The sequence below is a fragment of the Marinobacter antarcticus genome (genome assembly GCF_900142385.1).
GTDB classification, from domain to species: Bacteria; Pseudomonadota; Gammaproteobacteria; order Pseudomonadales; family Oleiphilaceae; genus Marinobacter; species Marinobacter antarcticus.
This window is the reverse complement of the sequence record NZ_FRAQ01000001.1, coordinates 2,119,100-2,176,770: the sequence shown is the minus strand read 5'-3', so window position 1 is coordinate 2,176,770 and position 57,671 is coordinate 2,119,100. Positions and strand designations below refer to the sequence as shown.

Annotated in this window: 49 protein-coding genes and 1 pseudogene (2 of these 50 running past the window's edge); 29 read left to right on the top strand and 21 right to left on the bottom strand. The window is 56.3% G+C overall.

Features of this window, described 5'->3' with window-relative positions; all coding sequences use genetic code 11:
* Both BUA49_RS10180 and BUA49_RS10175 read left to right on the top strand, forming a co-directional pair.
* Window positions 1-5,857 carry the 3' portion of a GH36-type glycosyl hydrolase domain-containing protein gene (locus tag BUA49_RS10180; protein ID WP_217650404.1) on the top strand. It extends 2,594 nt beyond the left edge of the window, so only the last 5,857 of its 8,451 coding nucleotides appear in the window; its start codon lies beyond the left edge, outside the window; the stop codon is at window positions 5,855-5,857.
* Between the two features lie 146 nt (window positions 5,858-6,003).
* Window positions 6,004-7,989, top strand: coding sequence for a protein-L-isoaspartate(D-aspartate) O-methyltransferase (locus BUA49_RS10175; protein WP_072797022.1), 1,986 nt, complete (start codon window positions 6,004-6,006; stop codon window positions 7,987-7,989).
* A gap of 252 nt (window positions 7,990-8,241) precedes the next feature.
* On the opposite strand, the gene guaA is transcribed toward BUA49_RS10175, so the two are convergent.
* On the bottom strand, window positions 8,242-9,819 hold the full coding sequence (gene guaA / locus BUA49_RS10170) for a glutamine-hydrolyzing GMP synthase (RefSeq protein ID WP_072797843.1): 1,578 nt from the start codon (window positions 9,817-9,819) through the stop codon (window positions 8,242-8,244).
* A gap of 63 nt (window positions 9,820-9,882) precedes the next feature.
* Window positions 9,883-11,346 carry an IMP dehydrogenase gene (guaB, locus tag BUA49_RS10165; RefSeq protein ID WP_072797021.1) on the bottom strand — a complete coding sequence of 488 codons (1,464 nt, stop codon included), beginning with the start codon at window positions 11,344-11,346 and terminating at the stop codon, window positions 9,883-9,885.
* 211 nt (window positions 11,347-11,557) lie between these two features.
* Between guaB and xseA the strand changes: the two genes are divergently transcribed.
* The 3 genes and pseudogenes from xseA (at window position 11,558) to BUA49_RS10150 (ending at window position 15,260) form a co-directional block, all read left to right on the top strand.
* A complete protein-coding gene (gene xseA, locus BUA49_RS10160; protein WP_407656675.1) occupies window positions 11,558-12,937 on the top strand; it encodes an exodeoxyribonuclease VII large subunit in 1,380 nt (459 codons plus the stop codon).
* Between the two features lie 83 nt (window positions 12,938-13,020).
* A pseudogene (locus tag BUA49_RS10155) lies at window positions 13,021-14,919 on the top strand (propionyl-CoA synthetase); the annotation flags it as partial.
* Window positions 14,920-15,050: 131 nt separating this feature from the next.
* Entirely contained in the window at window positions 15,051-15,260 is a 210-nt protein-coding gene (locus BUA49_RS10150; protein WP_072797018.1) for a cold-shock protein, read from the top strand.
* An 81-nt stretch (window positions 15,261-15,341) separates the two neighbouring features.
* Here the strand turns inward: BUA49_RS10150 and leuA are convergent, their stop codons facing one another.
* Window positions 15,342-17,036 carry a 2-isopropylmalate synthase gene (gene leuA, locus BUA49_RS10145; protein WP_072797017.1) on the bottom strand — a complete coding sequence of 565 codons (1,695 nt, stop codon included), beginning with the start codon at window positions 17,034-17,036 and terminating at the stop codon, window positions 15,342-15,344.
* Between the two features lie 146 nt (window positions 17,037-17,182).
* Here leuA and BUA49_RS10140 point away from each other — a divergent pair, with 146 nt between their 5' ends.
* Together BUA49_RS10140 and BUA49_RS10135 are read left to right on the top strand one after the other, a co-directional pair.
* Complete coding sequence (locus BUA49_RS10140; protein ID WP_072797016.1) at window positions 17,183-17,680, top strand: Lrp/AsnC family transcriptional regulator; 498 nt, start codon at window positions 17,183-17,185, stop codon at window positions 17,678-17,680.
* A 120-nt stretch (window positions 17,681-17,800) separates the two neighbouring features.
* A complete protein-coding gene (locus tag BUA49_RS10135) occupies window positions 17,801-19,543 on the top strand; it encodes a proline--tRNA ligase (RefSeq protein ID WP_072797015.1) in 1,743 nt (580 codons plus the stop codon).
* Window positions 19,544-19,605: 62 nt separating this feature from the next.
* On the opposite strand, the gene murB is transcribed toward BUA49_RS10135, so the two are convergent.
* The 9 genes from murB to BUA49_RS10090 form a co-directional block, all read right to left on the bottom strand.
* Complete coding sequence (murB, locus tag BUA49_RS10130; protein WP_072797014.1) at window positions 19,606-20,646, bottom strand: UDP-N-acetylmuramate dehydrogenase; 1,041 nt, start codon at window positions 20,644-20,646, stop codon at window positions 19,606-19,608.
* Window positions 20,643-21,122, bottom strand: coding sequence for a low molecular weight protein-tyrosine-phosphatase (locus BUA49_RS10125; RefSeq protein ID WP_072797013.1), 480 nt, complete (start codon window positions 21,120-21,122; stop codon window positions 20,643-20,645). Before BUA49_RS10125 ends, murB begins: the two co-directional genes overlap by 4 nt.
* Window positions 21,119-21,934, bottom strand: coding sequence for a 3-deoxy-manno-octulosonate cytidylyltransferase (gene kdsB, locus BUA49_RS10120; protein WP_072797012.1), 816 nt, complete (start codon window positions 21,932-21,934; stop codon window positions 21,119-21,121). Before kdsB ends, BUA49_RS10125 begins: the two co-directional genes overlap by 4 nt.
* A gap of 27 nt (window positions 21,935-21,961) precedes the next feature.
* A complete protein-coding gene (locus tag BUA49_RS10115) occupies window positions 21,962-22,150 on the bottom strand; it encodes a Trm112 family protein (protein ID WP_072797011.1) in 189 nt (62 codons plus the stop codon).
* A gap of 19 nt (window positions 22,151-22,169) precedes the next feature.
* Window positions 22,170-23,207, bottom strand: coding sequence for a tetraacyldisaccharide 4'-kinase (gene lpxK, locus BUA49_RS10110; RefSeq protein ID WP_072797010.1), 1,038 nt, complete (start codon window positions 23,205-23,207; stop codon window positions 22,170-22,172).
* The gene (gene msbA / locus BUA49_RS10105) at window positions 23,204-24,982 is read right to left on the bottom strand and encodes a lipid A export permease/ATP-binding protein MsbA (RefSeq protein WP_072797009.1); all 1,779 of its coding nucleotides are present in this window, start codon (window positions 24,980-24,982) and stop codon (window positions 23,204-23,206) included. The genes lpxK and msbA overlap by 4 nt, the downstream gene beginning before the upstream one ends.
* On the bottom strand, window positions 24,979-25,404 hold the full coding sequence (locus BUA49_RS10100; RefSeq protein ID WP_072797008.1) for an ExbD/TolR family protein: 426 nt from the start codon (window positions 25,402-25,404) through the stop codon (window positions 24,979-24,981). The genes msbA and BUA49_RS10100 overlap by 4 nt, the downstream gene beginning before the upstream one ends.
* A gap of 5 nt (window positions 25,405-25,409) precedes the next feature.
* Window positions 25,410-26,036 carry a MotA/TolQ/ExbB proton channel family protein gene (locus BUA49_RS10095; RefSeq protein WP_072797007.1) on the bottom strand — a complete coding sequence of 209 codons (627 nt, stop codon included), beginning with the start codon at window positions 26,034-26,036 and terminating at the stop codon, window positions 25,410-25,412.
* Window positions 26,037-26,108: 72 nt separating this feature from the next.
* Window positions 26,109-28,640 (bottom strand): DNA internalization-related competence protein ComEC/Rec2, encoded by a 2,532-nt coding sequence (locus tag BUA49_RS10090; RefSeq protein WP_139248760.1) that lies wholly within the window; start codon window positions 28,638-28,640, stop codon window positions 26,109-26,111.
* Window positions 28,641-28,664: 24 nt separating this feature from the next.
* On the opposite strand from BUA49_RS10090, the gene BUA49_RS10085 reads away from it, so the two are divergent.
* Window positions 28,665-29,213, top strand: a complete 549-nt coding sequence (locus BUA49_RS10085) for a DUF2062 domain-containing protein (protein WP_072797005.1) — start codon at window positions 28,665-28,667, stop codon at window positions 29,211-29,213.
* Here the strand turns inward: BUA49_RS10085 and lolD are convergent.
* On the bottom strand, window positions 29,201-29,890 hold the full coding sequence (gene lolD / locus BUA49_RS10080) for a lipoprotein-releasing ABC transporter ATP-binding protein LolD (RefSeq protein WP_084063568.1): 690 nt from the start codon (window positions 29,888-29,890) through the stop codon (window positions 29,201-29,203). The genes BUA49_RS10085 and lolD overlap by 13 nt on opposite strands.
* 13 nt (window positions 29,891-29,903) lie before the next feature.
* Complete coding sequence (locus BUA49_RS10075; RefSeq protein ID WP_072797003.1) at window positions 29,904-31,145, bottom strand: lipoprotein-releasing ABC transporter permease subunit; 1,242 nt, start codon at window positions 31,143-31,145, stop codon at window positions 29,904-29,906.
* A 122-nt stretch (window positions 31,146-31,267) separates the two neighbouring features.
* Between BUA49_RS10075 and BUA49_RS10070 the strand changes: the two genes are divergently transcribed.
* The 9 genes from BUA49_RS10070 (at window position 31,268) to infA (ending at window position 38,182) form a co-directional block, all read left to right on the top strand.
* Complete coding sequence (locus BUA49_RS10070) at window positions 31,268-31,855, top strand: PilZ domain-containing protein (RefSeq protein ID WP_072797002.1); 588 nt, start codon at window positions 31,268-31,270, stop codon at window positions 31,853-31,855.
* A gap of 104 nt (window positions 31,856-31,959) precedes the next feature.
* Entirely contained in the window at window positions 31,960-32,262 is a 303-nt protein-coding gene (locus BUA49_RS10065; RefSeq protein ID WP_072797001.1) for a hypothetical protein, read from the top strand.
* Between the two features lie 110 nt (window positions 32,263-32,372).
* Window positions 32,373-33,425, top strand: coding sequence for an agmatine deiminase family protein (locus BUA49_RS10060; RefSeq protein ID WP_084063530.1), 1,053 nt, complete (start codon window positions 32,373-32,375; stop codon window positions 33,423-33,425).
* On the top strand, window positions 33,422-34,357 hold the full coding sequence (locus BUA49_RS10055; RefSeq protein ID WP_072797000.1) for a carbon-nitrogen hydrolase: 936 nt from the start codon (window positions 33,422-33,424) through the stop codon (window positions 34,355-34,357). The genes BUA49_RS10060 and BUA49_RS10055 overlap by 4 nt, the downstream gene beginning before the upstream one ends.
* A 7-nt stretch (window positions 34,358-34,364) precedes the next feature.
* Window positions 34,365-35,276: an AAA family ATPase gene (locus tag BUA49_RS10050; RefSeq protein WP_072796999.1), complete on the top strand. Its 912-nt coding sequence runs from the start codon at window positions 34,365-34,367 to the stop codon at window positions 35,274-35,276.
* 131 nt (window positions 35,277-35,407) lie between these two features.
* Window positions 35,408-36,361, top strand: coding sequence for a thioredoxin-disulfide reductase (trxB, locus tag BUA49_RS10045; protein WP_072796998.1), 954 nt, complete (start codon window positions 35,408-35,410; stop codon window positions 36,359-36,361).
* A gap of 21 nt (window positions 36,362-36,382) precedes the next feature.
* On the top strand, window positions 36,383-37,096 hold the full coding sequence (aat, locus tag BUA49_RS10040) for a leucyl/phenylalanyl-tRNA--protein transferase (RefSeq protein WP_072796997.1): 714 nt from the start codon (window positions 36,383-36,385) through the stop codon (window positions 37,094-37,096).
* Window positions 37,097-37,810 carry an arginyltransferase gene (locus BUA49_RS10035; RefSeq protein ID WP_072796996.1) on the top strand — a complete coding sequence of 238 codons (714 nt, stop codon included), beginning with the start codon at window positions 37,097-37,099 and terminating at the stop codon, window positions 37,808-37,810.
* 153 nt (window positions 37,811-37,963) lie between these two features.
* Window positions 37,964-38,182, top strand: a complete 219-nt coding sequence (gene infA / locus BUA49_RS10030) for a translation initiation factor IF-1 (protein WP_071263575.1) — start codon at window positions 37,964-37,966, stop codon at window positions 38,180-38,182.
* 90 nt (window positions 38,183-38,272) lie between these two features.
* On the opposite strand, the gene clpA is transcribed toward infA, so the two are convergent.
* A complete protein-coding gene (gene clpA / locus BUA49_RS10025) occupies window positions 38,273-40,543 on the bottom strand; it encodes an ATP-dependent Clp protease ATP-binding subunit ClpA (protein WP_072796995.1) in 2,271 nt (756 codons plus the stop codon).
* An 18-nt stretch (window positions 40,544-40,561) separates the two neighbouring features.
* A complete protein-coding gene (clpS, locus tag BUA49_RS10020; protein ID WP_072797840.1) occupies window positions 40,562-40,921 on the bottom strand; it encodes an ATP-dependent Clp protease adapter ClpS in 360 nt (119 codons plus the stop codon).
* 326 nt (window positions 40,922-41,247) lie between these two features.
* On the opposite strand from clpS, the gene BUA49_RS18185 reads away from it, so the two are divergent.
* The 8 genes from BUA49_RS18185 (at window position 41,248) to BUA49_RS09980 (ending at window position 48,299) form a co-directional block, all read left to right on the top strand.
* Complete coding sequence (locus tag BUA49_RS18185) at window positions 41,248-41,559, top strand: cold shock domain-containing protein (RefSeq protein ID WP_072796994.1); 312 nt, start codon at window positions 41,248-41,250, stop codon at window positions 41,557-41,559.
* Between the two features lie 175 nt (window positions 41,560-41,734).
* A complete protein-coding gene (locus BUA49_RS10010) occupies window positions 41,735-42,373 on the top strand; it encodes a pseudouridine synthase (RefSeq protein WP_072796993.1) in 639 nt (212 codons plus the stop codon).
* Entirely contained in the window at window positions 42,370-42,819 is a 450-nt protein-coding gene (locus tag BUA49_RS10005; protein WP_072796992.1) for an NUDIX hydrolase, read from the top strand. The genes BUA49_RS10010 and BUA49_RS10005 overlap by 4 nt, the downstream gene beginning before the upstream one ends.
* 51 nt (window positions 42,820-42,870) lie before the next feature.
* Window positions 42,871-44,055 carry a tRNA 2-thiouridine(34) synthase MnmA gene (gene mnmA / locus BUA49_RS10000; protein WP_072796991.1) on the top strand — a complete coding sequence of 395 codons (1,185 nt, stop codon included), beginning with the start codon at window positions 42,871-42,873 and terminating at the stop codon, window positions 44,053-44,055.
* Window positions 44,052-44,696, top strand: coding sequence for a high frequency lysogenization protein HflD (gene hflD, locus BUA49_RS09995; RefSeq protein ID WP_072796990.1), 645 nt, complete (start codon window positions 44,052-44,054; stop codon window positions 44,694-44,696). Before mnmA ends, hflD begins: the two co-directional genes overlap by 4 nt.
* 90 nt (window positions 44,697-44,786) lie before the next feature.
* Window positions 44,787-46,154 (top strand): adenylosuccinate lyase, encoded by a 1,368-nt coding sequence (gene purB, locus BUA49_RS09990; RefSeq protein ID WP_072796989.1) that lies wholly within the window; start codon window positions 44,787-44,789, stop codon window positions 46,152-46,154.
* A gap of 20 nt (window positions 46,155-46,174) precedes the next feature.
* Entirely contained in the window at window positions 46,175-47,326 is a 1,152-nt protein-coding gene (locus tag BUA49_RS09985) for a ribosomal protein uL16 3-hydroxylase (protein WP_072796988.1), read from the top strand.
* Between the two features lie 4 nt (window positions 47,327-47,330).
* Entirely contained in the window at window positions 47,331-48,299 is a 969-nt protein-coding gene (locus BUA49_RS09980) for a GNAT family N-acetyltransferase (protein WP_072796987.1), read from the top strand.
* Here BUA49_RS09980 and BUA49_RS09975 read toward each other — a convergent pair.
* Complete coding sequence (locus BUA49_RS09975; protein WP_072796986.1) at window positions 48,288-49,298, bottom strand: LysR family transcriptional regulator; 1,011 nt, start codon at window positions 49,296-49,298, stop codon at window positions 48,288-48,290. The genes BUA49_RS09980 and BUA49_RS09975 overlap by 12 nt on opposite strands.
* A 244-nt stretch (window positions 49,299-49,542) precedes the next feature.
* Here BUA49_RS09975 and BUA49_RS09970 point away from each other — a divergent pair, with 244 nt between their 5' ends.
* Both BUA49_RS09970 and BUA49_RS09965 read left to right on the top strand, forming a co-directional pair.
* On the top strand, window positions 49,543-50,316 hold the full coding sequence (locus BUA49_RS09970) for a hypothetical protein (RefSeq protein ID WP_072796985.1): 774 nt from the start codon (window positions 49,543-49,545) through the stop codon (window positions 50,314-50,316).
* A gap of 50 nt (window positions 50,317-50,366) precedes the next feature.
* Entirely contained in the window at window positions 50,367-52,463 is a 2,097-nt protein-coding gene (locus BUA49_RS09965) for a hybrid sensor histidine kinase/response regulator (protein ID WP_072796984.1), read from the top strand.
* On the opposite strand, the gene BUA49_RS09960 is transcribed toward BUA49_RS09965, so the two are convergent.
* Complete coding sequence (locus tag BUA49_RS09960) at window positions 52,429-52,890, bottom strand: MarR family winged helix-turn-helix transcriptional regulator (protein WP_072796983.1); 462 nt, start codon at window positions 52,888-52,890, stop codon at window positions 52,429-52,431. The genes BUA49_RS09965 and BUA49_RS09960 overlap by 35 nt on opposite strands.
* Window positions 52,891-52,893: 3 nt before the next feature.
* On the bottom strand, window positions 52,894-53,385 hold the full coding sequence (locus BUA49_RS09955; RefSeq protein ID WP_139248758.1) for a glutathione peroxidase: 492 nt from the start codon (window positions 53,383-53,385) through the stop codon (window positions 52,894-52,896).
* Window positions 53,386-53,658: 273 nt separating this feature from the next.
* Here BUA49_RS09955 and BUA49_RS09950 point away from each other — a divergent pair, with 273 nt between their 5' ends.
* On the top strand, window positions 53,659-54,873 hold the full coding sequence (locus BUA49_RS09950; RefSeq protein WP_072796982.1) for a pyridoxal phosphate-dependent aminotransferase: 1,215 nt from the start codon (window positions 53,659-53,661) through the stop codon (window positions 54,871-54,873).
* Window positions 54,874-54,899: 26 nt separating this feature from the next.
* Window positions 54,900-55,361: a hypothetical protein gene (locus tag BUA49_RS09945; protein ID WP_072796981.1), complete on the top strand. Its 462-nt coding sequence runs from the start codon at window positions 54,900-54,902 to the stop codon at window positions 55,359-55,361.
* A 28-nt stretch (window positions 55,362-55,389) separates the two neighbouring features.
* On the opposite strand, the gene pdxB is transcribed toward BUA49_RS09945, so the two are convergent.
* Together pdxB and BUA49_RS09935 are read right to left on the bottom strand one after the other, a co-directional pair.
* Window positions 55,390-56,547 carry a 4-phosphoerythronate dehydrogenase PdxB gene (gene pdxB, locus BUA49_RS09940; protein ID WP_072796980.1) on the bottom strand — a complete coding sequence of 386 codons (1,158 nt, stop codon included), beginning with the start codon at window positions 56,545-56,547 and terminating at the stop codon, window positions 55,390-55,392.
* Window positions 56,548-56,564: 17 nt separating this feature from the next.
* Window positions 56,565-57,671 carry the 3' portion of a DEAD/DEAH box helicase gene (locus BUA49_RS09935; protein ID WP_072796979.1) on the bottom strand. It continues 180 nt past the right edge of the window, so the window shows 1,107 of its 1,287 coding nt (coding positions 181-1,287); its start codon lies beyond the right edge, outside the window — the gene reads right to left on this strand; its stop codon occupies window positions 56,565-56,567.

Below are 57,671 nucleotides of genomic sequence, written 5' to 3'. Positions count from 1 at the left end.
GTGGCTGAACCCCGTCGCCCTGCCGGGAGCCGCACCGCTGCTGCTGCTGTGGCTCGCCTCCCCCCAGATCGCTTGGCTGATCAGCCGCAAGCGGCAACGGGTGTCGGAAATCCTGGGGGCGGAAGACCGACTCTATCTGCGTCTGGTCGCGCGACGCACCTGGCTGTACTTCGAGACATTCGCCGGCCCCGACGACAACTGGCTGCCGCCCGACAACTACCAGGCTGCTCCGCACGAGGAGATCGCGCACCGTTCCTCACCGACCAATGTCGGGATGCTTTTCCTGTCGGCACTGACAGCGTGGGATCTGGGCCATATTGGCCGGCGTGATCTTGCCGCGCGCATGAGCGCAGCGCTGGCCGCTCTTGATCGACTGGAGAGTCATGCCGGCCATACACTCAACTGGTTCAACACCAGAACGCTCGAGCCGCTCGAGCCGCGCTACGTCTCGACAGTCGACAGTGGTAATCTGGCGGTAAGCCTGCTGACGTTGTGCGCAGGCTGCCGGGAGGCCGCGGCCGGGCCGGCAATGTCTCCGGTACAGTGGGACGGCCTTGGCGATACCCTCCTTCTGCTGCGCGAGGCTGCCTCCGCACTGCCTGAGACGGATCGAGGTGCAATTGCCGATCACCTCGATGCCATCGTCAACCAGTTGCCCGCGATCCGCCGTTCGCCGAAGGACTGGCGATCGGCCCTGATGCAGCTCGCCACGGACGACTGGCCGCAGGTTCAAATGCGCATTGCCCGGGTGCTCGAGACCGGCATCGAGGCCAACTCACATGAAATCCATCTGTGGCTCAAGCGTGCCAATCACCACTTGATGACCATGCGGCGGGATCTCGGCGCGCTGGCGCCATGGCTCGCCCTGACCGAGACATCACCGGCCGGGCTGGAAGGCGTGTCGGAGCTGATCGAGGCGTTGCCCCCACCCGATGCCCCCTTCGCCGGGATAACCGACCGGATCAACCGGACGCGCCGCGTCCTTTCACAACTGGTTCCGGTCGACCCGGAAAGTCGACGCTGGGTCGCCGAGATGACAGCGGCGCTCGATCAGGGCGAGACGGCTTGCCATGATCTCCGCGACAGTCTCCACCAATGCGCTGCACGGGCGGAGGCACGCGCCTTCGCCATGGATTTCCACTCGCTCTATGACGAGGAGACCAGCACCTTCTTCATCGGCCACAATCTCGACTCCGACCACCTCGACCCGCACCACTACGATCTGCTGGCGAGCGAGGCACGGCTGACCAGCTATTTCGCGATCGCCAAGCGGGACGTGCCCATCAAGCATTGGTTCCATCTGGGGCGCCCGATCACCAGAGCGGCCGGTGCGCTGACAATGCTGTCGTGGAATGGGTCGATGTTCGAGTACCTGATGCCGACGCTGCTGTTGCCGAGCGAGGCTGGGCGGCTTCTCGGCCAGAGCGAGCGAGCCGCGGTCGCCGTGCAGCGGCGCTATGGCGAGACGCTCGGACTGCCCTGGGGTGTGTCGGAATCCGGCTTTGCAGTTCGTGACGACTCGCACCACTACCAGTATCAGGCATTTGGCGTTCCCGGGCTCGGTCTGAAGCGCGACCTGGCCAAGGACTATGTCGTCGCGCCCTATGCAAGCGCCCTGGCGTTGAGCGTCGCGCCAGCCGCAGCCACCTCCAACCTGCGCCGTCTGGACGGGCTCGGCCTGCGTGACCGGTACGGATTCTTCGAGGCCGCCGACTTCACGCCGGACCGGCTGCCGGCAGAAGGCGACTTCTCGCCGGTACGCGCCTACATGGCCCATCACCAGGGCATGATCTGTGCTGCGATCGGCAACGCGCTGAACGACGACATCCTGATCAGGCGTTTCCGCCGCGATCCGCGCCTGCGCGCCACCGAGCTGCTGTTGCAGGAGCGCGTTCCGTGGGAACTTCCACCCGAGCGGCCGACCGAGACCGTCACCACGACACCGGATCTGACCCGCATACCGACACCGACGCTGCATAGCTGGTCGACACCACACCAGTCCGGGCCTCAACTCCATGTACTGGGCAACGGCAGCCTGGCCGCCTGGATCAGCGATACCGGGGACGGTGCACTCTGGTGGCGCGGACAGGCCCTGACGCACTGGGCGGGAGATCCCGTTCGCCGTGGCGGCGAGGCGCGGATCCATGTCAGCGAGCCCGACGGCGGGGCAATCTGGACGCTCGGCGGACACGGCTCGAACCGGGTGTCGGACACGTGTTACTACGCCCACAAGATCGAGTTTCATGAGCGCAGGGAAGGCCTGTCGACGAACCTCGAAATCGTGATTGCAGCCAGCGACGATGTAGAGATCCGCCGCGTCACGCTCTCCAACGACAGCGACCGGGTGCGCGAGATGGATGTGACGAGCTATGCGGAGATCGTGCTGGCGCCTGCGGCCAGCCACGAACGCCACCCCGCCTTTAGCAAGCTCTTCATCCACAGCGAGCGTCTCGATGACCAAAACGCGCTTGTGTTCGAGCGCCGCCCAAGACGACTCGATGATCAACCACCGGTCCTGCTTCATCGCCTGCTCTCGACTGATGCAGCGGTCACGCCGGCCGGCTTTGAGACTGACCGCAGACGGTTTCTCGGCCGGCACGGTGACCCGGAACGACCGCCAGGCGCGACTGCCGCGCTGGATGGCGCGGTTGGCTGGACGCTCGACCCGATCATGGCCTTACGGGCCCATGTTATCCTGGAGCCCGGGGCTCAGGCACGGATCGATTTCGTGACAGTCGCTGCCGGTTCACGCAAGACCGCTCTCGGGATCGCCGAGCACTTCGCGACCGGGCCGGCTCTCGATTGGGCGACGGAAGACGCGCGGCGATCAGTCGCGCTCGAAGCGCAACGCCTCGGGCTAGACTCACGCATGTTGGCCGAGGCGCAGACCCTGTGCCGCGACTTGGTTTTCCCACGTACGCCGCCGATCCTGTTAGCAGCGGCGGGCACGGCGCTTCCTGCGCAGCCGCATCTCTGGAGCATGGGTCTGTCCGGCGATCTGCCAATCGTGCTGGTGCGAGTCGTCGACGAGGCCCATGCGACGCTGCTGCCGACCATCATCCGCGCCCATCGATGGTGGCAGAGACGCGGCCTTCGCGCGGATCTGGTGTTCCTGCAGGATGGTCTCTCAGGCTATGAGGAGCCGATTCGCGACCTGCTGTTTGCCGCACTTAGTGTTGCGAACCTGCCCGAGGGGCTGGGCGGACGGGGCGGCATTCATCTCCTGGCAACCGAGCGGGTTGGTGCGGTTGAGCGGCGCGCACTCGAGGCCACGGCCCGCATGACGCTCTTCGCCGCGGCGGAATCACTGGCCACGGCGGTGGCTCCGCCGCAGCTTGGGCGCACCCCGCTGCCCCGGTTCCAGCCGCTCGAACTGCCTACGTCGGAACCGCTAAACGTGACACCACTGCTGCGCCCCGACAACCTCGTTTTCGACAACTCACTTGGAGGCTTCACTCCAGCAGCAGGCGACTATGCGATTCATCTCGACGGCGGGCGCGTGACGCCGTCGCCTTGGTGCAACGTGCTGGCGAACGAGAGTTTCGGCTCGATCGTCTCGGAAGCGGGGCTGGGCTTCACTTGGTGTATCAACAGCGGCGAGCATCGCCTAACCCCATGGTCGAATGACCCGGTGGTCGATCCGCAGACCGAGGCGCTCTACCTCCGCGACGAAGAGACCGCCGACATCTGGACGCCCACCCCACTGCCTGCCGGCGGCCATGAATCCTGCCAGATCCACCACCGTGCTGGCGCCACAACCTGGCGGCGCAACGCGGAAGGGCTGGAACAGCGTCTCACCGTCTTCGTCCCCCCCGATGCCACTGTGAAGCTGGCGCTGCTTACCCTGGCCAATCCGGGTGATCGCGGGCGTCGGTTCACGGCCACCTACTATGCCGAGTGGCTGCTTGGCTCCATGACCAGCGCCGCGCGACCGCATCTGGTCTGCGGTTTCGATGCCGAAAACCAGGCACTGATCGCACGCAATGGCTGGAATCCCGAATTCGGCGAGCGCACGGCGTTTCTCGCCGCCAGCCGCCAGCCGCATAGCCTCACCTGTGACCGCGCGGCGTTTCTCGGCCGCCACGGCGATCCGGCCCGACCGGCCGGCCTCGTGGCCTGGAGCCTCGATGGTGCACTCGATAACGTGGCCGACCCGTGTGCCGCGTTCCAGGTCCACATCGATCTGGCGGCTGGCGCGACCGAAGAGGTCGTGTTCGTGCTCGGCGAAGGCAGCGATCCCGCCGAGGCGGCACGACTCGCGTCGCATTGGGCGAACGTCGAGACGGCCAAGCAGGGGCTCGCCGACAACGATGCCGCCTGGAAGCAGCGGCTCGGTGCCGTTCAGGTCACCACGCCGGACCCGGCTTTCGATCTCATGGTCAATCGCTGGCTCATCAACCAGACCTTCGCCTCGCGCGTGCTGGCGCGGGCCGCGTTCCAACAAGCCGGGGGCGCCTTCGGTTTCCGTGACCAGCTTCAGGACATGATGTCACTCATGTTCATCGAGCCGCAGCGCGTGCGTGCGCATATCCTGGATAGCGCCTCGCATCAGTTCGAGGAGGGTGACGTGCTGCACTGGTGGCACCCGCCTCAGGGACGAGGTGTGCGAACTCGCTGCTCGGACGATTTGCTGTGGCTGGTCTACGCCACCGGCCGTTATGTAGAGGCTACCGGCGATACGTCGATCCTCGCCGAGGAAATCCCGTTCCTGTCTGCTCCGCCACTGGAAGCCGATGAGGAAGATCGCTACGCCCCGTTCAACGCGGGCAAAGAGCGCGGGACGTTGTTTGAGCATTGCCGGCGTGCGCTGGACCGTGGCGTCACTGCGGGAGTGCATGGGCTGCCACTCATCGGCGCGGGAGACTGGAACGACGGCATGAACCGCGTCGGCATAGAGGGACACGGCGAAAGTGTATGGCTCGCCTGGTTCGCCGCGACATGCGCCGAGGCCTTTGCCAACCTCGCCAAAGACGTCGGGCGCAACGATCTCGATAACCTCTGGAGAGCGCGCGCAGATGATCTGCGTCGAGTGGCCGATGCATCAGGCTGGGATGGCGCATGGTACATGCGCGCCTTCGCGGATGATGGCCTGCCCTGGGGCTCAAAGGATTCCGAAGAGTGCCAGATCGACAGCATCTCCCAATCCTGGGCGGCGTTGGCCGACGGGCCCTCGTCCGAGCGAACCGCCGCAGCCATCAACGCCGCGACCGACCGCCTGGTCGATCACGATGCACGGCTGGTGCGTCTGCTGACACCTCCGTTCGATCGGACACTGCGCGATCCGGGCTACATTCGCGCCTACCCACCGGGTGTTCGGGAAAATGGCGGCCAGTACACTCATGCTGCGGCTTGGCTGGGCCTGGCCCACGCGCGACTAGGCAATGGTGACCTGGCCTACGAGATCTTCGACCTGATCAACCCCATCCGCCGCACCGACGACCTCGGCGGAGCAGAACTCTATCGCGGCGAGCCCTACGTCCTGGCCGCCGACGTGCGCGGCGCAGGACCCGGCACCGGCCAAGCTGGCTGGACTTGGTACACGGGGGCGGCCGGCTGGAGCTGGCAGTTGGCCGTCGAAGGTATTCTCGGCCTGAGCCTCCAGCGCGGCGCAGTCCGGATAGCTCCTCGAATCCCGACGAGCTGGGGTGGTGCCAGGGTCCGGATCAACGGCCCCGACGGCGTTCTGATCGTCACGATCAAGGATCCCGAACGAGTAGGCACCGGACGCGTCGAGCTCGCGGTGGACGGGCAGCCCGTGGACGACGATTGCATTGCCATCCCGACAGACGGAACGACAAAACGCGTCACCGCCCGTCTGCGGTGCTGCTCCATTCCGGCCTCGCGCAACAGACGGTAAGGGATAACCCTGATAGCCGAGGCAAAATACTTGCCGTGCGCCTATAACTATACAAGCACCTAGGACGAGTAAGAGTTTGGAGTGTAAGTGTCAGCTTCAATTCCACCGGCTTGTGTCATTGTCTTGGATAACCACGAGGATCCTCTATGAGCCAGTTTGAACTCCTTAGGAGGCAGATGATCGATGTGCAGTTGTCCGCACGCGGCCTGCACGATCAAACGGTTTTGAATGCAGTCAGTGCTGTACCGCGCGAGGAATTTGTACCGACAGAATTGGTAGAGTTTGCCTATAGTGACTCTCCCCTGCCCATCGCCGCCAGCCAGACTATCTCCCAGCCCTATATTGTGGCGCTTATGACTGCCGCACTTGAACTACAGGCTGCAGATCGTGTGTTGGAAGTCGGCACCGGATCAGGCTATGCGGCTGCCATCCTGGCGGAAATTGCAGCCGATGTTTACACAGTGGAACGGCACAAAATTCTTGTAGATTCAGCTCGCAACAAACTCGACGATCTTGGCTACAAAAATATTCACGTACTCTATGGCGACGGCACGTTGGGCTGGCCAGAGCACGCTCCTTTTGACGCGATTGTGGTCGCTGCGGGAGGTCCCGAAGTTCCTGATACGCTTAAACAACAACTGGCCATTGGCGGCCGCCTAGTAATCCCGGTTGGCACCAGCCTGCAAACGCAGAAACTGCTCCGCGTACGGCGTATCAGCGAGCAAGAATACGCGGAAGAGGACTTGGGAAGCGTCCGTTTCGTGCCCTTGATCGGCGCAGCTGGCTGGGAGTATGAAACCGCTACCGCTGTTGCACCGGAAAAAAGTGGAGCATCCCTGTCTGAGCTGATTTTTGAATCCAGCGAGCACTTTGCCTCAATTGATCACGTCAATCTGGACAATCTGTTAGCGCGCATCGGCGACAGTCGCCTCGTATTACTGGGTGAGGCTTCACACGGTACGGCTGAGTTTTATGAGATGAGGGCGCGGATCACCCGGGAGTTAATCGAAAAGAAAGGTTTTACCGCCATCGCAGTAGAGGCCGACTGGCCCGACGCCGCGCATTTGGATCACTATGTTCACGGCACGGCCCCGGATTTGATGCACCTGAGCACACCGTTTTCCCGATTTCCCACCTGGATGTGGGCAAATACTTCGGTGCTCGAATTCATCGACTGGCTCAGAGCTCACAATGAGAAAATCCATGCGTCCGAAAACAAGGTAGGATTCTACGGCTTGGATCTGTATAGCCTGAGCACGTCTATAGAAGCCGTACTAAGCTATCTGGACACGGTAGATCCCGAAACAGCGGAAGTGGCCAGAGTACGCTATGGCTGCCTGACACCGTGGGCGAGTGACCCAACGCTATATGCCCACGTCACCATGACCAAACAGTACCAAGCGTGTGAAGCCGAAGTATTAGCCAACCTGAAGCAGCTGCTGGAGAATCGCCTTGACTATTCAATGGCGGATGGCGAGCGATTCTTCGATGCCGAGCAGAACGCTCGGCTGGTAAGCAATGCCGAGCGCTATTATCGCACCATGTACTACGCTGAAAACAATTCCTGGAACCAGCGTGACAAGCATATGTTCGAGACCTTGCAATCCGTTCTGAAATTTCGGGGCCCGCAATCAAAAGCTGTCATCTGGGAACACAATTCACATGTCGGGGATGCCCGGGCAACAGAAATGAGTGCGCGCGGCGAGTTCAATGTCGGTCAACTGGTGCGCCAGGCGTATGGTGATGCCGCATATATCATCGGTTTTGGGACAGATCACGGTACAGTGGCAGCCGCCTCTGAGTGGGGCGGCCCCATGGAAATCAAACAAGTACAGGCATCGCACATCGACAGCTATGAACGTATCTGTCACGACGTTAAAACCGACAATTTCCTGTTGCCATTGCGCTACCCGGTACAGGAAATTACTCGGCAAAAACTCCTCCAGGAACGATTGGAGCGCGCCATCGGCGTGATCTACCGGCCTGAGACTGAATTGCAGAGCCACTATTTCTACGCCTCCCTGCCGCGACAGTTTGACGAGTATATCTGGTTTGATGAAACCCGGGCGGTTGAACCGTTAGTCAGGAAGGCCACCGAAGGGGCTGCGGAGACCTTCCCATTCGGCGTATAGAGTCATTCAGCTATAGGAAAACCGATGAAGGTCATTTCCTTCATCCCGCGCGTGAGCTGCTAGACCAGGTGCATTTGGTGCTGGGCAGGTTCAGGGACTCTGAATCAGCCAGCTGTGAATCGGCTTGCCTTCCGGGAGCTGGGGCTGTCAACGGGACTTCACGCACTGGCGAGCAACATTGCTATGCCGCTCAGCAGATTGAAATCTCCGAAGGTCGCGCCCCGCGTACTTTCTGAGGCGCCAGATGCGGAATCATTCCCACTCAATGGTCGCAGGCGGCTTGGAAGACACGTCGTAAGTCACCCGAGACACGCCGGTAATTTCGTTAATAATGCGGTTAGACACGGTTTCCAGAAGATCGTACGGCAGGTGTGCCCAGCGCGCGGTCATAAAGTCGATGGTTTCCACAGCGCGCAGCGCAATAACCCATTCGTAGCGGCGGGCGTCGCCTACCACTCCCACAGATTTCACCGGCAGGAAAACCGCAAAGGCCTGGCTGGTTTTGTGGTAAAAATCAGCGCGGTGAAGCTCTTCCAGAAAGATAGCGTCGGCGCGGCGCAGAATATCGGCGTATTCCTTTTTTACTTCGCCCAGAATACGCACACCCAGGCCCGGCCCCGGGAACGGATGGCGGTAAACCATATCGTAAGGCAGGCCCAACTCCAGGCCAATGCGGCGCACTTCGTCTTTGAACAGTTCGCGCAGCGGCTCGACCAGCTTCAGCTTCATGGTTTCTGGCAGGCCACCCACATTGTGATGCGATTTAATCACGTGAGACTTGCCAGTCTTGGAAGCAGCCGACTCGATCACGTCCGGATAGATAGTACCCTGGGCCAGCCAGTTTACATTCTGGATGCGCGTAGCTTCTTCGTCGAACACATCGATGAATGTGTTGCCAATAACCTTACGCTTTTGCTCCGGATCGCTGACGCCCTTGAGGTTGGTCAGAAAACGCTCTTCCGCATCTGCGCGAATCACCTTCACGCCCATGCTGCTGCCAAACATATCCATCACCTGATCGCCTTCGTTCAGGCGCAACAGGCCGTTGTCCACGAAAACACAGGTAAGCTGATCGCCAATGGCCTTGTGCAGCAGTGCCGCAGTTACCGACGAATCCACGCCGCCAGACAACCCTAGCAGCACTTTGTCGGAACCCACCTGCTCGCGGATCTGGCGCACAGCGTCGTCTACAATCTTGGCCGGTGTCCACAGCGCATCGCAGCCACAGATGGACATCACGAAGTGTTCCAGAATGCGCTTGCCTTGCAGAGTATGGGTCACTTCCGGATGGAACTGCAGACCGTAAAGATTGCGCGACAAATCCTGCATGGCCGCTACCGGCGCACTTTCTGTTGAAGCCAGCAGCTCGAAGCCTTCCGGCATGGCTACAACCTTGTCGCCGTGGCTCATCCACACGTCCAGCAGGGATTCACCCGTGGCCGTCAGGTGGTCAGTAATATCCCGCAGCAGCGGACCTTTGGCGCGCACTTTTACTTGGGCGTAACCGAATTCACGCTTCTCTGAGCTGGCAACCCGCCCGCCCAATTGTTCAGCCATGGTTTGCATGCCGTAGCAGATGCCCAGTACCGGAATACCGAGATCAAACAACCCTTCAGGCGCACGCGGTCCGCCCAGCTCGGTAACAGACTCCGGGCCACCGGCCAACAGAATGCCTTTAGGATTAAACGCCTGCAGTTCTTCATCTGTGATGTTGAAAGCGCGAACCTCGCAGTACACACCAATCTCACGCACGCGGCGGGCAATCAGCTGAGTGTACTGGGAACCGAAATCAAGAATCAGGATGCGGTGATCGTGAATATTGTGGGCCATGGAATCCTCGAAAAAATAAACAATGCGGCCCCGTGAATGGGGCCGCATGGAAACTGTCTACAATCAGCTGACGCGGTAGTTTGGCGATTCTTTGGTGATGGTTACGTCGTGTACATGGCTTTCACGCATACCGGCACCGGTGATGCGAACAAACCGGGGCTTGGTGCGCATCTCTGGAATGGTTGCACTACCGGTATAACCCATGGCTGCACGCAGGCCACCCATCAGCTGATGAATGATATTGCGCATTGGGCCCTTGCAGGCAACCCGACCCTCGATGCCTTCGGGCACCAGCTTCTCGATACCTTTGCTGGCATCCTGGAAGTAGCGGTCGCTCGAACCCTGCCCCATGGCACCCAGTGAACCCATTCCGCGATAGGCCTTGTAGCTGCGCCCCTGGTAAAGCTCAATTTCTCCTGGCGCTTCGTCGGTGCCTGCCAGCAAGCTGCCGATCATCACGCAGTGGGCACCGGCTACAATGGCTTTTGCAATATCACCGGAAAAACGTACACCACCATCCGCAATCACTGGAATATCTCGATCTTTCAGCGCTTCCGCGACGCTGGATACTGCCGAAATCTGCGGCACACCCACACCGGCGACAATCCGGGTTGTACAGATGGATCCGGGGCCGATACCAACCTTTACCGCATCCACGCCCGCATCGGCCAGCGCTATTGCTGCTTCGCCGGTGGCAATATTACCGCCGATTACCTGCAGTTCCGGATAATGTTCCTTGATCCATCGCACCCGCTCAATGACACCGCGTGAATGGCCATGGGCAGTATCCACAACGATCACATCCACGCCCGCATCGGCCAACGCAATAATACGGGCTTCAGCATCACTACCTGTGCCCACCGCTGCACCAACGCGCAAACGACCCTGACTGTCTTTGCAGGCCAGCGGATAGTCTTTGGATTTCTGGATGTCTTTCACTGTCACCAGGCCACACAGCTGGAATTCATCATTGACGACCAGAACTTTTTCAATACGGTGGCGATGCAGTAATTCCTTGACCTCGTCCAGGCTGGCGCCTTCTTTTACCGTTACCAGCTTTTCCTTCGGTGTCATGATCTGGTGCACCGGTGTGTCCATACTGCTTTCAAAGCGGATGTCCCGCCCGGTGACAATGCCAACCAGCTCGTTGCCATCAACAACCGGCAAGCCGGAAATGTTGTTGGCCATAGTGATTTCCACAAGCTCGCGCACGGTGTTTTCCGGCCGAACCGTAATAGGATCCTTCACCACCCCGCTTTCAAACTTCTTGACCTTGCGCACGGTAGCTGCCTGCTGCTCAACGCTCATGCTCTTGTGCATGATGCCGATGCCGCCTTCCTGCGCCATGGCGATTGCCAGCTCGGCCTCGGTCACCGTATCCATGGCGGCTGATATCAGAGGCGTATTCAGCGTGATAGTCCGGGTCAGTTTAGTGCGCAGATCCACTTGGTGAGGCAGCACCTCGGAATAACCGGGCACCAACAGAACATCATCAAATGTGAGAGCTTCTTCGGCAATTCGCAGCATTGGGACAGGCCTTTTGAACGTGCTAAATTTAAACCTTCCGTGCGGCACCGATGGTGCAGCCGCAAAGTAAAATGCGTAATCGAGCTATTATAAAGAGGTGTCGCGGGTCAGTAAACTGCGCAGTTTCCTGTCACAATCCGCATGCATTTGAAATTCCAGCATTTTACACTCATATTTTTTCGGCTATTGCGTATAGGCCAGCGAGGATCTTTTGGTGAATGACGTGTTTCAGGATACCCGGCCCAGAGCGCTGAGCGTCAGCGAACTGAATCACCAGGCCAGGCACTTGCTGGAATCCAGCTTCATGCAGGTGTGGGTTGAAGGCGAGTTATCCGGTTTTTCCCGGCCCTCCTCCGGCCACTGGTATTTCTCCCTGAAGGATCACAAGTGTCAGATTCGTTGCGCCATGTTCCGGGGGCTGAACCAGCGCATTCGCACCATACCAAAGGAAGGCGACCAGATTCGCATTCGCGGCAAGGTGACCCTGTACGAAAACCGGGGCGATTTCCAGATTATTGCTGAGCACATTGAACCTGCCGGCCTTGGTGCACTGCAGCAGGCCTTCGAGGAGTTAAAACGCAAGCTGCAAACAGAAGGTCTGTTTGAGGTGGGGCGCAAAAAACCGGTTCCCACTATGCCCGCACACATTGGCGTAGTCACCTCCCCAACCGGTGCAGCCATACACGACATTCTCACGGTTCTGGCGAGACGCTGCCCCGCCATACCGGTCACGCTTTACCCCACAACGGTTCAGGGCCAGCCTGCGACGGCAGAAATAGTCAAGGCTATTGAGCTGGCGCAAGCGCACGGCGTGGCCGATGTACTGATTATCGGCCGTGGCGGTGGTTCGCTGGAGGACCTCTGGTGCTTTAACGAGGAAGCGGTTGCCCGGGCAATCGCGGCCTGCCCTATCCCAACAGTCAGCGCCGTAGGCCATGAGACTGACGTTACCATCGCCGACTTTGTGGCAGATCTGCGGGCACCCACACCCTCCGCGGCGGCTGAAAAAGTTTCGCCCGATCAGCGGGACATGCTCCGGCAAATCAACGATCGTGAGTTTCGTCTGGCAAACGCCGCCAGAAGAGCACTCCAGCGGCTGAACACAAAGCTGGAACACCTCGCAGCGCGCTTGCGCGATCCGCGGCGAGAACTGCTGGAAAAAGCCCAGCGCCTGGACGAGCTGGAACTGCGATTAGGCAAGGCCATGGAGCAGCGCCTGGATCGTTCGCAGGTGCGCAGCACCCATCTGGCGCAGCGACTTGCCATGCAATCCCCCCGCAAACAGCTTACAAACAGTCGTGAAGCGCTTGAGCGATCTTCCTCGCAACTGAACAAAGCGGTGCAGCGAATTCTGGTAAAACTTCAGGATCGGCTGGAGCACACCGCAGGAAGCCTCAACGTTGTAAGCCCTCTGGCTACTCTGGGGCGTGGGTACGCCATCGTTCGGGATGAGCATGGCAACATCATCCGCAACGCGCCGGATGTCACTGCCGGCGACCGGATTTTCGCGCACCTGGCAAACGGCACCGTCACTGCCGAGGTAAAATCCGTCAACCCGGAGAACAGCTGGCCCCAAAACTCCGGGGACTAATCCTATGGTCTACTGGATCACTATCTCAAAGCGCCTAAAGTTGGGACCACTAACAACAGAATAACAACGGGCACAAAGAGGTAGAATATATGGACTACCACTCAGAATTCCGGAGATCGATTGATAAGCCGGAAGCGTTTTGGCGTGAGCAAGCAGGCAAGATTGACTGGATCCAGCAACCTGAGACCATCTGGCAAGCTACCGACAACGGCCATGGTCACTGGTTTCCTGACGGCACACTCAATACATCCGACATAGCCCTGGACGCCAATGTCCGCGCAGGCCTGGGCGACCAAAAAGCCCTCATATACGATTCACCGGTTACCGGTGCAAAGCGCAGCTATACCTACAGCGAGCTGACCGACGAAGTCGCCCGTTTTGCGGGAGCCCTGAAAGCACAGGGAATCAACAAGGGTGACCGGGTAATCATCTATATGCCGATGATTCCGGAAGCTGTCATTGCTATGTTGGGCTGCGCCCGCATTGGTGCTGTGCACTCGGTGGTCTTTGGCGGCTTTGCGGCCCACGAACTCGCCGTGCGAATCGAAGACGCTCAACCCAAAGCAGTGATTACGGCCTCCTGCGGCATAGAGGTCACAAAGGTGATCGAGTACAAGCCTCTGGTGGACAAAGCCATTGAACAGGCCTCACACAAGCCTGATTTCTGCGTTGTTTACCAGCGCCCACAGGCCAGGGCCCAGATGCACGATGGCCGTGATCATGACTGGAGCGATTTGATGGCCAGCGCTGAGCCGGCTGATCCCGTGCCGGTTAAGTCGACAGACCCGCTTTACATACTTTACACCTCTGGCACCACCGGCAAGCCCAAAGGCGTTGTAAGAGACAATGGCGGGCATGCGGTCGCCCTCAAATACAGCATGAAGCTCGTGTATGACGCCAACCCGGGTGACATATTCTGGGCCGCCTCCGATGTAGGTTGGGTGGTGGGCCACAGCTATATTGTGTATGCCCCCTTGTTTGCCGGCTGCACAACCGTGCTTTACGAAGGCAAACCGGTCAGAACACCCGATGCCGGGGCATTCTGGCGAGTGGTTCAGGATCACGGCGTCAATCTTCTGTTTACTGCGCCTACCGCATTCCGCGCTGTGCGCAAGGAAGACCCGGAGGCAGATCAGCTTGCACGCTATGACATCAGCTCATTGCGGCGTATTTTCCTTGCCGGTGAACGTCTCGACCCCCCAACCTATGAGTGGCTCCGGGAACACACACAGCTCCCGGTACTGGATCACTGGTGGCAAACCGAAACCGGCTGGGCCATTTGCTGCAACCCCGTAGGGATCGAGACCATGGTCACCAAGCCGGGCTCGGCAACCGTTCCCTCGCCTGGCTACAACGTGCAGGTTGTGAGCCCTGGTGGCAGCCAGATGCCGGCGGGAGAACAGGGGCAGATTGCGGTAAAACTTCCACTACCCCCCGGCTGCCTGATGACCGTATGGGGCGATGACCAGAGATTCCAGGACAGCTACCTCAAACCCATTCCCGGCTTTTACAGCTCGGGCGACGGCGGATTTATTGACGAGGACGGCTATGTCTTTGTTATGGGCCGTACCGATGATGTGATTAACGTGGCAGGTCATCGGCTCTCTACCGGTGAAATGGAAGAAGTGGTTGCCTCTCACCCGGCTGTCGCCGAATGCTGCGTGGTAGGTGCGCACGATGAGATGAAAGGCCAGATCCCACTCGGTCTCGTGCTCATCAAAAACGGCGCCACCATTGACCACGATGAGTTGGAGGAAGAGCTTGTCGAGATGGTGCGGGATAGAATCGGTGCAATCGCCTGTTTCCGCAGAGCTTTGGTGGTAGATCGTCTGCCCAAGACCCGCTCAGGCAAGATCCTGCGGCGGGTTATCCGACAGATTGCCGATGGGGAGGAATACGCCGTTCCAAGCACCATCGACGATCCGTCGATCCTCGAGGAAATCAGTGAGCAGTTCGGGCGCCCTTTATCGAAAAAACATTAACACTCTGTTTTTAAACGATTTAAAAGCACCAAAAAACATTGACGACCTCCAAACTCGGTCTATACTGAAATTGCTGTGGAAAATCTTCAGTGCCCCGTGGGGGGGAAATCTCAGAAATACAGGAAAGATCAATGTCCGATACAGTAACAGGCACCGTAAAGTGGTTTAACGAATCCAAAGGCTTCGGCTTCATAGCTCAGGAGGGTGGCAGTGACGTTTTCGTGCACTATAGCGCCATTACCTCGAGCGGTTTCCGCACGCTGACAGAAGGTCAGCAGGTGCAGTTCACCGTCACACAGGGCCCTAAAGGCCCGCAGGCGGAAAATGTAACCCCGATCTGAGGTTATTTTTCGCTCTCTGGCTCTCACGGGCACGAGAAAACACAAAAAGCCGGCATCCGTGCCGGCTTTTTTGTATTCTGGTCAGGCGGTTATCGCGCTTTTCTGACGACTTGTTTCATCTTCAGGTTCACCTGCAGCCTGGGCGACTGCGGAAAAGAGCGCCTGCAGAGTCGCAGAGGTTGTATCTTCCGCCAAAGCTGCAGCACTGCAATGCCTTCCACCAGCCGTTAATCGTATACAAGCCAGTGCGTTGGCCCGTGTTCCCTCACCCAGCGCGAATTCCTCATAGGCTTCCACCGCTATTGCCAGCCCGAAGCGATCTTCCAACGCGGCAGAGACCGCCTCCACCGCGCCAAGACCGCGACCTTCCAGGCTCATCGGAGCCGACTCCCGGCCGAAAGTTACCTCAGCAAACACGCCCTGATCGTCCCTGTGCAGATCATAGGCACGCAGAGCCCAGTCTTCATGCACTTTCAGGTAACGCTGCTCGAACAAACTGTGAATAGCCATTGAATCAATTTCGCCGCCGTTTGTTTCTGCGACCTTCTGAACGACCTTGCTGAACTCGATCTGCAACCAGCGCGGCAGACTGATGTTGTAATCCCGCTCGAGGACATAGGCAACACCGCCCTTACCCGACTGGCTGTTTATGCGCACAACCTCTTCGTATCGGCGACCCAGATCAAACGGGTCTATAGGCAAATAGGCAACATTCCATGCATCCCCGTCTTTTCTGCGCGCCAGGCACTTGCGAATGGCGTCCTGGTGGCTTCCTGAGAACGCGGTGAACACCAGTTCGCCGGCATAGGGATGGCGCGGATGAGTTGAAATTTCAGTACAGGCTTCAACAACCTCTGTAATTTCGGCCATGCCGGAGAGATTCAGCGTCGGATCAATACCCTGGGAATACAGGTTCATGGCCATAGTCACCAGATCCATATTGCCCGTGCGTTCGCCGTTACCCATCAGCGTACCTTCAACACGATCTGCTCCGGCCATAACGGCCAGCTCGGCCGCGGCCACACCACAACCCCGGTCATTGTGCGTGTGCACACTGATGCTGATGTGTTCCCGCCGGCGGATGTTGTCGCAAACCCATTCAATTTGATCCGCAAACACATTGGGAGTTGCCATTTCCACTGTGGCGGGCAGGTTGATGATAACCGGCTGCCCCTCGTCCGGGCGCCATACATCGGTTACTGCATCGATGACCTCGACCGCATAATCCAGCTCGGTGCCGGTGAAGCTCTCCGGGGAGTACTGGAACGTCCACTCGGTGCACGGGTTGCCTGCGGCAAGATCCTTCACCACCTGAGCACCGTTAACCGCGATATCGCGGATTCCAGCCCGGTCCATCCCGAAGACCTGTTCCCGCTGTACCGTCGATGTAGAATTATAGACGTGAACAATGGCGCGACGGGCACCTTTAAGCGCTTCGTAGGTGCGCTCAATCAACTCGGGCCGGGCCTGGGTCAGCACCTGGATTTTCACATCATCCGGAATCCGGTTTTCTTCAATCAGCTTGCGACAGAAATCGAAATCCGGCTGACTGGCTGCCGGGAAACCGATTTCGATCTCCTTGAACCCCAGCTTTACAAGCAAATCGAACATGCGCTGTTTCTGGGCAACATTCATGGGCTTTACCAAAGCCTGGTTACCATCGCGAAGATCCACTGCACACCAGGTCGGTGCTTTTTCGATGACCTTGTCCGGCCAGCGACGGTCTGTTTTAGCTACCGGCCGGAAGGCCGCATATTTGCGATGATCGAAAGCCATGTCTGTGATTCTCCGTTGCGCTTCTCGGGGTTGTATCGATACCGTCTAGCTTAACGTGTTCTTTGAAGCATGCGATTGCTAATTCAGAGGGAAAATCGTACTTTATTAGTCAAATATTTCACTTAAATAACTTAAAAGGCAATTTTATGCCCATAAAAACCGAAATACTCATACAAGTTGATAAAACCGACCGACGTATTCTGGCCCAGGTACAGAAAGACGCTTCCCTGACCAACCAGCAGCTCGCGGAAAAAGTAGGGCTATCCCCATCTCCATGCCTGAGACGGGTGCGGGCGCTTGAGGATGCTGGCATCATTGTGCGCACCGTGACGGTTCTTGATCACAAGAAACTGGGCCTTGCCCTGACTGCCATTATTCTGATCGGAATGGACCGACACACTCCTGAACGTTTCGCAACGTTTGAAGAACAGGTGAGCGGCTATCCTGAAGTTCTGGAGTGCTATCTGGTTACCGGCCACGACGCAGATTACATGTTGAAAGTGGTCGTGCCGGATATGGATCACTATCACCACTTTTTGCTCAACCAGATTACGCGGATTCAGGGGGTCAGCGGCGTTCATTCAAGCTTCGTGCTGAGGCGTGTCATCGACAGCACCGCCCTGCCTCTGGGGTATTTATCCTGATGCCGCAACCGCTTACCGGATATCCGCATTCGCCATCTGTACCTTGTGCTGCAGGCTCCGTACAATAACCACCACTTTACGAAACACCATTTCACGCAACACCACTGAACGGAAACCACCATGCGAGCAAGCCGTTACCTGATTGCAACCCAGAAAGAGACGCCTTCTGACGCGGAGGTTATCAGCCACCAGTTGATGCTGCGCGCCGGCTTGATCCGGAAACTGGCGGCCGGCCTTTACACGTGGCTGCCCACGGGCCTGAGAGCCCTGCGCAAGGTTGAGCGGATTGTTCGTGAAGAAATGGACAAGAGTGGCGCCCTGGAAGTTCTCATGCCGGCCGTTCAGCCTGCGGAACTGTGGCAGGAATCCGGTCGCTGGACGCAATACGGCGGTGAACTGCTGCGAATGAACGACCGCCACGGCCGTGAGTTCTGCTTTGGCCCGACCCACGAAGAAGTGATTACCGACCTGGTCCGCAATGAGCTGAAAAGCTATAAGGAACTGCCGGCCAACTTTTATCAGGTCCAGACCAAGTTCCGCGACGAACGCCGCCCCCGCTTCGGGGTGATGCGCGCCCGGGAGTTCATCATGAAAGATGCCTACTCCTTTCATGTGAACGCCGAGTCTCTGGATGAAACCTACCAGATTATGCACCGAACTTACTGCGCCATTTTTGATCGCCTGGGGTTGGATTACCGCCCGGTACAGGCAGACTCAGGCGCAATAGGTGGCAGTGACTCCCATGAATTCCATGTGCTGGCCTCCTCCGGCGAAGACGACATCGTGTTCAGCACTGAAAGCGATTACGCCGCCAACATCGAAAAGGCCGAAGCGGTTGCGCCATCTGGCGAGCGCGCGGCTCCGGCTGAAGAGCTGAAAGAAGCTGCAACTCCGGATCAGCGTACCATCGAGGCTATCTCGCAGTTTCTGAGCATCGACGCTACCCGCACGGTTAAAACCCTGCTGGTCAAAGCCGAAGTGGATGAAGCGGGTGAGGAGAGCAATGCGGGCCTGGTCGCACTGATCCTGCGTGGTGACCACACGCTGAACGAGATCAAGGCAGAAAGTCTGGCAGGGGTTGCAGAGCCTCTGACCATGGCAACCGATGAGGAAATCGAGGCCATCATTGGCTGCAAAGCCGGCTCTATTGGCCCGGTAGACCTGAAAGTACCTGTTATCGTAGACCGCAGCGCAGCTCACCTTGCAGACTTTGTTTGTGGTGCAAACCGGGAAGGCTACCACCTGACCGGCGTGAACTGGGAAAGGGATCTGCAACTGGGCCAGGTTGAAGACATTCGCAACGTTGTTGAGGGCGATGCCAGCCCCGATGGCAAGGGCACGCTGGAGATACGCCGTGGCATTGAAGTTGGCCATATTTTCAAACTGGGCAACAAGTACAGCACGGCCATGAACGCAACAGTACTTGATGAGAACGGTAAAACCGTAATCATGGATATGGGTTGCTACGGAATCGGCGTATCCCGCATCGTGGCCGCTTCAATTGAGCAGAACCACGATGAGAAAGGCATTATCTGGCCCGATGCCATTGCGCCCTTCCAGGTGGCTATCGTGACCTTGAATGCTCACAAAACGCCCATCGTGGCCGAAGCCGGTGAGAAGCTCTACGAACAATTAAAGCAGGCTGGCTATGATGTGCTGCTGGACGACCGAAAAGAACGCCCGGGCGTAAAATTTGCAGATATGGAGCTGATCGGGATCCCGCACCGCTTCGTCATTTCTGATCGCGGGCTTGCCGCCGGCACTCTTGAGTACAAAGGGCGCAGGGACGCTGACAAGCAAGACATTGCTATCGAAGAAGCTCTGACGTTTCTTATCAAGGCATCGCCTCGTAAAGGCTTGTAAAGGAGCCCTTAAGACAGGTCTTTGATCGTAAGACAGGCGGCTGGATGTTCAATTGTGAGCAGTCAGCCGCCTACGATTCCTGGCTCCATCTCCAGATTCACCCCAAAACGCTCCTGCACCGACCGGCGAATATCCGAAGCCAGTTCCAGCACATCTTGCCCTGTTCCACCCGAATGATTGATCAGCACCAGTGCCTGACGATTGTGAACGCCTACGCGGGCATTCCGGTAACCCTTCCATCCGCTCTGGTCAATCAACCAAGCTGCGGCAAGCTTTACGGTGCCGCTCTGTGGGTAACCGACGACGTCCGGATGCGCAGCCTTCAGTTCACTGAATTGCTCAATGGACACCACAGGGTTTTTGAAAAAACTACCGGCGTTGGGAATGATCTCCGGATCCGGTAGCTTACGACGACGGATGGCCATCACAGCCTCGGCCACCGTCAAAGCATCCAGTTCCTGAGAAACCCCTTCTCCCAGGTAGTCTTCAAGATCCCTGTAGCCGAATTGCAAAGGCTTTTCGCGTGACAGCCGCAGCCGAATCCCGGTAATGATGTAGCTGCCTGGCGAGCGCTTGAACAGGCTGTCGCGGTAAGCAAAACCACATTCCATGTTATCAAGGCATACAAGCTGGTTGGATTCACGGTCCAGCGCTGTGACGGAAACCAGGGTATCGCACAACTCAACACCATAGGCGCCTATATTCTGAACCGGCGCCGCGCCGGCTGTACCGGGTATAAGCGCCAGGTTCTCGATGCCCCGGTACCCTGCCCGGGCGGCATACAGCACTGCTTCATGCCAGTTTTCGCCGGCGCCTAAAACCAGTGTCGCACCCGTGTCGTCAACCTGCTCCCAGTGACGCGCAGCCATCTGCATGCGGATCACAAGGCCGTCAAAGTCTCCGGCAAAAACCAGATTGCTGCCGCCACCAAGCACCAGTGTTTTATGCCCGCTCTCTTCTGCCCAGGCCAGTGCGCCGCGCAGATCATCCAGGCTAGCAACATCTATGTAAAATTTTGCCGTTGCGGATACGCGGAGAGTATTGAGCTTTGAAAGCCCGACACTCACCTTTAGCTTCGCCGGTGGCTCCGCCTGCTGGCTCACGCCATACGCTCCTGAATATTGCGGAGCAGGCCCTCGCCTGCATCTTCGATCAGATCAAGCACCTGCTCAAACCCGTTCTCGCCGCCGAAATAGGGGTCAGGTACCTCAGCGAGGTCAGAGCGGCCATACTCAAGAAACAATGTGGGCTTTGTGCCGCCATTCTGGTGCCAGATGTCTTTCACGTCAGCCAGATTCTGGCGATCCATCACGACCACGTAGTCGAAGGTGTCCAGATCCCCTTCCGTGAACTGGCGCGCCTTGAGCATGCTGATATCTACATCCCGCTTCCCGGCAGCTTCCAGTGACCGTGGATCAGGCCCCTTGCCGATGTGCCAGTTGCTGGTTCCACAGGAATCTATATGAATGTGCTCCTGCAACCCGGCTTGCTCTACCAGCTTGCGAAATACGCCCTCTGCGGTTGGCGAACGACAGATATTGCCCAGACACACAAAAAGCACACTTGCACGTCTACTCATGCACCGTATCCTCCCCTTTCAGTGGATTTTTCCATCCAGGCCCTGACTCGCTGCAAATCTGCTTCAGTATCAACCCCCGCCGGTGGCGTACCGGCTGCCACCTCAACGTGAATCCGGGCGCCGTTATACAGGGCCCGGAGCTGTTCCAGTGATTCTGCCTGCTCTGCAGGTGCCGGCGGCCAGCTGACAAAGCGGCTGAGCACGCTGGCCCGGTATCCATAGATGCCGATATGCCGGAAATACCCGGCGCCATCCTTCAGTGCGGCCCCTGAGTTTTGCGTCGAGAGGTTATCTTTGCGCATATCGCCCCAATGATTCCGGGCCCAGGGAATGGGCGCCCGACTGAAATAATGAGCCATTCCTTCCCTGTCAAAAACAACTTTTACAACATTGGGATTGAAAACCTGCTCCATGTCATGGAGGCGCTCGCAGAGTGTCGCAATGGCAGCGTCCGGATACCGCTCCAGATTGTCTGCAATCTGATCAATCAACCGCGGAGGAATCAAGGGCTCATCGCCCTGAACATTAACAACGCGGTGATCCGCATCAAGCCCGAGTTTGCGCACAACCTCTTCCAGACGATCGGTACCGCTGACATGATTGGGCGACGTCATTACAACTTCGGCACCGAATGCCTCACAGACCGCCTGGATACGCGAATCGTCCGTTGCTACGACAACGCGGTTTGCCCGGCTTTCCAATGCGCGTTCACAAACGTGCTGAATCATAGGCTTACCGACGATATCCAGTAGCGGTTTACCAGGTAACCGGGTGGAGGCATAGCGGGCCGGAATCACAACCGTAAAAGACATGGGGCTTCGATCCTGCAGAGAGCTTTCTCAGTTTTTGTGAAGGCGTTCGTCGGTGGAGAGTGTGCGGGCCTCTGTGGCCAGCATGACCGGGATACCCTCGCGAATGGGAAATGCCATGGCATCCTGATAGCAGACCAGTTCAGTTCTGGCTTGGTTGAGCTTCAGATCACCTTTACAGACCGGGCAAGCCAGCAGGGCCAAGAGTTTTTTATCCATGATTCAGTCTCACTGACAGTTAAAAGGTTGACGGCCCGGAGCAGGCTCGCAGCTTTGCAAGGACTGCCTCTGAAAACGCCTTTGGCAGCTTTGCTTCCACGTACAGCACCCAAGCATTAGCCGGCGCAAAACTACGACATTTAACCCCGTCTTTGGCCGTCATAACCAGCATGTGGCCAGATTCGGCACCTAGATCTTCAGGGCGAAACCGATGATGGTCAGGAAAAGGCACCGCGATCTGTTTTGCACCCAGCCCTTTAAGGGTATCGAAAAAACGGGTTGGGTTACCTATACCAGCTATCGAGCGAATCTTCTGGCCCTGGAGGCTTTCGGGCGATCGGGTTTCACCGGTTTTGAGGTTAACCAGGCGTGTTGGTTGAAGATCCATGGCATACATCTGAGGATGGTTAATGCCAGATAGCGCCTCTGGCGGCACTCGACCCTCATCGTCGGTCAAGGCCGCACCGTTCACAACCACAAAATCTACACTATCCAGACGGCTGACCGGTTCACGCAGGGGCCCTGCCGGAATCAAGGCACCGTTGCCGATACCGCGGGCGCCATCAAACACGGCCAGCTCGATATCCCGAGGCAAACGGTAGTGCTGAAGCCCGTCGTCACTGATGAGAACGTCGCCCAAAGCATTATCCAACGCAAATGCCGCACCCCGGCACCGGTCTGGATCGACCACAACCGGCATACCGGTTGCCTGAGCCAGCATAACGGGTTCATCGCCTGCAAGTGATGGCAGAGTTTCCTCTGTCACCAGGAGCGGATACCCGGACGATTTGCCACCATAGCCACGACTAAGAATAACCGGCCGCCAGCCAGCAGCCCGGATTTCATCTACAAGCCAAGCCGTTAACGGGGATTTTCCGGTACCACCGGCTGTTATGTTGCCCACAACCACAACGGGCACAGGAAGCTTCTGGGCATGCGCATCCAAGGCTTTACGACGTCGCGCTTCGGCGACGATCCGGTACAGCCATGAGAACGGCGCCAAGATAAGAAGGGGCCGGCCCTTACCATACCAGAGGCGTTCTACGAGGGAGGTCATGAGTGCTCACTGAACTGCATCTGGTGTAACTGGGCATAGGCACCGTTACTGGCAAGAAGTTCACTGTGGGGACCCGATTCGATAATGCGCCCGTTCTCCATAACCAGAATCCGGTCAGCTTTCTCGATGGTCGATAGCCTGTGGGCGATCACCAGCGTCGTCCGGCCCTTAATAACGGTTTCCAGCGCCTCCTGAATATGGCGTTCTGATTCGGTATCCAGTGCCGAGGTAGCCTCGTCGAGGATCAGGATAGGGGCATCTTTAAGCAACGCCCTGGCAATTGCCAGGCGCTGTCGCTGCCCGCCCGAAAGCATCACCCCGTTATCTCCGATCATGGTATCCAGGCCTTCCGGCATGCGATCGATGAACTCCAGGGCGTGAGCTTTTGCGGCAGCCTCACGGATTTCATCCCGACTGCAGTCCCGGAGTGCACCGTAGGCTATATTGGCGGCAATCGAGTCGTTAAACAGCACAACGCTCTGGGTAACCAGTGCGATCTGGGATCGCAGTGCTTTCAGGGAAAAGTCCTTCAGCGAATGCCCGTCAATGCGGATATCACCACCGGTGTATTCATAAAATCTTGGAAGGAGGCTCACCATCGTTGACTTTCCACTGCCGGAGCGCCCAACCAGCGCTACGCTCTGCCCTGCCGGAATTTCAACAGATATACCTTTCAATACATCGTCGAGCTGGTCCCGGTAACGGAACGATACGTCGTCGAACTCAACAGTGCCCTCAACGCGCTCAGGCGCATAAGAACCCGGATCCTGTTCGGGAACTTCGTCAATAGTTTCGAACACATCGTATGCAGCTGCTACGCCTTTCTGGATCTTAGCGTGAACGGACGTCACTTGGCGGATAGGCTTTGCCATGGTTGTAGCGGCGGTAATAAAAGCTATCAACTGGCCGGTTGTCATCTCGCCTCGTATCTCGGGTGCCAGCATGGTCCAAACAAGTGCCGCAATAGCAACAGCCACCAGAATCTGAATCACCGGAACGCTGATTGCCTGGGTGGACGCCATCTTTAGACTTTGCTTTAAGTTGCGATCATTAACATTTTGAAAACGCTGCTTTTCATACTCATCACCACCGAAAGCCCGAACAACCCGGTACCCGGTTATAGACTCGGAAGCCACATGAGTGATGTCACCCATGGAGCCTTGAATACGCTGGCTGATCTTGCGAAAGCGCTTGCTCGCATAGCTGACAACCGCTGCGATCAAGGGGCCAACCGCAAGAAAAATCAGCGTCAGTTTCCAGTTTGTGTAAAGCATGTACCCGAGCAAACCTACAATTGTCAGGCCTTCCCGTAGCGTGATGGTCACAGCATTGGTCGCAGCTTCCGCAACCTGCTCTACATTAAAGGTCAGCTTGGACACCAACCTTCCGGCGGCATTTTCGTCAAAGTAACGGGATGGCAGTATCATCAAATGGTTGAACACGTCGCTGCGGAGCGAGCTAATAACCTGCCGCCCAACGTAACTGATAAAGTACTGGCTCATGAATGTACCGACGCCACGGAGCGAAAACACGCCAACAATCAAAAACGTCAAGAGCAGTCGGTTCTGATCGGTCGGGTTTTCGATGGCAGCGACCACATATTCCATAGCCGCGGCCATGCCGGTGGAGGCCCCCGCATAGATAACGTTACCAACCACCGCCAGTGAAAATGCCAGCCAGAAGGGTTTTACATATGTCAGCAGGCGTTTGTAGGTGGGCCAGGTCTCAGCGGCTTTGATGCTTTCGGGGCCAGGCAGAGGTTCGGCAAGACTCACTGGCTTTCTCCCTCACGCTCAGTGGTAATGCTCAGCCTGGAGAAGCCCAGACGACCTGCCACGTCCATTGCTCTGACCACATACTCATGGGGGGTACGGGCATCCGCGGTGATGATAAAAGGCAGAGCGGTGTCACCCCCGGCCAACTCACTCACGCCACGCTCAAGCGTCTCACGTCGGTTATTTACCAAAACCTTGTCGTTAAGGACGTATTGTCCTTCGGCGTTGATCACAACGTCGATTTGCTTCGTTTCCGCTGGCGAAGCAGGCTCGCCACTGGCTTCAGGCAATTCCACCTGCAAATGACTTTCCCGCGTAAAGGTCGTTGAGACCATAAAGAAAATCAGCAACAGGAAAACCACATCGATCAGCGGCGTCAGATCTACTCCGACTTCCTGACTTCTCTGGCGTGTGAACTTCACAGCGTTCAGGCCCCTTCCACGTCGATTTCACGATCACCATGAACAACTTCAACCAGCTTGATAGCCTCCTGCTCCATGCCAACCACAAGCTCGTCCACCCGTCGGATAAAATAGCGGTGACAGATCAGTGCAGGGATGGCGACACTCAGACCGGCAGCCGTGGTAATCAAAGCCTCGGAAATGCCACCGGCAAGGTTCCCGGCATTACCCACACCCGCAAGCTGGATCTCTGCAAACACCTTGATCATGCCAATCACCGTGCCCAGAAGGCCGAGCAGAGGAGTGATTGTCGCAACGGTACCCAGCGGGTTCAGGAATCGCTCCAGATCATGAATGACCTGACTGGCTTCATGTTCAATGCTTTCCTTCATGATCTCACGGCCATGTTTGGCATTCATGAGGCCGCCTGCGAGAACACGACCCAACGGCGAAGAGCTTTGCAGCGCCTTCAGCTTACGACCGTTAAGTTCTTTTTTCTTGATCCAGCGCCACAGCTCATTAATAGTCTGAGGTGGTGCCACCCGGGACGCTCTCAGTGTCCAGAAACGCTCCAGAATGATCGCAAGCGCCAAAATGGAACAGATAACAATTGGCACCATCAGAATGCCACCAGCTTTCAACAGCTCGAACACGCTTGATCTCCCTGATTGTTTACAAGCCGCGCTACTTTAGCATAGCTGCCGGCCGAGGCCACACCCGGAATGTCACGGTATTTTACACTGATCTCTGGCCAGGCCCGGACCGCCGATCCAGAAGGGGCTCTGATGTCGGGCCTCCTGCAATCCCATGACACCCTCTGCTACTGTCATAACAAGAGCGCCCGAACACGCCGTGTTGAATGCCTCAACGCCAGCCCGGCGATAACGAGCAGTTATGTCCTGGTGAGGATGGCCATATCGATGCCGATATCCCGCCGTGTAGATCACCCGATCCGGGCTGAGTGTATTGACCCAGGCATCGGAAGATGACGTTTTGCTGCCGTGGTGAGGTGCAATCACGACAAGCTCACGGGGTGGACTCGCTGCAAATTTGTTCGCGATCGCTTGCAGGTAGCGGGACTCAACAGCAGCGCTTATATCGCCCGGGAAAATCCACTCGATTCCGGCTTCCTCATGCCGGGCGGCCAGAACGCAGGACGCATCATTGCCTGTAAACTCACCTTTTGCCTGCCAGAAGGAAAGCGATAACTCGTTTGCCAGTTTGTCTTCACCAGAACAGCTCTGTATTTCGACCTGCCTATGCTCTCTGCCCTGCCTGTACTGGCTCAGCTTTTTGCCAATAGCCTCGGGCTCACCTGTCAGGATCCGGCCTACGTTAAATTCATCCAAAAGCAGACCAATACCGCCCGCGTGATCGCTATCGGCGTGGCTTACAACGAGGGTGTCAATTCGCCCGATACCCAGCGCTCTGAGGTTTGGCAGAAGTACCGATTCTGCCGCCGAAAATACACCTTTCACTTCCGGCCCGGTGTCGTATAGCAATACCTTATCCCCGGCTCGCAGCATCACTGAGAGACCTTGGCCTACATCCCAGACCCGCACTTCCGGCTTGGCGATCCATGGGTTACCCGTTTCCGGTGGGAAACTCGCCATAGCAACCCATGCCAGCACGACAACAGCCCCGGCAATGCGAAACATCCTGACCGGAACAGTGATAATCAGCATTACCAAGACACCGAAGCCGACAATTTCCGGGGCGGTTCCTTCGAGATCAGGCCAGCTCATAGCTGCAACCCACTCGAGAAAGCTCCACATCACACCAAGTACCGCATCAATTATCGGAACAATCAGGCTCGATAAGCCGGGGAAAAGAGCAACCATCAGGCCTCCCGTAATAAGCGCCGGCATCACCACCAGCGATACCCAGGGAATAGAAAGAACATTGGCAAACAATCCCGCAACCGGCTGCCCCTGCCCTATCAATTCAAGGAGCGGCCAAAGCCCCGCAAACACCGCCCCTTGCGCAAGAACCAGGCCCGCGAGCCAGCTGGTACCGCCCAAACGGCCGGCAAAGACACAAATCAAAATAGAAACCGCCCCGAAAGACAGCCAGAAGCCCTGGTCCAGCGGAGCAAAGGGGTCAAACAACAGAACCAGCCCAAGAGCCACAATGATGGAATGCCAGGCAGGCACCTGCCTGGCCATCAACAGAAGCCAGCCACCAATCGCGACCATAACAAGGGCCCGTCGGGTAGGCACAGTAAAGCCTGCGGCCAGCGCATACAGCAGGCAACACAACATAACCATAAGGAATACCGCAAGACGCACGGAGCGCTCACTCATGCGATAGTTGGATATTGCCAACAGCAACCGGCGAGCCACAAAACCGGCGCCCAGCGCGACCAGTCCGAGGTGCAGACCCGAGATAGCCACCAGGTGAATGGTCCCTGTTGCTTTGAACACATCCCAATGCGCGGAAGAAAGATGTCCACGATTGCCAATCAGTAGAGAAGCAATCAAGGGGTGATGCCGGGCGTCGGCGAACTGCTCGTCGACCCAGTGCGCCAGTCCGGTGTGAAGACGATGGTACTGGCACCTCATTGAACAGAATACGGATGGATCCGGGACAGCACTGCGCACGCTTCCCGTTGCTCGATAACCTTTGCGAAACAGCCAGTCTTCATAGCGGAAGCCCGCGGGGTTCAGACTGCCATGAGGCCTTTTAAGCACCACCTCCAGACGCAAACGGTGATCCGGAAGAGCACCTGCGGGCTGGCCATACCAAGCCAGACGCAACCTTTTCGGCAAAGCGTTGTAAGACTCAGGAGTCAGTGAAAGCCCGTACCATCGGGTTACACAGAAGCTGAAACGAATGCTGTTAAAGCTGCCCGCCACAGGGAGGTCACAAACGTAACCGGAAACCCCTGTCTTTTCACCCTCAAGGCTCGCAGGAAGCCGTTGCTCCAGGCGTTCCTGGGCCCACAGGCCAGCCCAGGCAACGCCTAACGCAAGGCCGAACGAAAAAACCCGGAAGAGCCGGGGGAGTCGCCGGCGCATCGGCAAAAACCACGATAAAGTTGGAAGTGTGCACCCGAACAGCCACACTGGAGGTGGTAACACCGTCAATCTATAAAGTAAGATGACGCCGCAGGAAAAAGCGAAGACGCCCAGTACTGCAGAGAGTAACGCAGAACCCTGCCAACCAGACCGGCCTGGGCCATTGAAAGAGCTTCCGGACAATCCTTGTCCTCCCAGTGATTTTATCCGTCGGCGACATCCTTGGCGCCGGAGTTTCATTCTGCTTGAAGGTAGAGCTTCCCAATGCCAAAGAAGTTCATCAAACGCTATCTGCCATCACCTGAGAAGGTGCAAGCGATGCAATCGCTTGGTTTTCTTGGCGATATCCTGAATGAGCCCAATCTATGGCACATCAACCGTCACAGTGTTGCTCGGGCATTTCTGATCGGTGTCTTTTTCTGTTTTATCCCCATGCCGTTCCAGATGCTTGCTGCGGCATTCTTTGCCATCTGGTTTAACGCGAACCTGCCTTTGTCTGTGATACTGGTATGGATCAGCAACCCGATTACCATGCCTCCCATATTTTATTTCAATTACAAGGTAGGCGCCTGGGTGCTCAACCGGCCAGTTTTAAGCTTCGACTTCCAGCTCTCATGGCACTGGATCAGTGAACGCTTGCTGGATATCGGCATTCCGCTGTATCTGGGCTCGCTGATCGTAGCCACCGTTTCAGCTTGCTTGGCTTATCTGGTAATACAACTTATCTGGCGCCGGAAAATCCGCACGGACTGGCAACTGCGCCGCCGCGCCCGAAGAGAACTCCGTCGCTCATCACGCGATCAGGACTCCTGAACCAGCCTGCCCTGTTCCAGCCTCAGAACCCGCCCGAGACTCCGCGCCATTTTCATATCGTGTGTGACCATAACAAAAGCAATCCCGAACTGATCACGCAGGGACTCTATGAGATCCCGCACACCTTCGCCGGTGTGCTCGTCAAGGTTGCCTGTGGGCTCATCCATCAACACACAATCAGGCTCATTAACCAGCGCGCGGGCAATGGCAACACGCTGACGTTCACCGCCAGAGAGCTCACTGGGCTTATGAGCCAGACGCTCAGCAAGCCCAACCCTCTGCAACATTGACTGCGCCCGCGATCGGGCATCCGCAACCGCCATGCCACCAAGCGCGCAGGGCATCATGACATTCTCAAGGGCCGTGAATTCTGGCAGCAGGTGGTGAAACTGGTAAACAAAGCCCAAGTGACGATTGCGAAAGCGCGCACGCCCTGCCTCGGACAAACGATGAATGTCCTTGCCACATATTGATATATCTCCGGACGAAGGCTTGTCCAGACCGCCAAGGAGGTTCAGCAGGGTTGTTTTACCCGCGCCGCTACTACCCACAATGGCTACGGTTTCCCCCGCCGTGACCTCCAGCGAGATATCGGAAAATATGGTCAGCTTTTCCGGCCCCTGAGTGTAGGTCCGGGTAACCTGACGACAGTCGATCACCAGGGGAACATCCTTCATTGCACCGTTTTCCTTATTCATAACGCAGAGCCTCCGCGGGATCCACCCGTGACGCTCTCCACGCCGGGTATATAGTCGCCAGCAAGCTCATGGCAAGGCCCGCGCCACTGATAATTACCACGTCCTGCCATTGTAACTGGGAAGGCAAATAGCTGATGAAGTAAACGTCAGCACTCAGGAACTTGTGACCGAGTACGCCTTCCAGCCACGAAATAAATCCGCTGATATTGAGAGCACCGAGAACACCAAGCGTTGTGCCTATAAGCGTTCCGAATACCCCGATAACCGCGCCCTGAACAATAAATATTCTCATAATGCGCCCCGGGGTTGCTCCCATAGTGCGCAGAATCGCTATATCCCCTGTCTTGTCGGTCACCACCATGACCAACGTGGACACAATATTGAACGCTGCGACCGCCACAATGAACATCAGCAACAGGCCAATCATGGTTTTCTCCATTCGGATTGCCTGAAACAGGTTGCCGTGGGTACGGGTCCAGTCCGAAATATAGTAACGACCAGAAAGCCCCCGGGCCGCCTCTTCTGCAACTTTGGGCGCAGCAAACAGGTCATCCACCAGCAGCCGCACACCCTGAGCTTTACCGCCCGTTCGCATTAGTTTGGCGGCATCATCCATGTGAATAAGCGTGTAATTACCGTCCAGTTCTGCGCCAACACTGAAAACACCCTTCACTGTGAAGCGTTTGAGTCGTGGCAAAACCCCGGCGGGCGTTACGGAGGCTTCCGGTAGCACCACTGTCACTTTATCCCCAACCTGCAAGCGCAGACTGGCGGCCATGGTGCGACCTACAATGATCCCGAACTCACCGGAGACCAGATCGTCCAATTTACCTTCAATCATGTGATCTTCAATGATTGAAACCGTGCGTTCCTCTTCCGGAAGCACGCCATTGAGCATGACTCCGCGCACTTCACCGCCACCGGTAACCATGCCCTGGCCCTGAATAAATGGAGCTGCAGCAAGCACTCTCGGATGCTGCTGCACCTGGGCATCCACCGCTTTCCAATCCTCCAGTGGCCCGCTGCCCTGGATAATGGCATGGGGAACCATGCCGAGAATCCGCTGCTTGAGTTCGCGGTCGAACCCGTTCATCACGGACAACACGATAATCAGCACTGCAACGCCAAGCATCAGCCCGATCATGGATGTGAGCGAGATAAACGAGATAAAGTGGTTACGCCGTTTGGCTGCGGTATAGCGCAAGCCGATATAAAACGATAAGGGTCTGAACATGAAGAGGTGCCTGTCGCTACCTTCGGGTCGGTCGTGGTCTGGAATTCCCAACGGCCTTTCAGCTCGGTGGGAAACTGCTAAACTTTTACTACTGGCTAAAATTCTTATTTCCGGAGCCCTGAATGCACACCCGAAACCCACCGTCTGAACCAACAGGTTATGTACCTGAACGTCGGGAATTTTTCCGCATCGAAGACCGGATTGGCCTGGAAGTCCATAAACTGGAGCCTTCAGCCGAGCTCGACGAGAATGTCTTTAGCGGTGATCATCTCGAAAATCTGGAGGCCGAGTTCAGGCGACTGGATCAGGATATCAAATCCCAGCTTGCCAGCCTTGCAGATCAGGATCGCGTGCTTACAGGGTTGATAAAGTCCCTGAATGGCAAGCTGGACGCGCTTGCGCGCATTATGGCCTTTCAGCAAAATCCGTTGCAACCCGGGGACTGGCAGGACGTAACCCTGAGCGAGGGAGGCCTGGCGTTTTGCGCGAGCCCGCAAGCGTGGCAGACTGGCGACAGGCTTACCGTTCGCATGACGTTACCGCCAGAACTTTACCAGCCTCGGGCTGTTGCTGAGGTTCTGGATGTACAGGCTGATGAAACAGGCAGGACAAGGGTTCATACCGATTTTATCCGGATTCAGGATAGCGACCGTCAGCAAATAGCCCGACATGTGATGCGATGGCAGATTCGCCAGCGGCAAAAAGAGTAGACTGGCGAAAACATGTGACTTTTGCCCCAATTTCTCGGATATTACGTTTTATCCATGTCCCCGGAACGCTTACCGGAGACTCCAGTATTAGTGGAGAACCATCAATGAAAATAAAGCAAACCCTGACAGGCGCACTGGCAACGGCAATACTACTCACGCTGGCCCCGGTTTCCGGCGCGTTTGCCGAAGAGCTTAGCGTACCCGTTGGCAGCCAGGCAGACAGAAGCCAGCAAAGCATGCCCCGGACCGGAATGACACAGGCTTCGGTCCGAGCCTCATGGGGCCAGCCGGCTAACGTTGAAGGCCCTGTTGGACAACCCCCGATCAGCCAGTGGCACTACGGCAGATTTGTGGTCTATTTCGAAAATGACCGCGTCATACACTCGGTACTGAAACCCCAGCGCTGACATTATCAAGCATGGCGTTTCTTCCGCCCGCAACCTCGGGGCACACATCCTGACGATATGCCGCCCTTTGTTTAGAATGGCGGCTTTTGCAATTTTAAGGTGACTGTAAAGTGACATCCCTACGCGTGTTGCCCGCTGAGTGGGCGCCCCAAAGCGCCGTTGTGCTTACCTGGCCCCACCCGGGTACCGACTGGGCAGGAATTCTTGATGAAGTTGAACCGGTGTTTCTTGAAATTGCCCGCTCGGTTCTGCGCTTTGAACACCTGGTTATCAGCTGCGAACACGTCACCCGACTGCAGGACCTGGAGCGTGAGCTGAACGCCTGGGCCCAACAGCATGGACTACCAGGACGCATGTGGGCCGTACCCGCACCCGCAAATGATACCTGGGCCCGCGATCACGGCCCGATTACCGTATTAGCGGATGAGCAGCCTACCTTGCTGGATTTTCACTTTAACGCCTGGGGCGGCAAATTTCCCTGGGAAAAAGACGATGCGCTCAACCGTCATCTCGTCAATTACGGAGTCTTCGGCGCCACCCCGATGCAGTCGGTGGATTTTGTACTGGAGGGCGGCTCCATTGAATCGGATGGCGAAGGCACTTTGCTGGCCACCAGTGAATGTCTTCTGACTCCTTCGCGCAACGCGTCTATGGATCGTGGCGCCATCGAGCAGTTGCTGTCCGAGATGCTGGGAACAGAACGGATTCTCTGGCTTAACCACGGCTACCTGGCTGGGGATGACACCGACAGCCACATTGATACACTGGCGCGCTTTTGCAGCCCGGATCACCTCTGCTACGTAGCCTGCCCGGATGTGGCCGATGAACACTACAGCGCACTGGCCGCCATGGAAGAAGACCTCAGGGAGTTCCGCCAGCGCGACGGCACACCATACAAGCTGACCGCACTGCCGTGGCCCGACCCGGTATTCGGTGATGAAGGCGAGCGCCTCCCGGCTACCTACGCCAACTTCCTGATCATCAATGGCGCCGTCCTGCTGCCGGTTTATGATGTACCACAGGATGAAGAAGCCATCGACATTATCAGCCGGATTTTTTCCGACCGGGAGATCATTCCCATCAATTGCCAAGCGCTGGTGAAACAGCATGGCAGCTTGCACTGCGTCACCATGCAAATTCCGGAAGGAGTCGTCGTCTTATGAGCCAGAACACCGGCAAACCACAGCTTTCCGGCCAGCTTGCAATCGCCGCGATTCAGCAGGCTTGCAGCGAGGACAAGGCCGCCAGTCTGGCAACAACCGAAATGATGGTTCGCGAAGCGGCCGCAGGTGGAGCTCAGCTGATCATTCTGCAAGAGCTTCATGCGACCCAGTACTTTTGCCAGACTGAGGACACCCGCATATTCGACCTGGCCGAGCCCATCCCCGGCCCCACCAGCGAACGGCTTTCAGGCCTGGCCCGGGAACTCAAAGTGGTTATCGTTGGTTCCGTTTTTGAGCGGCGCATGAACGGTGTTTATCACAACACCGCCGTGGTCATCGAAACCGACGGATCGATTGCCGGCCTGTATCGCAAAATGCACATTCCGGACGACCCGGGCTTCTATGAGAAGTTCTATTTCACACCCGGAGATGCGCAGTTCAACGACGGCAGGAATGGGTTCTCACCTATCGACACTTCGGTAGGCAAACTCGGCGTTCTCGTATGCTGGGACCAGTGGTACCCGGAAGCGGCCCGCCTGATGGCTCTTGCAGGTGCCGAGATACTGGTTTACCCCACCGCCATCGGCTGGGACATCACCGACGAACCGGACGAGCAGGCCCGCCAACTGGAGGCCTGGGTGACCGTTCAGCGTGGCCATGCTGTGGCCAACAATCTGCCGGTGGTTGCACCCAACCGGGTCGGCACTGAGCCGGATCCGACCGGGCACTCCGACGGCATCCGCTTCTGGGGTAACAGCTTTATCTGTGGCCCTCAGGGCGAATTTCTGGCTCGGGCAGACGACAGCACCGAATGCATCCTGAGCATAACCCTCGATCGCCACCGCAGTGAATCGATTCGCCGCATCTGGCCGTATTTCAGAGACCGTCGCATTGACGCCTATGGCGATATTCTCAAAAGAGTGAGGGACTGAACCTGGCATGAAAAACCTGGTAGATACCGTTGTAACCGAACTGAACCAGATCCTGCTTGGCAAGGAGCACCAGGTTCGTCTGGCCCTTTGCGGCTTGCTTGCCAAGGGCCATCTGCTAATCGAAGACATCCCGGGTATGGGCAAAACCACTCTGTCCCACGCCCTGGCCAAAATCATGGGCCTCAGTTACCAGCGCATTCAGTTCACTAACGACCTGCTGCCTGCCGACGTACTGGGCTATTCCATGTACGACAAGCAAGCCGGAAGTCTGGTGTTCCACCCGGGGCCTATTTTTGCTCAGGTTGTACTCGCGGATGAAATCAACCGGGCCTCGCCGCGAACACAGAGCGCACTGCTTGAAGCCATGGAAGAGCGCCAGGTTTCCATTGAAGGCGAAACCCGCCCGCTACCGCACCCGTTCTTTGTGATCGCAACGCAGAACCCGACTGAACAAGGCGGCACCTACCCGTTACCGGAATCACAGCTCGACCGATTTCTGATGCGGATACGGCTCGGTTATCCCGACCCCAGAGCCGAGCGGGAACTGCTGGAAGGCGAAGATCGCCGGGTAATGACTGACCGACTCGGCACTCTGCTTTCAGAAGCAAACCTGGCAAAGCTTCAGGATGAAGTGAGCCGGGTGACTGCAAGCCCGGCACTGCTGGACTATATTCAGCGACTGCTGGAACAGAGCCGCCGTATGCCGGGATTGCTCTATGGTTTGTCACCAAGAGCGGGGCTCGGATTACTGAGAGCCACGAAAGCCTGGGCCCTGATGGAGGGCCGGCAACATGCCCTGCCCGACGATATTCAGGCTGTATTTCCGGCCGTTGCAGAACACCGCCTTGAACAGGGCGAATCCGGAAAAAGCGCAGAACGCGTGCGGCAACTGCTGACCACCGTTTCCGTGCTGGAGTGAATAGCGAAGCTTTATCAGCGGAATTGGCCAAAACAAATGGCAGCCCACTGCTTTCGTGATAGCCTTTTCATCTTCCTCGTATTACTGGCTCTGAATGAGCCTGACACGCACCGATTTAGTGAGATACATCCATGAGCGAAACCACACATTCCCGGCTGATCATCCTCGGCTCAGGCCCTGCCGGATACACCGCTGCCGTCTACGCAGCCAGGGCTAACCTGAACCCCACGCTGATAACCGGCATTGAAGTCGGCGGCCAGCTCACCACCACAACCGACGTAGACAACTGGCCCGGCGACAATGACGGCGTTCAGGGCCCGGAACTGATGCAGCGCATGCTCAAGCACGCCGAGCGTTTCGAAACGAGCATCGTTTACGACACCATCAACGAAGCCGACCTGCAGAGCCGCCCCTTCCGCCTCAAAGGCGACGGCGGCGAATACACCTGCGACGCCCTCATCATCGCCACCGGTGCATCCGCCATGTACTTGGGCCTGGAATCCGAAGAACGCTTCAAAGGCCAGGGCGTATCCGCCTGTGCAACCTGCGATGGCTTCTTCTACAAAAAGCAGAAAGTCGCCGTCATCGGTGGCGGAAACACCGCCGTTGAAGAAGCCCTGTACCTCTCCAATATTGCGGCAGAAGTTACTTTGGTTCACCGCCGTGACAGCCTGCGCGCCGAAAAAATCCTTCAGGACAAGCTCTTCGAAAAAGCCGAAAACGGCAACGTCAAGATTGTCTGGGACCACACCCTCGACGAAGTATTGGGTGACGGCACCGGCGTAACCGGCATGCGCATCAAAAGCATGAAAGACGGCTCCACACAGGATCTTGACCTTGCAGGCGTTTTCATTGCCATCGGACACAAGCCCAACACCGGCCTCTTCGAAGGCCAGCTGAACATGGAAAACGGCTACATCCAGATCCGCTCCGGCCTGGAAGGCATGGCCACCCAGAGCAGCATCCCGGGCGTATTCGCCGCCGGCGACGTAGCCGACCATGTTTACCGCCAGGCCGTTACCTCAGCCGGCTTCGGATGCATGGCTGCCCTGGATGCCGAAAAGTTTCTGGATCAGCAGGATTAAGGCAAGCAGGCAGAAGACAGGATGACTTCACTACCCTGGCTAGACCCTGACCAACTGTGGTTCCCCCCAGCCGAAGAAGCCCTCGACGATCCCGATGGCCTTCTTGCGCTGGGCGGAGACCTCTCCACAGAACGCCTGATCCTTGCATACCGCAGCGGCATCTTCCCCTGGTACAGCGATGACCAACCCATACTCTGGTGGTCTCCGGACCCCCGCTGTGTTCTGTTCCCGGAAGACATTCATATTTCCCGCAGCCTGCGCAGAACACTCAACCAGCGACGCTTCCGGGTAACCGCCGACCAGGCCTTCGGCCGCATCATCCGCCTTTGTGCCTCCACCCGCAGCGAAGGCACCTGGATAACCGACGAAATGATCGCCGGTTACTCCGAACTGCACCGCCAGGGCGTTGCTCACTCCATAGAAGTGTGGAACCTGAATGGCGAACTGGCCGGCGGCATGTATGGGCTTGCCATAGGGCAGTGCTTCTTCGGCGAATCCATGTTTTCTCTCGAAACGAACGCATCCAAGGTGCTGATGGTTCATCTTGCCCATCAACTGCAAGACTGGGGCTATCGAATGATGGATTGCCAGGTAGAGAGCGATCACCTTCTCACCATGGGCGCACGCACCATATCCAGAAGCGAATTTTTATCTATAATCGGTACATACGCAGACCGAAAACCGGATCAGCTCGACTGGACACTCCACTGGCAATGGCGCGGACCGGAGGCATGAATGAGTAGCCTGAGAACCTTGGTATTCTTTGCAACGCCTGCCCACGACTGCAGCTATCTCCCTGATCGCGAAGCAACCACCATGTTCGTCGACCCGCGAGCCCATATCGACAAAAAGCTCTACAGCCAACTGACATCACTGGGTTTCCGGCGTAGCGGATCCCATTATTACCGGCCCCACTGCGAACAATGCAACGCCTGTATCCCGGTGAGACTTAACGTAAATGACTTTCGAGCAGACCGCAGCCAGCGCCGGGTCATGAAAAAGAACAAAGACCTGGAATGCACTCTGGTACCCGCAGCGTTCAGCGAAAGCTATTACCGACTGTATGCCAATTATGTAGAACTGAGGCACAAAGACGGTGACATGTACCCACCTTCGAGGGAACAGTTCACCTCGTTTCTCGTGGATGGTACTACGGACTCCTGGTTTCTGGAGATGCGCATAGCCGGAGAACTGGTGGCTCTGGCCGCCGTGGATGCACTGGATGACGGGCTCTCAGCCATATACACCGTATTCGATCCGGACCTTGAATATCGAAGCCTGGGAACATTTGCCGTTCTCTGGCAAATAGAAGAGGCCCGGCGGCGCAACCTGCCCCACCTTTATCTGGGCTACTGGATAAAACAGTGTCGAAAAATGAATTATAAAACCCGCTTTAAGCCGATAGAAGCGCTGCAGGATGGCCACTGGCGTTCTATAAATCTCGCATAACGCCAGCTTATGGTTGACAATGGCCTGACAAACAGTGATTGAACGCCTTTTTCCTGAGCGGCCGACTAACTCACTTTGCCAAACGCCGAAAAATCAGGCAGAATTGCGCAATTTAAAATTACGGAAAGCATTCCCAATAGAGGTTTTTACTGAATGGCGAAGACAGATGCTATTGAAATGGAAGGCGTTATTCTTGATACCCTTCCAAACACCATGTTCCGGGTTGAGCTGAGCAACGGCCACGTTGTTACTGCTCACATCTCCGGCAAGATGCGTAAAAACTATATCCGCATCCTGACAGGTGACAAGGTCAAGGTTGAGTTGACGCCTTACGATCTGAGCAAAGGCCGGATTGTGTACCGCGCCCGCTAAAGCAACGGCGACATCGAAGAAGCATAAAAAAACCGCTGCATCACTGTAGCGGTTTTTTTGTTGGTGACTATTTCCAGCCTGCCAGCCGCTTTAAACGGCTTCTGCAGGCTCATCCTCATACTCGAAGACCAACTCGTCATCCTTGAGATGGATGAAAACATCGCCACCCTTCTCGGATAACCTGCCAAACAGAATCTGCTCGGCAAGCGGACGTTTGATCTTATCCTGAATCAGACGCGACATCGGGCGGGCACCCATCGTGACATCATAGCCCTTGTCCGCCAGCCACAGCTTCGCGGCTTCATCCACATGCAACACCACGTGCTTGTCGTCCAGCTGGGCCTGCAACTCTGTCAGGAACTTGTCTACAACATGAGCAATGGTGCCCCTTTGCAAGTCGCCAAACTGAATGATGCTGTCCAGGCGATTGCGGAACTCAGGAGTGAAGGTCTTGCTGATAATTTCCATACCATCACTGCTGTGATCCTGCTCGCTAAAGCCCATCGAGCGGCGAGCCATGCTTTCAGCTCCGGCGTTGGTGGTCATCACGAGAATAACGTGGCGGAAGTCAGCTTTACGTCCGTTATTATCGGTCAGGGTGCCGTGATCCATTACCTGCAGAAGCAGATTGAAGACCTCGGGGTGCGCCTTCTCAATTTCGTCCAGCAACAGCACACAGTGCGGATGTTTGTTAACGGACTCTGTTAACAAACCACCCTGATCGTAACCTACATACCCCGGGGGCGCGCCAATGAGTCGGGAGACCGTATGGCGTTCCATGTACTCGGACATGTCGAACCGAATCAGCTCAACCCCGAGCGCCTTGGCCAACTGCTTGGTCACCTCTGTTTTACCAACGCCTGTGGGCCCGGCAAACAAGAAAGAACCTTCCGGCTTCTCCGGCGCTTTCAGGCCGGCACGCGCCAGCTTGATTGCCATTGACAGAGATTCAATGGCCGGATCCTGCCCGAATACCACCATCTTGAGATCCCGCTCCAGATTGCGCAGCAGATCCTTGTCGCTGGTGGACACATTCTTCGGCGGAATACGGGCGATCTTGGCAACCACATCCTCGATTTCCGGAACATCCACCGTTTTCAGACGCTTATCCTCGGGCATCAGACGCTGGTGTGCGCCCGCTTCATCGATCACGTCGATGGCTTTGTCCGGCAGGTGGCGATCTGTGATGTAACGATCGGCCAACTCTGCAGCCACGCGCAACGCCCTGTCTGTGTATGTCAGATCATGGTGTTTCTCAAAGTTCGGCTTCAGCCCTTTGAGAATCTGATAGGTGTCTTCAACACTCGGCTCGTTCACATCAATCTTCTGGAAACGTCGCGCCAGCGCACTGTCTTTCTCGAAAATGCCCCGGAATTCCTGATACGTGGTGGAGCCGATGCAACGGATTTCGCCTGAACTCAGCATAGGCTTGAGCAGGTTCGAGGCATCCATCACCCCACCGGACGCAGATCCTGCACCGATAATGGTATGGATCTCGTCAATGAACAGAATTGCATGCTTTTCTTTTTTCAGATCGGCAAGTAGCCCCTTCAGGCGTTTCTCAAAATCGCCACGATACTTGGTTCCGGCAAGCAGTGCGCCGAGATCCAGAGAGTACACCACGCCATCAGCAATGATATCTGGCACCTGGCCATCAACAATGCGCTTGGCGAGCCCTTCTGCAATAGCCGTTTTACCCACACCGGCTTCACCGACCAGCAAAGGATTATTCTTGCGCCGGCGCACGAGTATCTGCACCACTCGCTCAACCTCATGCTCGCGACCAATCAGAGGATCAATGCGACCTTGGCGGGCCTGCTCGTTCAGGTTGGTTGCATAATTTTCCAGTGGTTTGGACTGGCCGCCCTCTTCACCAGCTTCGTCGTGAGAGATCGGCTCGTGGCCGTCCTGGTCTTCCGCCCCCTGAACCCGGGAAATCCCGTGGGACACAAAGTTAACGACATCAATGCGTGCAACGCTCTGTTTCTTGAGCACGTACACGGCCTGGCTTTCCTGCTCACTGAAAATAGCGACCAGCACATTGGCACCGGTAACCTCTTTCTTCCCGGAGGATTGCACATGAAATACAGCGCGCTGCAACACTCGTTGAAAACCAAGCGTTGGCTGAGTCTCGCGCTCATCGTCGCTGCTCGGAATCAGTGGCGTTGTGGAGTCCACAAACTCAACCAGCTCATCGTGGAGCTGTTTGAGGTCTGCGCCACAGGCTTTGAGAACACCCACTGCCGATTCGTTATCCAGCAAGGCCAGCATCAAATGCTCCACCGTCATGAACTCATGACGCTTGTCGCGGGCACTTTTGAAGGCCGTATTCAGCGTAATTTCAAGATCTTTGCTCAGCATGGGCCACCCCGCCGTCTATCAGTCCGCACATTCAATCTCGCAAAGGAGCGGATGGTCGCATTCCGAAGAATACTGGTTCACCTGTGCCGCCTTTGTTTCCGCGATGTCCCGGGTATACACCCCGCATACAGCCTTTCCCTGCGTATGGACGAGCAGCATCACCTGTGTCGCCTTTTCTTCATTCATCCCGAAGAATGTTGTCAGCACATCCACAACAAAATCCATGGGTGTGTAATCGTCGTTCAGAAGCATCACCTTGTACTGAGATGGACGCTTCAGCGCAGGCTTTTCGGGAGCAACGCTGAGGTCATCGTGACGCCCCGGCTGTTCATCCTCCCCCTGGTTTAATACTAGTAGAGAATTTTCGATAGTCCGCATCATTCTTTACCGCTTATCGGTGCCTTTCATTAATGTGGTTGTCTGGCCCCGGGTTTTCAAGTCAGATCCCGGCCCGAGGATGAGATAATTACTGATACGATCATGATACCGCTTCCGGACTGCGTTCAACCACACATTACAGTAATAGAAGCTATTGACTCGACTCCGGGTTTGGCCGACAGTTAACCTGCAGTGTTAAATAATGTAAACACATGAGAGATTCATGTAACAGAAACCGTCAGATGTGCGATTCCAAGGCCGGTCCAGCACATGAAACAACCGATTGAACAATAACAAGTGACAGCAAAAGAACAGGGGAGTTCATCATGCCAAAAGGCAAAGTAAAGTGGTTCAACAATGCCAAAGGGTACGGTTTCATCATAGAGGATGGCTGCAGTGACGACCTGTTTGCCCACTTTTCGTCAGTCCAGATGGACGGTTACAAGACGTTAAAAGCAGGTCAGGCAGTCAATTTCGACAAGAAACCCAGTGACAAGGGTGTGCATGCTATTAACATCATACCCGAGGAATCGACCGGATCGCAGGCCCAGGCAGACACGTCAGAGTCCCTGAAACAGACGTCCGGAACAGCTGATGAAGAAAGCGGGGACTATCCTCCCCGCGCGGCGAACGCCTGAAACGCATACCAGGCCAGCCTTAAAGTTGCTGAGCACTCCTGCCGGATAAAGCCGGCGGGGTTTGCCCTGTAATACTGTGGGCGAGATATAGTGCTTGTCTTGCGCTTTCAAACGCCGCTTTTTCTACGTACCCTTCCCCTCTGATTTTATTTTAACCTGCCCGGGAGCTTCCTCCATGGCTGAACTCATCCTTTTTAACAAACCGTTCCAGGTACTCTGCCAGTTTACGGATGAGTGCACAGCCGCCGGGCAGAACCCCCGCGCGACCCTGGCTGACTGGATCCGCATCCCTGACATCTACCCTGCCGGGCGACTGGATTTCGATTCCGAAGGCCTTCTTCTGCTGACCAGCGACGGCCCCTTACAGCATCGTATTGCGGCGCCGGCCCAGAAGACGCCAAAAACCTACTGGGTGCAGGTTGAAGGCAATATTTCCGCAAGCGCCGTAGAAGCACTTTCGGCCGGCGTTACGCTTAAAGACGGCCGCACCCGGCCGGCAAAAGCTCGCAGAATGAAGGAGCCGGAACTGTGGCCCAGAGTTCCACCGGTGCGCAGGCGCGATACGATACCTACCAGTTGGCTGGAACTGATCATAACCGAAGGGCGCAACAGGCAGGTGCGGCGGATGACCGCTGCCGTCGGCTTTCCAACATTACGGTTGATCCGCTATCGTATTGGTGACTGGTCGCTCGACGGGCTTGAGCCGGGCACCTACCGAAAAATCTCTGTCAATCTGCCAGCAGCCCCGCAACCCGGAAAGCAAGCGACGCGAGCCCGATCTGTCAAAACGCCACGGAGGACCCGAAGATCATGACCTGGACACCCCATGCCACGGTAGCCGTGGTTGTTGAAGATTCACAGGGCCGCTTCCTGATGGTTGAAGAACACAGTAACGGGCGGATTGTATTCAATCAGCCTGCCGGGCACGTTGAAGAAGACGAAGCCATTCTCGACGCCGTGCGACGGGAAGCTCTTGAGGAAACCGGCTGGGAAGTCGAACCAGAGCACTTTCTAGGGCTTTATACCTACAAGGCACCGGCAAACGGCGTAACCTATTATCGTTTTTGCTTCATAGGAAAAGCTCGCCAACGGGTAACCGAAGAGCTGGACACTGGCATAATCGCAGCCCACTGGTTATCGCTGGAAGACATCCGTCAGCTGGGCAACAAACTCCGCAGCCCGCTGGTTGTCAAAAGTATAGAGGATTACCGAAAAGGTCGCTGCTATCCGTTGGACGTAATTGCAGACTCGCAGACGTAACCGGCACAAAATGGTAAACTCCCGCGTTTTTCACCGGTGCCCAGAACTGTCATGACAAATCCATCATCCGAAGCCCGCTCCCCGGAGAACACACGCGTCATCGTCGGCATGTCCGGCGGTGTTGATTCCTCGGTCGCGGCCTGGCTACTAAAAGATCAGGGCTATCAGGTCGAAGGCCTGTTCATGAAGAACTGGGACGAAGATGACGGTACCGAATACTGTACGGCCATGACCGACCTGGCAGACGCTCAGGCGGTCTCGGATGCTATCGGCATCAAGCTCCATACCGCAAGCTTCGCAGCCGAATACTGGGATCGCGTTTTCGAGCACTTCCTTTCTGAGTACCAGGCGGGTCGCACCCCTAACCCGGACATTCTGTGCAACAAAGAGGTCAAGTTCCGGGCCTTTCTCGACTATGCAATAACACTCGGAGCGGACTATATCGCCACGGGGCACTACACCCGCCAGCGCCCGCTTGCAGATGGATCAGGCAAAGCGCTTTTATTAAAAGGCCTCGATGCAAACAAGGATCAGAGCTACTTCCTTCATGCAGTGTCCGGTGGCCGGATCGCACGCACTTTGTTCCCGGTCGGTGAGCTGGAAAAACCGGAAGTACGCCGGATTGCCGAACAGCAGGGGCTCGTCACCCACGACAAAAAAGACTCCACCGGTATCTGCTTTATCGGTGAGCGCAAATTCACCGATTTCCTGAAACAGTACCTGCCGGCACAGCCGGGTGATATCGAAACTCCAGAAGGCAAAAAGATCGGCCGCCACCAAGGGCTGATGTACCACACCATTGGCCAGCGCCAAGGCCTGGGAATTGGCGGGCTCAGCGACTTTGGAGATGATCCGTGGTACGTGGCCGGAAAAGACCTGGAGCGTAACGTGTTGACCGCCGTTCAGGGCAAGCACCACCCGCTGCTGTTGTCGCGGGGGCTGCTATCAGGCCCGGTTGACTGGATCGCAGGGGAGCCGCCGGCGCAATCATTCCGTTGCAAGGCAAAAACCCGCTACCGCCAGCCTGACCAGGATTGCGAAGTCACGGTTATTGAGGGTGGAGTCAAAGTCGTTTTTGATGAGTCCCAGAGGGCCGTTACGCCTGGCCAGTCTGTGGTTTTTTATGACGGCGAGATCTGCCTGGGAGGCGGAGTGATTACAGAAACCTGGCGTGATGACGAAACTCTCCCTGACCGCCTCTCGCTCTCTTCCCATAATCAGGAAACAAGCCAATGAGCCGATCGCTTCACGATCAGACACTGGCGTTGGCGGGCGTCTTCCAGGCCGCCAACCTGGTTCAGCAAATCGCCAACAACGGGCACTGTAACGATACCAGCCTGGAGGCGTGCCTGCGCTCGCTGTTTGCAACAAATCCGGCAACTACTCTCGACGTCTATGGCGGTGAACTGACCGATGTGCGTGAAGGGCTGGTCACGCTCTCAACGGTTATGAGCGAACAGAGTAAACAGCAGGATATCGAGGTGCTGCGTTACGTACTGAACCTGATTCATCTGGAATCAAAACTCAACCGGCACAGCGACATGCTCGACGTGATTGGCAGCCGTATCGACCAGGCCCGGCACACCGCCAGCCACTTCGGCTATATCCATACAAACCTGATCAGTAACCTGGCCTCTATCTACACAGATACTATCAGCACCTTCCGCCAGCGCATTCAGGTGAGCGGCAATCCCTCACTGCTGCAACGGGACGAGAATGCCGCCAAAGTCAGGGCGCTCCTGCTTGCAGGTATTCGTTCGGCGGTGCTTTGGAGGCAGACTGGCGGGCGCCGCTGGCAACTGGTCTTGTCGCGCCGCAAGGTGATTCAGCATGCGCGGGAACTCGCGGAACAAGCGAACCGCTCACTTGATAAGTGATCCGGTACCACTGATTCACCGGCGGTGCTGGTGTATTATGGTGCATCTCCTTTTTCTGAACCGATTCTTTGATCATATGCGAGGTTTTCGATGGAACTCAACGCCCTGACCGCCATTTCCCCGGTCGATGGACGCTATGGCAGTAAAGTCAGCGTTTTCCGTGATATTTTCAGTGAATATGGCCTGATCAGGAACCGCGTGACGGTCGAAATCCGATGGCTGCAGCAGTTGGCCGGGCACCCCGAAATCACCGAAGTTCCAACATTCAGCTCAGAGGCAAATGCATTCCTTGATCAGATGATCAGTGGGTTCAGCCTCCAAGACGCGGAGCGTATAAAGGAAATCGAGCGCACCACAAACCACGATGTGAAAGCGGTTGAGTACTTTATCAAGGAAAAAATTGCCGGCATTCCGGAGCTTCATGCCGTAACCGAGTTTGTTCACTTTGCCTGCACCTCTGAAGACATCAACAACCTCTCCCACGCCCTGATGCTTCGCGAAGGCTTGGACAATGGCCTGTTGCCTGCAATGAGCCGGGTTGCCAACAAACTGAGTGAGCTTGCCCAAGAGCACGCTGAACAGCCAATGCTGTCACGCACCCACGGCCAGACGGCCTCACCCACCACCGTTGGCAAAGAGTTCGCTAACGTGGTGTACCGGCTGCACCGGCAAATCAAGCAAATTCGTGGCATTGAGATTCTGGGTAAGATCAATGGTGCCGTTGGCAACTACAACGCCCACATCTCCGCCTATCCGGCAGTGGACTGGGCCGCCAACGCCAAGGCGTTTATTGAAAGCCTCGGCATCGACTTCAATCCTTACACCACTCAGATTGAGCCCCACGACTACATCGCCGAGCTCTTCGATGCCGTCGCCCGCTTCAATACCATCGTGACTGATCTTGATCGGGATGTCTGGGGCTACATTTCACTGGGCTATTTCAAACAGAAGACCGTTGAAGGTGAAGTGGGTTCTTCCACCATGCCTCACAAGGTCAATCCGATCGATTTTGAAAACTCCGAAGGTAACCTGGGCATTGCCAACGCACTGCTTAACCACCTGTCTGCCAAGCTGCCGATTTCACGCTGGCAGCGCGATCTGACCGACTCCACCGTGCTGCGCAACCTTGGCGTTGGTTTTTCTCACAGCCTGATCGCCTACGAGGCCACTCTCAAGGGGTTAGGCAAACTGGAGTTAAACCCGGCGCGTCTCGATGAAGACCTCAACAAGGCGTGGGAAGTGCTTGCGGAACCGATCCAGACCGTGATGCGCAGATACAACATTGAGAAGCCCTACGAAAAGCTTAAAGCCCTGACCCGTGGCAAAGCCATGACGCCAGAGGTTATCAGGAGCTTTGTCGAAAGCCTCGAGATTCCTGATAGTGCAAAAGCGGAGCTGATGGCCCTGACACCGGGCAACTACATCGGCGACGCCGTTGATCAGGCCCGCAACATCTGAATTATTGAGGAAGTACAACGATGGATATGCTTGGCGGACTCTCGCCTTCTGAATTTCTGAGGGACTACTGGCAAAAAAAACCGCTGGTCATCCGCCAGGCATTCCCCGGCTTTCAGTGCCCTGTCGATGCGGACGAGCTGGCTGGTCTTGCCTGTGAAGAAGGCGTGGAATCACGCATCGTCATCGAGAACGACGATGGCAAGCCCTGGCAGCTGCACAACGGCCCGTTCTCGGAAGAACGCTTCAGCCAGTTACCCGAGCAGGACTGGACTTTGCTTGTACAGGGCCTCGATCACTGGGTTCCGGAGGTCGCTGACCTGCTTGAGCACTTCCGCTTTGTCCCCAACTGGCGCCTTGATGACATCATGGCAAGCTATGCACCCAGGGGCGGCAGCGTAGGCCCTCATTACGACCAATATGATGTGTTTCTGCTGCAGGCACAGGGGCACAGGCGCTGGACGTTCGGCGGCCGATGCGATAACACCTCACCCCGGATGGAAGGCACGCCACTGCGTATACTCAGCAGCTGGGAAGGCGAAGAAACGGTTACCCTCGAGCCCGGCGACATGCTGTACCTTCCGCCGGGCATTGGCCATCACGGTGTAGCCGAAGACGATTGCATTACCCTCTCAGTTGGCTTCCGGGCGCCGACTATCGAGGATCTGCTTACCGGGTTTACCGACTTTCTGTGCAACAAGTCGGATGCCGCCGATCACATGAATGATCCGGATCTTCAAGTTCAGGATAATCCGGGTACGATAGCATCAGGCGTTATCGACCGGCTGCAAGCCGTTCTGACAGAAAAACTCGAGGACAAGCGCCAGCTGGCTCTGTGGTTTGGTCAGTACGCGACGGCACCGAAGAGCATGGATGTTGTGGTGCCGGCGGAAGAGCCTGCCTCGGATGAAGACTTCGCCGAAGCCATTCGGGCCGGCGAGCAGCTGCGCTGGAACGAAGGTTCCCGCTTTGCTTTTCATGAGGAAAGCGACGAAACCGCCCTGTTTGCAGACGGCGAACAGTTTCTGCTCAAAGGCGATGCCCGCCCGTTGGCACCCTTATTATGTTCGGGAGCGCGCATTGATATGAGCGCCCTGGCTCAGTTTGCCGGAGATCCTGCCCTGCTCGGCCTGCTGACGAATCTTTATAATCAGGGCTCTGTGTATTTCGAGTAATGCCATGACCGTCCGGATTCGAAAATACAGCTGGCAGCTTGCCCCGGGACATATCCGGAGCATCCGCCAGAAAGTATTTGTGGAAGAACAAAGCGTTCCACCTGAGCTGGAATGGGACGATACAGACGAAATTGCCGATCATTTTCTCGCGGTTCTGCCGGACAACACACCGGCTGGCGTAGCCCGGCTGTTCTCAACCCTGGGCGAAACTGGCCACATCGGTCGCATGGCCATCCTGCCGGAATTCCGGGGTCGTGGTATTGGTGAAGCCCTGCTCCGGCATCTGATCACCGAATCTGCCGGGCAGTATCAGGAGCTGAAGCTCTCTGCCCAGCAACACGCTATAGCCTTCTATCAGCGGGCCGGCTTCCATGTTTGCTCAGAACCTTACGATGATGCTGGTATCCCCCATCTCGACATGCGCTGCCTTGCTCCGGCGCTGATTCAAGAGCAGGTCGACTCCAAGAGATTCCGCCCCATGCTGCTCGGTGCGGACACGCAACCCTGGCTCTTCGATAACGAAAGCAGCATGCTCGATCTGATGGATTCCATGGTTGGCCAGGCAGGTCAGCGGCTGTGGCTGTATGACCGAATACTGGATCACGATCGTTATGATCGCTACAGGTTCAGGGAGCTGGTATCAAGCCTTGCACGTCGCCACAGGCTTAGCGAAATACGCCTGCTCATCCATGACGACCAGCCTCTGGTAAAGCGCCGCCACCAGCTGGTTGAACTGATGCGACGGCTACCCAGCCGTATTGAACTGAGACTGGTCAACAGTGACTACCCCCATGAAGATCAGCCATTTATTATCGCAGATCGGGAAGGCGTGGTGTACCGGCACGACTTCACCCGGCCTTCAGGGTTTGCCGGGTTCGCAGACAGTGGTCGTGTAAGGTTACTGTCGGAAAACTTCCAGCGCATGTGGGACGCCGGGCGCCGATCGCTTGAACTGCGTGAGCTACCGCTCTGACTGATGCGCCAGAGGCGCGTCCACAGATTCAAAGCGGGCGCCAAAAGGTGCGAATTCCTCATCGACTTCTTCCGCAACGTCTGAAATCAGCCTACGAAGCCACTGGTGATCAGAGTTGTGCTGCAACAGCGGGCTCCATGCCATTTTTAGCTCAAAAGGCGGGATATCGAAGGGCGGGATCTTCACCACCAGGTTAGCGTTGTCTTTTTGCAGCCAGGCCGCCCGGGATGGAAGCGTGGCAATAAGATCGTGCTGTTCCGCCAGCAGCATGGCCGACTGATAATGGCGGGTAAACACTGAGATCTGTCGTTTGCTCCCCATTCTCGACAAAGCCTCATCAACCCATCCAAGGCGCTGGACGTCTTTCGGGTTTACCCCGACACCCACGCCAAATCCGGTTTTACTGACCCAGATATGGCTGGCATCCAGGTAAGTATCCAGTGTGAAAGGCTCTTTCAGTATCGGGTTGCGAGCGTTCATCAGGCAGGCAAAGTATTCGATCCAGAGGGTCTTCTGGTGAAACGACTGAGGAATCTTGTCGAACCGGTTGATCGCCATATCAAGGCGGCCCTGCTCCACGTCCAGAAAGCTCACATCACTCGGGGTGAGCACATCGAGCGTTACGTGTGGCGCCTCTTGGCGGATCCGCCGTAAAACCCGGGGCATAAGACAGGATTCGGCATAATCACTGGCCATGATGCGAAATACTCTCTGGCTCTCCAGGGCCGCAAACGGCGTCTTTTCCTGTACCGCCTGCTCAATATCTGAAAGGATACTTCTGACCAATGGCTGCAGTTCCCGCGCCCGTTCTGTGGCGGTCATGCCCTCGCTCGTCCGCACCAACAAGGGATCACTGAACAGATCACGCAAACGGCGCAAACTGTTACTCATAGCCGGCTGGGTAATGCCAAGATGGTTTGCTGCCTTGGTGACATTGCGCTCCCTGAGCAATACATCCAGATAAACAAGAAGATTGAGATCGATGCGGGAAATATCCATGAACAACTCCGGGGCAGGAAAGAGACCTTCAGCCTGGCGCAACCCAAGCGACCATTCATTAAAACAATATACAGGATAAAAATAATTCACAAAAACTATACGGAAGCCGATCTTTCACATTTGATTTCAGATTCAATGCCGAATTTCTGATAATCTTTCTTTCAGTTGCCTGATGTATCGGCATATGAGGTCAGAATCCTGTACCAGGCGTGACTTGCCCAAAAGCCGGAGCCATTGCGCAAACATGAATACCATTACCATTGTCCTTGCCTTAGCGGCCATCGTTGTGATTTCGATCGTCGTTATTGTGATTAGTCAGATGCGCGAGAAGGCACGGATTGAGCGTGTTCGCAAAATTACTGCACTGGAGGACAGCTACAAAAGGTGCAACCGCCTGCTCTCGGAGCTTCCCGGGCAATATCTGACACCGGACCTGAAGCTGTTACTGCTTAAACGCATGGAAGATGTCTGTAATGACCTTGCAGGGCTTAAATCCAGTCTGCCGGTAGAGCAATGGCGTGAGGCCACATTACAGCGGAAAACCCAGATTCGGGAAAACCGGGATGACGTGCGGCCCGTAAAGATCGATTCGCCCGAAAAATCCGCATACGTTAAAGATCTTCTGCAAAATCTGTTCAAGATGATCGAAGCCATGCACAAAAGTGGCCGCATAGATGGCGCAACCGCCAAGAAGAACCTGAAGTTTGTCCTTTTTCTGGTCCACAAAACCCACGCGGATCTTCACGTTTTCCAGGCCCGCGACCATATCCGACAGAACGAGATACGAAAAGCAATCCACTCCTATCACCTGGCCAGCACAGAAATGGGCAAGTCCCGGGACAACCCGCTTGCCATGAAAGCCGTCAAGAGCTTCCGCATCCGGATAAAGGAACTGGAAGCTATGAGCGCGGGTGGCGATGGCAGTGACTCTGTGGAATCCCAGTCCAAAATGGATAAACAGTGGGACAGCTTTCTTCATGATGAAGAATGGAAGAAAAAAGCCGACTACGACGACTGAATGCGTGAGCCGGGCAATGTAACTGCCCGCAAACAGGGACAGTGACATCCGTGACCAAAGGCTTCAAACACCGGCTTTCCTACCGGCTCACCCGCGATACGGTGCTGATCGCCATGGTGTTGGGGCTTGTCCTTAACGTTGTACAGATCACCCTGGACTACTTCGGCGCCCGTCATTCCATGGAGGAGGACATTCAGGCACTGATTGAAGTCAGCCATAATCCTGCCTCCCAGATTGCCTACAACATTGATGTGCGACTGGCAGAAGAGCTGCTCGATGGCCTTCTCAGGCACCCCGCGACCATTGACGCCAGAATTGTCGATAGCGAAAACAGCACCATGGCTGCTGCCAGCAAGAGCAGCCCTGTTTCGCCATATCGCTGGATCAGTGACGAACTGTTTGGTGCCAGCCGGGTCTTCAGCCGGGAACTGCGTGTTTCACAGCTCAACAATCTCCCTCTCGGCCAGCTTGTATTGACGATTGATACTTACCACTATGGCTTACAGTTTCTGGAGCGCGCGAGTTACACGCTGATCAGCGGGCTTTTGAAAAGCCTGATTCTCTCTGCGTCACTGCTTGGTATTTTCTATCTGATTCTGACGCGGCCAATGCTCAGCGTTATCGGCGCACTGAGCGAGGTCAAGGCCAGCTCACCAGAAAAAATCCGTTTGCCCACCCCCCCGGGCCATCAGCACGATGAAATCGGCACGATGGTGGGGATCATCAATCAGCACTTGGAAACCATTGACCTCACTCTGGCCCAGCTCCGCATGGCAGAAAGCACCATGAAGAACTATTCCAGCGAGCTGGAGCAGGAAGTCGAAAGCCGGACCCGGGAAATATCGGATAAAAACCAGGCGCTGCAAAGGGGCAACCGGGCACTGGTAAAAGCCAAGGAAGATGCCATGCGCAGGGCCAGGGCCAGGGCCAACTTTCTGGCGAGCATGAGCCACGAAATACGTACGCCACTGAACGGCGTGCTCGGCATGCTGGGGCTCGCACTGGAGGGGGAGCAAGACTCCGCGAAGCGTCATCGCCTTCAGATCGCGCTGTCGGCCGGCGAAAGCCTGCTCAGTATACTCAATGACATTCTGGACATTTCCAAGGTTGAAGCCGGAAAGCTCAACCTGGAACATATTCCGTTTGATATGCATAGGCTGATCGAAGAATGCGCAACGTTGCATACTCAGCAGGCCCGCAAGAAAGGCATCGATCTGATTGCAGAAACCGACTTGGGTTTCCCCAGCCGTTTTCTGGGCGACCCGACCCGTATTCGCCAGATCCTCAACAACCTGCTAAGTAATGCCATCAAATTTACCGACTCCGGCAGCGTCTGTATAACCGCTCACTATTCCGCCGGCATTCTGACCATCGATGTGAGCGATACCGGTATCGGTATGAGCAAAGAAGGCCTGCGCCGGATATTCTCCCCGTTCTCCCAGGCCGACACACAAACCACACGCCTGTATGGCGGCACAGGGTTGGGTCTTACGCTGTGCCGCCAGCTTGTTGAGCGTATGCACGGCGAAATAAAGGTCGACTCGAAGGAGCAACAGGGAACCCGGTTTACCATCACTGTGCCCTTGCCCGTATACAGCAACCTGAATAGCTACGGCTTTCAAGAGAATTCTCAAGAGAGCTCACAAGAGATTTCTCGGCGCGCTGAATTGCCCGAAAGCATCGTTTCGTCGCTGCGTGCAGAGATCACCGCAGACACGGGACACCTACCGGTCTCTACCAACGAGACCCCGGGTGCTCCACAACAACGGGCGCTTCGGATACTGTTGGTCGAAGACAACGAAGTAAACCAGATATTGGCGAGCACGTTACTGAAAAAAATGGGGCACTATGCAGATGTAACAGAAAACGGTGAGCTGGCGATTAAGGCACTTGAGCAGCGGCATTACGATCTGGTGCTCATGGACTGCCAGATGCCGGTGATGGACGGCTTTGAAACGACGCGAAGGATCCGCAAAAACCCGGCGTGGCGTGAGCTGCCCGTGATAGCTGTTACGGCCAATGTGATGCAGGGCGACAGGGATGACTGCTTTGCCTGCGGCATGAATGACTACATCACGAAGCCATACAACCGCAGTCAGCTGAGCGCCGCGATTATGCGCTGGGCACCTTTTCCTGCGCCTCAATAGCTCTTAGCACTGCATTGAGTTCATTCCGCAGCGCCAACAGCCGCTCCTGGGCAACGTCCAGCCCGCACAGAAGCTTCTGTGGCACCTGTGCAGCCAGCTCCTTCAGGTCGGCGCCCTGCGCGGTTAATGATATGGTAACCACGCGTTCGTCATCCAAACTGCGTTCCCTGCGGATAAGCCCCCTTAGGGCCAGGCGCTTCAGCAGCGGGGTAAGCGTGCCCGAATCAAGCCGCAAACGCGCTCCAAGATCAGAAACCCGGGTTGCCTGGCCGTTCCGGGCACGTTCCCATAGCACGAGCATTACAAGGTACTGCGGGTATGTCAGTTCCAGCTCCGCAAGCAGCGGACGATATCGGGCAGTGATCGCCCGGTTGGCCGCGTACAGGCTGAAACAGATCTGGCTATCCAGTGCGAGTGCGTCGTCCACAGGTCAGCTCGACAGAAGCTTTTCAATGTCTGCCTTGATGTCTTCAGGCTTTGTCGTTGGCGGATAACGGCGCACCACGGTTCCATCGCGACCTATCAGGAATTTGGTAAAGTTCCACTTTACCTTCTCGGAACCCAGAAGCCCTTTTGCCTCCGCCTTCAGGAACTGGAACAAAGGGTGGGCATGCTCTCCGTTAACATCAACCTTCGAAAACATGGCAAAGTCCACACCGTAATTCAGGGTGCAGAACTGGCTGATGGCATCGTCATCAGCAGGATCCTGGTTCATGAACTGGTTGCAGGGAAACCCGAGAACCTCCAACCCCCGCTCCCCGAGTTCTTTGTGCAAAGACTGCAATCCCTCAAACTGCGGAGTGAAGCCACACTTGCTGGCAGTGTTGACAACCAGCAACACCTGGCCCTGATAATCGGCCATCTTCTTTTCATTACCTTTGATGTCCCGAACAGTGAAGTCATAAACCGAATTACTGGCCACAGGTTTCTCCTTAGCAGAGCCATGATTACCTGCACACGACAGGCAGAATTAGAATTTTGCACCGTTATATTGTGCACAATTTAATTAAAGACTATACAGGAAAGCGGACGCACGCAATCGGTTTATTGGCCATGGAATACCGGAATATAACGCTAACGCACCATAATTCATCACAATTCCCCTGTTGCCGTGGCCTGCTGCTCCGCTAGAATAGTGCTTGCCTGAACCGCAGGTGCCTGTTTTACGTTTACTGACTGAGGAAGCCCGGGTCTTATGCACAACTACTACAAATCCGCCAAGCTGGATAACGTGTGTTATGAAATACGTGGCGTAGTGATGCGGGAGGCTCGCCGCCTGGAAGAGGAAGGCCACCGGGTGCTGAAGCTAAATATCGGCAACCCTGCCGCTTTTGAGCTGGATGTTCCCGAAGAGATCCAGCAGGACGTGATTTACAACATGCACCAGGCTCAGGGCTATGTAGAATCAAAAGGCCTGTTTTCGGCCCGCAAGGCGGTGATGCACTACTGCCAGCAAAGGGGCATCGACAAAGTCGATATTGACGATATTTTCCTGGGCAATGGTGTCAGCGAACTGATCGTCATGTCCATGCAGGCCATGCTCAACACCGGTGATGAAGTACTTATTCCGGCGCCGGACTACCCTCTCTGGACGGCAGCCGTGACCCTCTCGAGCGGCAAGCCCGTGCACTACCACTGCGATGAGGAACAGAACTGGTTTCCGGACATCGATGATATCCGTAAAAAGATAACCCGTCGTACCCGCGCCATTGTGCTGATCAACCCAAACAACCCCACGGGTGCGGTTTACAGCCAGGAACTGCTTGAACAGGTCATTGAGTTGGCGCGCAAGCACAATCTGATCGTGCTCTCCGACGAGATCTACGACAAGATCCTTTATGACGGCACCCTGCACGTGTCCACGGCGTCTCTGGCGGATGACGTGCTATTTTTCACTTATAACGGGCTCTCCAAAAATTACCGTGCCGCAGGTTACCGTTCAGGCTGGATGATCATCAGCGGCGCCAAGCACCGGGCCAAAGACCTGATTGAAGGCATCGACATGCTTTCCAACATGCGCCTGTGTGCCAACGTCCCAGCGCAGCTGGCCATACAGACAGCTCTGGGCGGCTACCAGTCAATCGATGACCTGGTTGCGCCGGGCGGGCGGCTTTACGAGCAACGGGAAACCGCTTGGCGAATGTTGAACGACATCCCCGGTGTAAGCTGTGTGAAGCCCCAGGGCGCCTTGTATCTTTTCCCCAAGCTCGACCCCAAAAAATTCCCGGTCTTTAATGATGAGAAACTGATCCTCGATCTTCTGCTACAGGAAAAAATTCTTCTTGTTCAGGGCTCTGCATTCAACATTGATGACAAGCAGCACCTCCGGGTTGTATTCCTGCCCCGCAAAGACGCGCTGGAAGATGCGATGGGCCGACTGGGGAATTTCCTGACCAAATACAGTCAGTAAAGGCACAAGCAAAAAGGAATTCGCTCATGGCTGACATTCACGTTGAAGAGTTCTACAAAGACGCAGCCGTCGCCTTGGTGCAGCTTTATAGTGCTTTTCCAAGGCGTGTAGACCTGTTTGTAGAGGATATTGCCGGCCCGGACGAACCAGATGAATTCGGTTTGCACAGTAAACGTCATATGGCCTGTTTTGGTGCCCTGATCTGGCTGGCCGAAGAAGGTTTTCTGCGCTATGTGGACACCATTCGCCAAGAGGCTCTGGATCAGGCAATTCTTACACAGGAAGCATTTATCCGCCTGAGCTCGCCAGCACCTGACGTTCTCGTGCAGGAGCTTAGAGGGTCAGAGGAGCCGGCAGGCACACTCTTGCCACCCTCTTTGCAGGAAGACCTATCAAGTCACATCCATCTGGTTCGCACTGCACTGAAAAGCCGTCATTCCGTGCGTATCGGCCGTGCGGTTCACGCCACACTCTTTACGAGCAGGTAGGGCCATTAAATCGGCCACACTAGCGCGCTCAGATTTTTAGCTTGAACCCAATGGCACGAAAACTGTCCTGCAGGGACTTACTCGTGCCTTTCAGCTGTACTTTCAGGCTGGAGCATTCCCTCCGTACTGGATAATCCCGCCGCAGGCGGTCAAAAGCTGCACCGCGCTCGTCGTCTGTCGGGGCCCTCATAGCGTGGCGCAGGCGCCCATCATCCTGTCTCGGATCATAGCAGGCTCGTAACGCTACCCGGATAGCCGCACGCTCATCCGCTGAGCTGGTAAATGAGACTTTGCTGAGGGCAGGCTCGGGCAGAAATTGCCCCGCCTGCTTGCGTGCAGGCAGCCCAAGAAACTTGCTTATCGCCTGGTAAATCATCTCTGTTCCCTGGACTTTGCCCTCAAGGCTATAGCCTGCGATATGAGGTGTGGCCAGCCAGACCCTGTCCACCAGTTCCGGGTTGATTCGGGGTTCCTGCTCCCAGACATCAAGAGCGACCAGCGGCGCATTGGCATGCCCCAGCCTGTCGCACAACGCTGCGCTGTCTATCACTTCGCCTCGCCCGGCATTGATCAGAAGCTGTTCAGCATTCAGCCCCGCAAGTTCTTGCGTCCCGATCATGTGAAATGTGGGATGTGCAGAATCGCGGGTCAACGGTGTATGTAGCGAAACTACGTCACACGCAAGGGCTTCATCCAGATCAACAAAGGTGTTGGCACCTTCTGGCTCATGTTCTGCCCTGGGCGGATCACAAAGTTTGACGCTGAAGCCTATGCGAACGAGTTTTTCTGCGAGCTCACCACCCACATTCCCAACCCCCACAATACCTACCGTGAGCCGCGACCAATCATTCAGAGCGCAACGTTCTGCATAGAGGGACAAAACCGACAGCACGTACTCAACAACACTGTTGGCGTTGCAACCGGGTGCTGCCGAAAAACGGATCCCGCTTTCCTCAAGCCAGCCCAGATCGACGTGATCGGTTCCAATCGTTGTGGTTCCTACGAAGCGCACACGGCTACCTTCCAGTAGCGCTCGATTTACCCGGGTGACCGACCGAACCAATAGCACATCGGCGTCACGGACATCTCCGGCACTCATGGTACGGCCGGAGACACGCCGGATCTCACCGACATCCCCAAAAAACGCCTCTACCAGCGGAATGTTCTCATCTGCGACGATCAACATAATAATCTCCCGCCGTATCAGTTCCTGCGTGGCCGTGGGCTACGACCACCCGGACCGCGTCCGCCCTGCCCCTGCGATGGGCGACGGCCGCGCTTACGGGTAATGGGCGGGTTATCCATTTCGACCATCAATGCCTCTTCCGGCACTGCCGTTTTGAGCTTCTGGTTGATATAGGACTCAATAGCGGGAAGGCCAAATGAATCATCTTCGCCCGCAAAACTGACAGAAACACCGGTTTTTCCCGCGCGGCCTGTACGACCGATACGGTGAACGTAGTCTTCAGCGTTGTCCGGCAAGTTGTAATTGAACACGTGGGTTACACCATTTACATGGATACCTCGCCCGGCGACGTCGGTTGCAACCAACACCTGTATGCTGCCCTCCTTGAACTGCTCCAGGGTTTTCAACCGCTTGTTCTGGGCAATTTCACCCGACATCAGAGCAACCTTAACGCCCTGATTGCGAAGATCCTCTTCAAGATCCCGGCACTGGTCACGTCGATTGGCAAATACCAGCGCCTTGTCTACTTCCGGACGCTTCAGATAATTCACCAGCACTGGCAGTTTTTCATCGTCGCCTACCAGATAGACCGTTTGTTCAACCCGCTCAGCGGTTTTCTGCTCCGGCTCTATTTCCACAAATTCGGCGTTATTCGTCCACATAGACGCAAGGTTGAGAACGTCCTGATTGAACGTCGCACTGAACAGCAACGTCTGGCGCTCATCCTTGGGGGTACATTTACGGATAATGCGTTTCACATCCGGGATGAAGCCCATATCGAGCATTCGATCAGCTTCATCCAGGATGAGAATATCGATTTGGTCAAGGAACACATCCTGTGAGCCCAGGAAGTCGATAAGACGGCCGGGGGTGGCCACCAGAATATCGACAATGCCATTGTGCAACTGTTCACGCTGTTTGTCGTAGTGCATGCCACCCACCACGGTCACGACCTTGTGGCCAGTGTGCTTGCAAAGCTCCTCGGCATCCTTGGCAATCTGCATGGCAAGTTCGCGGGTTGGCGCCAGCGCAAGAACGCGGGGCTCAGAAGCAAAGCGGTCGCCTTCCGGTATGGGTGTTTCCAGCAGGCTCTGGATGGCTGTAATAAGAAACGCCGCCGTTTT

Bases quoted from the DNA above. Each gene is read 5' to 3' on its own strand.
- BUA49_RS10175 (WP_072797022.1), top strand. From the start codon at position 6,004: ATGAGCCAGTTTGAACTCCTTAGGAGGCAGATGATCGATGTGCAGTTG.
- guaA (WP_072797843.1), bottom strand. From the start codon at position 9,819: ATGGCCCACAATATTCACGATCACCGCATCCTGATTCTTGATTTCGGT.
- guaB (WP_072797021.1), bottom strand. From the start codon at position 11,346: ATGCTGCGAATTGCCGAAGAAGCTCTCACATTTGATGATGTTCTGTTG.
- BUA49_RS10150 (WP_072797018.1), top strand. From the start codon at position 15,051: ATGTCCGATACAGTAACAGGCACCGTAAAGTGGTTTAACGAATCCAAA.
- leuA (WP_072797017.1), bottom strand. From the start codon at position 17,036: ATGGCTTTCGATCATCGCAAATATGCGGCCTTCCGGCCGGTAGCTAAA.
- BUA49_RS10140 (WP_072797016.1), top strand. From the start codon at position 17,183: ATGCCCATAAAAACCGAAATACTCATACAAGTTGATAAAACCGACCGA.
- BUA49_RS10135 (WP_072797015.1), top strand. From the start codon at position 17,801: ATGCGAGCAAGCCGTTACCTGATTGCAACCCAGAAAGAGACGCCTTCT.
- BUA49_RS10125 (WP_072797013.1), bottom strand. From the start codon at position 21,122: ATGAGTAGACGTGCAAGTGTGCTTTTTGTGTGTCTGGGCAATATCTGT.
- kdsB (WP_072797012.1), bottom strand. From the start codon at position 21,934: ATGTCTTTTACGGTTGTGATTCCGGCCCGCTATGCCTCCACCCGGTTA.
- BUA49_RS10115 (WP_072797011.1), bottom strand. From the start codon at position 22,150: ATGGATAAAAAACTCTTGGCCCTGCTGGCTTGCCCGGTCTGTAAAGGT.
- lpxK (WP_072797010.1), bottom strand. From the start codon at position 23,207: ATGACCTCCCTCGTAGAACGCCTCTGGTATGGTAAGGGCCGGCCCCTT.
- BUA49_RS10090 (WP_139248760.1), bottom strand. From the start codon at position 28,640: ATGAAACTCCGGCGCCAAGGATGTCGCCGACGGATAAAATCACTGGGA.
- BUA49_RS10085 (WP_072797005.1), top strand. From the start codon at position 28,665: ATGCCAAAGAAGTTCATCAAACGCTATCTGCCATCACCTGAGAAGGTG.
- lolD (WP_084063568.1), bottom strand. From the start codon at position 29,890: ATGAAGGATGTTCCCCTGGTGATCGACTGTCGTCAGGTTACCCGGACC.
- BUA49_RS10075 (WP_072797003.1), bottom strand. From the start codon at position 31,145: ATGTTCAGACCCTTATCGTTTTATATCGGCTTGCGCTATACCGCAGCC.
- BUA49_RS10070 (WP_072797002.1), top strand. From the start codon at position 31,268: ATGCACACCCGAAACCCACCGTCTGAACCAACAGGTTATGTACCTGAA.
- BUA49_RS10065 (WP_072797001.1), top strand. From the start codon at position 31,960: ATGAAAATAAAGCAAACCCTGACAGGCGCACTGGCAACGGCAATACTA.
- BUA49_RS10055 (WP_072797000.1), top strand. From the start codon at position 33,422: ATGAGCCAGAACACCGGCAAACCACAGCTTTCCGGCCAGCTTGCAATC.
- BUA49_RS10050 (WP_072796999.1), top strand. From the start codon at position 34,365: ATGAAAAACCTGGTAGATACCGTTGTAACCGAACTGAACCAGATCCTG.
- trxB (WP_072796998.1), top strand. From the start codon at position 35,408: ATGAGCGAAACCACACATTCCCGGCTGATCATCCTCGGCTCAGGCCCT.
- aat (WP_072796997.1), top strand. From the start codon at position 36,383: ATGACTTCACTACCCTGGCTAGACCCTGACCAACTGTGGTTCCCCCCA.
- BUA49_RS10035 (WP_072796996.1), top strand. From the start codon at position 37,097: ATGAGTAGCCTGAGAACCTTGGTATTCTTTGCAACGCCTGCCCACGAC.
- infA (WP_071263575.1), top strand. From the start codon at position 37,964: ATGGCGAAGACAGATGCTATTGAAATGGAAGGCGTTATTCTTGATACC.
- clpA (WP_072796995.1), bottom strand. From the start codon at position 40,543: ATGCTGAGCAAAGATCTTGAAATTACGCTGAATACGGCCTTCAAAAGT.
- clpS (WP_072797840.1), bottom strand. From the start codon at position 40,921: ATGCGGACTATCGAAAATTCTCTACTAGTATTAAACCAGGGGGAGGAT.
- BUA49_RS18185 (WP_072796994.1), top strand. From the start codon at position 41,248: ATGCCAAAAGGCAAAGTAAAGTGGTTCAACAATGCCAAAGGGTACGGT.
- BUA49_RS10010 (WP_072796993.1), top strand. From the start codon at position 41,735: ATGGCTGAACTCATCCTTTTTAACAAACCGTTCCAGGTACTCTGCCAG.
- BUA49_RS10005 (WP_072796992.1), top strand. From the start codon at position 42,370: ATGACCTGGACACCCCATGCCACGGTAGCCGTGGTTGTTGAAGATTCA.
- mnmA (WP_072796991.1), top strand. From the start codon at position 42,871: ATGACAAATCCATCATCCGAAGCCCGCTCCCCGGAGAACACACGCGTC.
- hflD (WP_072796990.1), top strand. From the start codon at position 44,052: ATGAGCCGATCGCTTCACGATCAGACACTGGCGTTGGCGGGCGTCTTC.
- purB (WP_072796989.1), top strand. From the start codon at position 44,787: ATGGAACTCAACGCCCTGACCGCCATTTCCCCGGTCGATGGACGCTAT.
- BUA49_RS09985 (WP_072796988.1), top strand. From the start codon at position 46,175: ATGGATATGCTTGGCGGACTCTCGCCTTCTGAATTTCTGAGGGACTAC.
- BUA49_RS09980 (WP_072796987.1), top strand. From the start codon at position 47,331: ATGACCGTCCGGATTCGAAAATACAGCTGGCAGCTTGCCCCGGGACAT.
- BUA49_RS09975 (WP_072796986.1), bottom strand. From the start codon at position 49,298: ATGGATATTTCCCGCATCGATCTCAATCTTCTTGTTTATCTGGATGTA.
- BUA49_RS09970 (WP_072796985.1), top strand. From the start codon at position 49,543: ATGAATACCATTACCATTGTCCTTGCCTTAGCGGCCATCGTTGTGATT.
- BUA49_RS09950 (WP_072796982.1), top strand. From the start codon at position 53,659: ATGCACAACTACTACAAATCCGCCAAGCTGGATAACGTGTGTTATGAA.
- BUA49_RS09945 (WP_072796981.1), top strand. From the start codon at position 54,900: ATGGCTGACATTCACGTTGAAGAGTTCTACAAAGACGCAGCCGTCGCC.
- pdxB (WP_072796980.1), bottom strand. From the start codon at position 56,547: ATGTTGATCGTCGCAGATGAGAACATTCCGCTGGTAGAGGCGTTTTTT.